General features: G+C 60.0%; 61 protein-coding genes and 1 tRNA gene (2 of these 62 cut by a window edge). 33 read left to right on the forward strand and 29 right to left on the reverse strand.

What is annotated here, in order from left to right; translation table 11 throughout:
* From IFT59_RS17335 to IFT59_RS17350, 4 genes are all read left to right on the forward strand, one after another.
* Window positions 1–157, forward strand: the final stretch of a protein-coding gene (locus tag IFT59_RS17335; RefSeq protein ID WP_192087632.1) for a PaaI family thioesterase. It extends 293 nt beyond the left edge of the window; 157 of the gene's 450 nt are visible here — the last part of the coding sequence; the start codon falls outside the window, past its left edge; its stop codon occupies window positions 155–157.
* A complete protein-coding gene (locus IFT59_RS17340) occupies window positions 154–792 on the forward strand; it encodes a 5'-methylthioadenosine/S-adenosylhomocysteine nucleosidase (RefSeq protein WP_192087633.1) in 639 nt (212 codons plus the stop codon). Before IFT59_RS17335 ends, IFT59_RS17340 begins: the two co-directional genes overlap by 4 nt.
* 40 nt (window positions 793–832) lie before the next feature.
* Window positions 833–2,422 (forward strand): glutamine-hydrolyzing GMP synthase, encoded by a 1,590-nt coding sequence (guaA, locus tag IFT59_RS17345; RefSeq protein ID WP_192087634.1) that lies wholly within the window; start codon window positions 833–835, stop codon window positions 2,420–2,422.
* Window positions 2,423–2,487: 65 nt separating this feature from the next.
* Window positions 2,488–3,078, forward strand: a complete 591-nt coding sequence (locus IFT59_RS17350) for a YqaA family protein (protein ID WP_192087635.1) — start codon at window positions 2,488–2,490, stop codon at window positions 3,076–3,078.
* Window positions 3,079–3,334: 256 nt separating this feature from the next.
* Here IFT59_RS17350 and IFT59_RS17355 read toward each other — a convergent pair whose 3' ends face one another.
* Window positions 3,335–3,499 (reverse strand): hypothetical protein, encoded by a 165-nt coding sequence (locus IFT59_RS17355; protein ID WP_092663836.1) that lies wholly within the window; start codon window positions 3,497–3,499, stop codon window positions 3,335–3,337.
* Between the two features lie 170 nt (window positions 3,500–3,669).
* On the opposite strand from IFT59_RS17355, the gene IFT59_RS17360 reads away from it, so the two are divergent.
* The 3 genes from IFT59_RS17360 (at window position 3,670) to IFT59_RS17370 (ending at window position 5,847) form a co-directional block, all read left to right on the forward strand.
* Window positions 3,670–4,023: an ArsC family reductase gene (locus tag IFT59_RS17360; protein WP_192087636.1), complete on the forward strand. Its 354-nt coding sequence runs from the start codon at window positions 3,670–3,672 to the stop codon at window positions 4,021–4,023.
* A gap of 4 nt (window positions 4,024–4,027) precedes the next feature.
* Complete coding sequence (gene ybaK, locus IFT59_RS17365; protein WP_192087637.1) at window positions 4,028–4,501, forward strand: Cys-tRNA(Pro) deacylase; 474 nt, start codon at window positions 4,028–4,030, stop codon at window positions 4,499–4,501.
* A gap of 92 nt (window positions 4,502–4,593) precedes the next feature.
* Entirely contained in the window at window positions 4,594–5,847 is a 1,254-nt protein-coding gene (locus tag IFT59_RS17370) for an aminopeptidase (protein WP_192087638.1), read from the forward strand.
* A 309-nt stretch (window positions 5,848–6,156) separates the two neighbouring features.
* On the opposite strand, the gene IFT59_RS17375 is transcribed toward IFT59_RS17370, so the two are convergent.
* The 3 genes from IFT59_RS17375 to IFT59_RS17385 all read right to left on the reverse strand — a co-directional run bounded on the left by IFT59_RS17375 (window position 6,157) and on the right by IFT59_RS17385 (window position 10,105).
* Window positions 6,157–6,492: a hypothetical protein gene (locus tag IFT59_RS17375; RefSeq protein ID WP_192087639.1), complete on the reverse strand. Its 336-nt coding sequence runs from the start codon at window positions 6,490–6,492 to the stop codon at window positions 6,157–6,159.
* Between the two features lie 122 nt (window positions 6,493–6,614).
* Window positions 6,615–8,228, reverse strand: a complete 1,614-nt coding sequence (gene xseA, locus IFT59_RS17380; protein WP_192087640.1) for an exodeoxyribonuclease VII large subunit — start codon at window positions 8,226–8,228, stop codon at window positions 6,615–6,617.
* Between the two features lie 71 nt (window positions 8,229–8,299).
* Window positions 8,300–10,105, reverse strand: a complete 1,806-nt coding sequence (locus IFT59_RS17385; protein ID WP_192087641.1) for a hypothetical protein — start codon at window positions 10,103–10,105, stop codon at window positions 8,300–8,302.
* 152 nt (window positions 10,106–10,257) lie between these two features.
* Here IFT59_RS17385 and IFT59_RS17390 point away from each other — a divergent pair, with 152 nt between their 5' ends.
* Genes IFT59_RS17390 through IFT59_RS17405 form a run of 4 tightly spaced genes read left to right on the forward strand, consistent with a single transcriptional unit; the run spans window position 10,258 to window position 12,709 of the window.
* Window positions 10,258–11,259: a glycosyltransferase gene (locus tag IFT59_RS17390; protein WP_192087642.1), complete on the forward strand. Its 1,002-nt coding sequence runs from the start codon at window positions 10,258–10,260 to the stop codon at window positions 11,257–11,259.
* Entirely contained in the window at window positions 11,256–11,954 is a 699-nt protein-coding gene (locus IFT59_RS17395; protein ID WP_192087643.1) for a class I SAM-dependent methyltransferase, read from the forward strand. The genes IFT59_RS17390 and IFT59_RS17395 overlap by 4 nt, the downstream gene beginning before the upstream one ends.
* A 12-nt stretch (window positions 11,955–11,966) precedes the next feature.
* The gene (locus tag IFT59_RS17400) at window positions 11,967–12,329 is read left to right on the forward strand and encodes an EamA family transporter (RefSeq protein WP_192087644.1); all 363 of its coding nucleotides are present in this window, start codon (window positions 11,967–11,969) and stop codon (window positions 12,327–12,329) included.
* A gap of 8 nt (window positions 12,330–12,337) precedes the next feature.
* On the forward strand, window positions 12,338–12,709 hold the full coding sequence (locus tag IFT59_RS17405) for a hypothetical protein (RefSeq protein ID WP_192087645.1): 372 nt from the start codon (window positions 12,338–12,340) through the stop codon (window positions 12,707–12,709).
* On the opposite strand, the gene IFT59_RS17410 is transcribed toward IFT59_RS17405, so the two are convergent.
* Entirely contained in the window at window positions 12,706–13,692 is a 987-nt protein-coding gene (locus tag IFT59_RS17410) for a Gfo/Idh/MocA family protein (RefSeq protein ID WP_192087646.1), read from the reverse strand. The genes IFT59_RS17405 and IFT59_RS17410 overlap by 4 nt on opposite strands.
* 191 nt (window positions 13,693–13,883) lie before the next feature.
* On the opposite strand from IFT59_RS17410, the gene IFT59_RS17415 reads away from it, so the two are divergent.
* From IFT59_RS17415 to IFT59_RS17430, 4 genes are read left to right on the forward strand one after another with little or no spacing between them, the layout of a single operon-like run.
* Window positions 13,884–14,834 (forward strand): aldo/keto reductase, encoded by a 951-nt coding sequence (locus IFT59_RS17415; RefSeq protein WP_192087647.1) that lies wholly within the window; start codon window positions 13,884–13,886, stop codon window positions 14,832–14,834.
* Between the two features lie 60 nt (window positions 14,835–14,894).
* A complete protein-coding gene (locus tag IFT59_RS17420) occupies window positions 14,895–15,890 on the forward strand; it encodes an aldo/keto reductase (protein ID WP_192087648.1) in 996 nt (331 codons plus the stop codon).
* A 54-nt stretch (window positions 15,891–15,944) separates the two neighbouring features.
* Complete coding sequence (locus IFT59_RS17425) at window positions 15,945–16,169, forward strand: DUF3072 domain-containing protein (RefSeq protein WP_062578736.1); 225 nt, start codon at window positions 15,945–15,947, stop codon at window positions 16,167–16,169.
* A gap of 54 nt (window positions 16,170–16,223) precedes the next feature.
* Window positions 16,224–16,583: a nuclear transport factor 2 family protein gene (locus IFT59_RS17430; protein WP_062454088.1), complete on the forward strand. Its 360-nt coding sequence runs from the start codon at window positions 16,224–16,226 to the stop codon at window positions 16,581–16,583.
* Between the two features lie 9 nt (window positions 16,584–16,592).
* Here the strand turns inward: IFT59_RS17430 and IFT59_RS17435 are convergent, their stop codons facing one another.
* The gene (locus tag IFT59_RS17435; RefSeq protein WP_192087649.1) at window positions 16,593–17,210 is read right to left on the reverse strand and encodes a hypothetical protein; all 618 of its coding nucleotides are present in this window, start codon (window positions 17,208–17,210) and stop codon (window positions 16,593–16,595) included.
* Here IFT59_RS17435 and IFT59_RS17440 point away from each other — a divergent pair.
* Window positions 17,203–17,433 (forward strand): hypothetical protein, encoded by a 231-nt coding sequence (locus tag IFT59_RS17440; protein ID WP_197978149.1) that lies wholly within the window; start codon window positions 17,203–17,205, stop codon window positions 17,431–17,433. The genes IFT59_RS17435 and IFT59_RS17440 overlap by 8 nt on opposite strands.
* Here the strand turns inward: IFT59_RS17440 and pheT are convergent.
* The 6 genes from pheT to infC form a co-directional block, all read right to left on the reverse strand.
* Entirely contained in the window at window positions 17,430–19,865 is a 2,436-nt protein-coding gene (gene pheT, locus IFT59_RS17445) for a phenylalanine--tRNA ligase subunit beta (RefSeq protein ID WP_192087650.1), read from the reverse strand. The two genes, IFT59_RS17440 and pheT, sit on opposite strands and share 4 nt — an antisense overlap.
* Window positions 19,862–20,431 (reverse strand): hypothetical protein, encoded by a 570-nt coding sequence (locus IFT59_RS17450; protein ID WP_184654214.1) that lies wholly within the window; start codon window positions 20,429–20,431, stop codon window positions 19,862–19,864. The genes pheT and IFT59_RS17450 overlap by 4 nt, the downstream gene beginning before the upstream one ends.
* Window positions 20,428–21,510, reverse strand: coding sequence for a phenylalanine--tRNA ligase subunit alpha (gene pheS / locus IFT59_RS17455; RefSeq protein ID WP_192087651.1), 1,083 nt, complete (start codon window positions 21,508–21,510; stop codon window positions 20,428–20,430). Before pheS ends, IFT59_RS17450 begins: the two co-directional genes overlap by 4 nt.
* 152 nt (window positions 21,511–21,662) lie before the next feature.
* Window positions 21,663–22,067 carry a 50S ribosomal protein L20 gene (rplT, locus tag IFT59_RS17460; RefSeq protein ID WP_062454093.1) on the reverse strand — a complete coding sequence of 135 codons (405 nt, stop codon included), beginning with the start codon at window positions 22,065–22,067 and terminating at the stop codon, window positions 21,663–21,665.
* A gap of 42 nt (window positions 22,068–22,109) precedes the next feature.
* A complete protein-coding gene (gene rpmI / locus IFT59_RS17465) occupies window positions 22,110–22,313 on the reverse strand; it encodes a 50S ribosomal protein L35 (protein WP_046793986.1) in 204 nt (67 codons plus the stop codon).
* Window positions 22,314–22,510: 197 nt separating this feature from the next.
* A complete protein-coding gene (infC, locus tag IFT59_RS17470; RefSeq protein ID WP_062454094.1) occupies window positions 22,511–23,047 on the reverse strand; it encodes a translation initiation factor IF-3 in 537 nt (178 codons plus the stop codon).
* 219 nt (window positions 23,048–23,266) lie between these two features.
* Between infC and IFT59_RS17475 the strand changes: the two genes are divergently transcribed.
* Together IFT59_RS17475 and IFT59_RS17480 are read left to right on the forward strand one after the other, a co-directional pair.
* Window positions 23,267–24,067: an alpha/beta hydrolase gene (locus IFT59_RS17475; protein ID WP_192087652.1), complete on the forward strand. Its 801-nt coding sequence runs from the start codon at window positions 23,267–23,269 to the stop codon at window positions 24,065–24,067.
* Window positions 24,068–24,202: 135 nt separating this feature from the next.
* Window positions 24,203–24,817 carry a transglutaminase-like cysteine peptidase gene (locus tag IFT59_RS17480; protein WP_062454096.1) on the forward strand — a complete coding sequence of 205 codons (615 nt, stop codon included), beginning with the start codon at window positions 24,203–24,205 and terminating at the stop codon, window positions 24,815–24,817.
* Window positions 24,818–24,942: 125 nt separating this feature from the next.
* Here the strand turns inward: IFT59_RS17480 and mbfA are convergent, their stop codons facing one another.
* Complete coding sequence (mbfA, locus tag IFT59_RS17485; RefSeq protein ID WP_174195456.1) at window positions 24,943–25,926, reverse strand: iron exporter MbfA; 984 nt, start codon at window positions 25,924–25,926, stop codon at window positions 24,943–24,945.
* 254 nt (window positions 25,927–26,180) lie between these two features.
* Here mbfA and IFT59_RS17490 point away from each other — a divergent pair, with 254 nt between their 5' ends.
* Window positions 26,181–27,287, forward strand: a complete 1,107-nt coding sequence (locus tag IFT59_RS17490) for a TRAP transporter substrate-binding protein (protein WP_113167007.1) — start codon at window positions 26,181–26,183, stop codon at window positions 27,285–27,287.
* A gap of 161 nt (window positions 27,288–27,448) precedes the next feature.
* Window positions 27,449–28,549 carry a TRAP transporter substrate-binding protein gene (locus IFT59_RS17495; protein WP_113109343.1) on the forward strand — a complete coding sequence of 367 codons (1,101 nt, stop codon included), beginning with the start codon at window positions 27,449–27,451 and terminating at the stop codon, window positions 28,547–28,549.
* Between the two features lie 93 nt (window positions 28,550–28,642).
* On the opposite strand, the gene IFT59_RS17500 is transcribed toward IFT59_RS17495, so the two are convergent.
* The gene (locus tag IFT59_RS17500) at window positions 28,643–28,810 is read right to left on the reverse strand and encodes a hypothetical protein (protein WP_165699867.1); all 168 of its coding nucleotides are present in this window, start codon (window positions 28,808–28,810) and stop codon (window positions 28,643–28,645) included.
* Between the two features lie 143 nt (window positions 28,811–28,953).
* Between IFT59_RS17500 and IFT59_RS17505 the strand changes: the two genes are divergently transcribed.
* The 3 genes from IFT59_RS17505 (at window position 28,954) to IFT59_RS17515 (ending at window position 31,381) form a co-directional block, all read left to right on the forward strand.
* Complete coding sequence (locus tag IFT59_RS17505) at window positions 28,954–29,571, forward strand: TetR/AcrR family transcriptional regulator (protein WP_192087653.1); 618 nt, start codon at window positions 28,954–28,956, stop codon at window positions 29,569–29,571.
* 47 nt (window positions 29,572–29,618) lie between these two features.
* Complete coding sequence (locus IFT59_RS17510) at window positions 29,619–30,860, forward strand: MFS transporter (protein ID WP_192087654.1); 1,242 nt, start codon at window positions 29,619–29,621, stop codon at window positions 30,858–30,860.
* Between the two features lie 128 nt (window positions 30,861–30,988).
* Window positions 30,989–31,381: a hypothetical protein gene (locus tag IFT59_RS17515; protein WP_192087655.1), complete on the forward strand. Its 393-nt coding sequence runs from the start codon at window positions 30,989–30,991 to the stop codon at window positions 31,379–31,381.
* Between the two features lie 6 nt (window positions 31,382–31,387).
* On the opposite strand, the gene IFT59_RS17520 is transcribed toward IFT59_RS17515, so the two are convergent.
* Window positions 31,388–31,909 (reverse strand): GNAT family N-acetyltransferase, encoded by a 522-nt coding sequence (locus tag IFT59_RS17520; RefSeq protein WP_192087656.1) that lies wholly within the window; start codon window positions 31,907–31,909, stop codon window positions 31,388–31,390.
* Between the two features lie 16 nt (window positions 31,910–31,925).
* Complete coding sequence (locus IFT59_RS17525) at window positions 31,926–32,504, reverse strand: helix-turn-helix domain-containing protein (RefSeq protein ID WP_062578713.1); 579 nt, start codon at window positions 32,502–32,504, stop codon at window positions 31,926–31,928.
* Between the two features lie 172 nt (window positions 32,505–32,676).
* Here IFT59_RS17525 and IFT59_RS17530 point away from each other — a divergent pair, with 172 nt between their 5' ends.
* The 3 genes from IFT59_RS17530 (at window position 32,677) to IFT59_RS17540 (ending at window position 38,986) form a co-directional block, all read left to right on the forward strand.
* A complete protein-coding gene (locus IFT59_RS17530) occupies window positions 32,677–33,924 on the forward strand; it encodes an MFS transporter (protein ID WP_062578711.1) in 1,248 nt (415 codons plus the stop codon).
* A 72-nt stretch (window positions 33,925–33,996) separates the two neighbouring features.
* Complete coding sequence (gene lepA, locus IFT59_RS17535) at window positions 33,997–35,820, forward strand: translation elongation factor 4 (protein WP_062454104.1); 1,824 nt, start codon at window positions 33,997–33,999, stop codon at window positions 35,818–35,820.
* 220 nt (window positions 35,821–36,040) lie between these two features.
* Window positions 36,041–38,986, forward strand: coding sequence for a PAS domain-containing protein (locus tag IFT59_RS17540; RefSeq protein WP_192087657.1), 2,946 nt, complete (start codon window positions 36,041–36,043; stop codon window positions 38,984–38,986).
* Between the two features lie 52 nt (window positions 38,987–39,038).
* Here IFT59_RS17540 and IFT59_RS17545 read toward each other — a convergent pair whose 3' ends face one another.
* From IFT59_RS17545 to IFT59_RS17555, 3 genes are all read right to left on the reverse strand, one after another.
* A complete protein-coding gene (locus IFT59_RS17545) occupies window positions 39,039–39,290 on the reverse strand; it encodes a hypothetical protein (protein WP_062454106.1) in 252 nt (83 codons plus the stop codon).
* A gap of 155 nt (window positions 39,291–39,445) precedes the next feature.
* Complete coding sequence (locus IFT59_RS17550; RefSeq protein WP_062454107.1) at window positions 39,446–39,739, reverse strand: hypothetical protein; 294 nt, start codon at window positions 39,737–39,739, stop codon at window positions 39,446–39,448.
* Window positions 39,740–39,865: 126 nt separating this feature from the next.
* Window positions 39,866–40,054, reverse strand: a complete 189-nt coding sequence (locus IFT59_RS17555) for a YegP family protein (RefSeq protein WP_062454108.1) — start codon at window positions 40,052–40,054, stop codon at window positions 39,866–39,868.
* Between the two features lie 77 nt (window positions 40,055–40,131).
* Here IFT59_RS17555 and IFT59_RS17560 point away from each other — a divergent pair, with 77 nt between their 5' ends.
* The 5 genes from IFT59_RS17560 (at window position 40,132) to IFT59_RS17580 (ending at window position 43,686) form a co-directional block, all read left to right on the forward strand.
* Entirely contained in the window at window positions 40,132–41,013 is an 882-nt protein-coding gene (locus IFT59_RS17560) for an NAD(P)-dependent oxidoreductase (protein WP_274598293.1), read from the forward strand.
* 16 nt (window positions 41,014–41,029) lie between these two features.
* Window positions 41,030–41,341 carry a SelT/SelW/SelH family protein gene (locus IFT59_RS17565; RefSeq protein WP_062578706.1) on the forward strand — a complete coding sequence of 104 codons (312 nt, stop codon included), beginning with the start codon at window positions 41,030–41,032 and terminating at the stop codon, window positions 41,339–41,341.
* 91 nt (window positions 41,342–41,432) lie between these two features.
* Window positions 41,433–41,519, forward strand: a tRNA-Leu gene (locus IFT59_RS17570).
* 405 nt (window positions 41,520–41,924) lie between these two features.
* Window positions 41,925–42,785, forward strand: a complete 861-nt coding sequence (locus IFT59_RS17575) for a hypothetical protein (RefSeq protein ID WP_162728229.1) — start codon at window positions 41,925–41,927, stop codon at window positions 42,783–42,785.
* 52 nt (window positions 42,786–42,837) lie between these two features.
* Window positions 42,838–43,686 (forward strand): hypothetical protein, encoded by an 849-nt coding sequence (locus IFT59_RS17580; protein WP_139283897.1) that lies wholly within the window; start codon window positions 42,838–42,840, stop codon window positions 43,684–43,686.
* Window positions 43,687–43,751: 65 nt separating this feature from the next.
* Here IFT59_RS17580 and IFT59_RS17585 read toward each other — a convergent pair whose 3' ends face one another.
* The 4 genes from IFT59_RS17585 to IFT59_RS17600 all read right to left on the reverse strand — a co-directional run bounded on the left by IFT59_RS17585 (window position 43,752) and on the right by IFT59_RS17600 (window position 46,955).
* Window positions 43,752–44,120 carry a hypothetical protein gene (locus tag IFT59_RS17585; protein ID WP_062454111.1) on the reverse strand — a complete coding sequence of 123 codons (369 nt, stop codon included), beginning with the start codon at window positions 44,118–44,120 and terminating at the stop codon, window positions 43,752–43,754.
* Window positions 44,121–44,223: 103 nt separating this feature from the next.
* Window positions 44,224–45,072: a C40 family peptidase gene (locus IFT59_RS17590; protein WP_192087659.1), complete on the reverse strand. Its 849-nt coding sequence runs from the start codon at window positions 45,070–45,072 to the stop codon at window positions 44,224–44,226.
* 48 nt (window positions 45,073–45,120) lie between these two features.
* Window positions 45,121–45,474 (reverse strand): MarR family transcriptional regulator, encoded by a 354-nt coding sequence (locus tag IFT59_RS17595; RefSeq protein WP_062454113.1) that lies wholly within the window; start codon window positions 45,472–45,474, stop codon window positions 45,121–45,123.
* Window positions 45,475–45,560: 86 nt separating this feature from the next.
* Window positions 45,561–46,955 (reverse strand): leucyl aminopeptidase family protein, encoded by a 1,395-nt coding sequence (locus IFT59_RS17600; RefSeq protein WP_192087660.1) that lies wholly within the window; start codon window positions 46,953–46,955, stop codon window positions 45,561–45,563.
* A 155-nt stretch (window positions 46,956–47,110) separates the two neighbouring features.
* Between IFT59_RS17600 and IFT59_RS17605 the strand changes: the two genes are divergently transcribed.
* On the forward strand, window positions 47,111–47,962 hold the full coding sequence (locus tag IFT59_RS17605; protein WP_162734904.1) for a tetratricopeptide repeat protein: 852 nt from the start codon (window positions 47,111–47,113) through the stop codon (window positions 47,960–47,962).
* 175 nt (window positions 47,963–48,137) lie between these two features.
* The gene (locus IFT59_RS17610) at window positions 48,138–48,677 is read left to right on the forward strand and encodes a hypothetical protein (protein ID WP_156461795.1); all 540 of its coding nucleotides are present in this window, start codon (window positions 48,138–48,140) and stop codon (window positions 48,675–48,677) included.
* A 5-nt stretch (window positions 48,678–48,682) separates the two neighbouring features.
* Here IFT59_RS17610 and IFT59_RS17615 read toward each other — a convergent pair whose 3' ends face one another.
* The 6 genes in view from IFT59_RS17615 to IFT59_RS17640 are tightly spaced (at most 48 nt apart) and all read right to left on the reverse strand, a layout consistent with a single transcriptional unit that may run on beyond the window.
* Window positions 48,683–49,621, reverse strand: a complete 939-nt coding sequence (locus IFT59_RS17615; protein WP_062580105.1) for a type II secretion system F family protein — start codon at window positions 49,619–49,621, stop codon at window positions 48,683–48,685.
* A 48-nt stretch (window positions 49,622–49,669) separates the two neighbouring features.
* Entirely contained in the window at window positions 49,670–50,683 is a 1,014-nt protein-coding gene (locus tag IFT59_RS17620; protein WP_192087661.1) for a type II secretion system F family protein, read from the reverse strand.
* 35 nt (window positions 50,684–50,718) lie between these two features.
* Window positions 50,719–52,215: a CpaF family protein gene (locus IFT59_RS17625; RefSeq protein ID WP_062454118.1), complete on the reverse strand. Its 1,497-nt coding sequence runs from the start codon at window positions 52,213–52,215 to the stop codon at window positions 50,719–50,721.
* A gap of 27 nt (window positions 52,216–52,242) precedes the next feature.
* Window positions 52,243–53,532 carry an AAA family ATPase gene (locus IFT59_RS17630; RefSeq protein WP_192087662.1) on the reverse strand — a complete coding sequence of 430 codons (1,290 nt, stop codon included), beginning with the start codon at window positions 53,530–53,532 and terminating at the stop codon, window positions 52,243–52,245.
* Window positions 53,533–53,557: 25 nt separating this feature from the next.
* On the reverse strand, window positions 53,558–54,274 hold the full coding sequence (locus tag IFT59_RS17635) for a CpaD family pilus assembly protein (protein WP_062578688.1): 717 nt from the start codon (window positions 54,272–54,274) through the stop codon (window positions 53,558–53,560).
* Window positions 54,275–54,287: 13 nt separating this feature from the next.
* Window positions 54,288–54,509: the end of a type II and III secretion system protein family protein gene (locus tag IFT59_RS17640; protein ID WP_062454121.1), read on the reverse strand. Its footprint extends 1,341 nt past the window's final position; 222 of the gene's 1,563 nt are visible here — the last part of the coding sequence; its start codon lies beyond the right edge, outside the window; its stop codon occupies window positions 54,288–54,290.

Consider the following 54,509-nt stretch of genomic DNA (forward strand, 5'->3'; position numbering starts at 1 on the left):
GCGGTTTCTGTTTCGCGGCGAAATTACCAAGCCGGGGTCAACGATCATCGTCGCGGACGGGCGGGGCTATGCGATCAGTGACGGGCCGGCAAAACTCATTGCGTCCATGACCGCATCGATGATGGTCATCCGCGGCAGGCAGGATATCGTCGGATGAATTTCGAACTTAAGGCAGTTTCTGGCAGGCAGATCATGTTCGTCATGGCCGTCGATGCCGAATATGGTCCGCATCTCAAAACCCGTATCAAGCCGCTGATGACCGGCGTCGGCCCCGTCGAGGCGGCGGCCGTCCTGTCGCGTGCGCTGACACGGCTGGAGGCGGAAAGCCGGTTGCCGGATCTGGTTATCTCGCTCGGGTCCGCCGGCTCGCGCAGTCTCGAGCAGACTGAAGTATATCAGGTATCCTCGGTTGCCTATCGCGACATGGACGCCTCCCCGCTTGGTTTCGAAAAGGGACGCACGCCGTTTCTCGACCATCCCGCGATCGTTCCGATGACGCTGCGCATCCCCCAAATCCCGGAGGCGTCGCTTTCGACCGGCGGCAATATCGTTTCGGGAGCAGCCTATGATCTCGTTGCCGCCGACATGGTGGACATGGAGACATTCGCCGTGCTGCGATGCTGTCAGCTTTTCGGTCTTCCGCTGATCGGTCTGCGGGGCATTTCCGACGGCAAGGCGGAGCTGAAGCATGTCGACAACTGGACGGAATATCTTCATGTGATCGACGAGAAGCTTGCAGCAGTGATCGACCGGCTTGAAAACGCCCTCGAAAGCGGCGATTTGGCGCTCTGACGCAGTTGCACAAAAGCCAGTTTTTCTCTAAAGGCTCGCCATGACCCAGACAACACCCTTGGTAGCTCATCCCGACAGCATTCTCATCATCGATTTCGGCAGCCAGGTGACGCAGCTGATTGCGCGCCGCGTGCGCGAAGCGGGTGTGTATTGCGAGATCCACCCGTTTCAAAGTGCAGCGGACGCCTTCGACAGGATGGCGCCGAAGGGCGTGATCTTTTCCGGCGGCCCGGCATCGGTCACGACTGAGGGTAGCCCGCGCGCACCGCAGGCCGTGTTCGACAGCGGCGTTCCGATCCTTGGCATCTGCTATGGCCAGCAGACGCTGGCAACCCAGCTCGGCGGCGTCGTCGAAGGTGGCCATGCCGCGGAATTCGGCCGCGCCGACGTCGAGATCAAGAAATCCAGCCCGCTGTTTGATGGGTTCTGGGAACAGGGCGGACGCTATCCGGTCTGGATGAGCCACGGCGACCGCGTTACGCAGTTGCCTGATGGCTTCGAGGTGATCGCCACATCCGAAAACGCGCCGTTCGCGATCGCTGCCGACGAGAGCCGTCGCTACTACACGACGATGTTCCATCCGGAAGTGGTGCACACGCCTGATGGCGCCAAGCTTCTCTCCAATTTCGTGCACAAAATCGTCGGCCTGAAATCCGACTGGACCATGGCTGCCTACAAGGCCGAGATGATCCGCAAGATCCAGGAACAGGTGGGCACCGAGCGCGTCATCTGCGGCCTGTCCGGCGGCGTCGATTCATCCGTTGCCGCTATTCTGATCCATGAGGCAATCGGCGACCAGCTGACCTGCATCTATGTCGACCACGGCCTGATGCGCCAGGGCGAGACCGAACAGGTCGTCGGCATGTTCCGCGATGCCTATAACATCCCGCTCGTGGCCGTCGATGCATCCGACCTGTTCCTGACCCAGCTTGCCGGCGTTTCCGACCCTGAGGTCAAGCGCAAGACGATCGGACGTCTGTTCATCGAGGTTTTCGAATCGGAAGCCGCCAAGATCGCGTCCGACGGCAAGGGCGCACCGCGCTTCCTCGCACAGGGCACGCTTTATCCTGACGTCATCGAGAGCGTTTCGTTCTCCGGCGGCCCGTCGGTCACCATCAAGAGCCACCACAATGTCGGCGGCCTTCCTGAGCGCATGAACATGCAGCTGGTCGAGCCGCTGCGCGAACTGTTCAAGGACGAAGTGCGCGCGCTTGGTCGTGAACTCGGCCTGCCGGAAAGCTTTATCGGCCGCCATCCGTTCCCGGGTCCAGGCCTTGCCATCCGCTGCCCCGGTGCGATTACCCGAGAAAAGCTGGATATCCTGCGCAAGGCGGATGCGATCTATCTCGACGAAATCCGCAAGGCCGGTCTCTACGACACGATCTGGCAGGCGTTCGCCGTGCTGCTGCCTGTGCAGACCGTCGGCGTGATGGGCGACTACCGCACCTATGACTTCGTCTGTGCTCTTCGCGCCGTGACCTCCGTCGATGGCATGACGGCCGACTTCTATCCCTACGACATGAACTTCCTTGGCCGTGCGGCAACCCGCATCATCAACGAAGTGCGCGGCATCAACCGCGTCGTCTATGACGTGACCAGCAAGCCGCCCGGCACTATCGAGTGGGAATAGGCCTTTAGTGACCGGCCGCAGCACTCGGCGGCCTGTCACCTCCCAATCCCTTCCCGGATATCCCTATGCTCCGCAGCCTCTATGACTGGACGATGGCGCTCAGCGCCTGCAAGTCCGCAAGCGTGTGGCTTGCGGTCATCGCTTTCGTCGAAAGCTCTGTCTTCCTGGTACCGGCGGATGTGCTGTTTTTGCCCATGGCGCTCGCAAGGCCTGAGCGCGCCTGGCGCTACGCGCTGATCGCCACGACATTTTCGGTGCTGGGTGGCATTGCCGGCTGGTGGATCGGGTATTTCGCTTTCGATGCGATCGCCGTGCCGATCCTCGAATTCTGGGGCAAGCTCGATACGTTCAACGAGCTGAAATCCGGCATCACCTATGAGACGATCCTGCTGATGCTGGTCACCTCAGGCTTTGCGCATCTGCCGCCGATCAAGGTGGTCACGATCCTGTCCGGTGCCGTGCATGTCAACATCTGGCTGTTTATCGCGGCGGCCGTGGTGACCCGCGGAGCCCGCTTCTTTCTGCTCGCATGGCTCCTTCGTCGCCATGGCGAGAGCATCCGCCACTTCATCGAGAAGCGGCTCGGTAAGCTGGCGCTGATAGGCGCCGTCGTGCTGATCGCCGTCTATTGCGCCTACAAGATGCTGACGAGCTGAGTTGGCGCGACGCCGGCTGCGGGTACGCTATCAGGCAGTGTGTGCAGGCCTGGCCTATTACAATTATTTCTGCGGGGAAGTTTGTGGCGTTATCGCCTACCGGCTTGCGAAACAAGCCATGCGCTAAGCGGGATGGTGACCTGCTCTGGCTGAAGGGCTCAGCCGGGTCATATCATCAGCGCTTGTGGTGTGGCGAAGCATTACGCCACACAAGTCCGGCAGGAGCTTTCCCGCCGGGCGGTCTTTCGAAGAATGATTAGCGAACCTTGCGGAAAGCCTGGGGATCGATGCCGAGGATCTCGAGGTCACGGGCGTGCGGACGACGGTTGTTTTCGACAGCAGCGGATGCGGAGACGGCAGCGCCGAAAAGTGCAAATGCACGACCGAATGCGCCAACGCGGTTCTTGATAGATGCAGACATTTGATCTCTCCTTGTGATGTTCCCAAAATAGGCTGCACATTGTGCCTATACAATCGACAAGCTCACAGAGGAGGCATGCGCCAATCACATGGCACGGACCTCACGGCATCCATGTCTTGCCTAGACCGAGGTGCGGTTGCTATCGATCGTCATCAATGGAAGAGGTTCTCATGGCGATCACCATCTATGGCATCAAGAACTGCGACACGATGAAGAAGGCCCGCGCCTGGCTGGATGAGAAGGGCGTTGCCTACACCTTCCACGACTACAAGGCGCTCGGCATCGACCACGATCATCTTGACGACTGGACTGGTCGCGCCGGGTGGGAACAGGTGCTGAACCGCGCAGGCACCACGTTCAAGAAGCTGCCCGAGACCGACAAGCTGGATCTCGACCGGGAAAAGGCGATCGCGCTGATGGCGGCTCAGCCGTCGATGATCAAGCGGCCCGTACTGGAAGCGGATGGAAAACTGGTCGTCGGCTTCAAACCGGAAAGCTACGCCGCGACATTCACAGAGACCTGAATTCATGTCCAAGGCGACCCGCGGAACCGAAGTGCTCGAGAAGGCCGGCGTGAGCTTCACGACGGTCACCTACGATTACGATCCCAACGCCGAACGCATCGGGCTTCAGGCAGCCGAGGCGATCGGCGAAGAGCCTTGCCGTGTCCTGAAGACGTTGATGGCGGAGGTGGATGGCAAGGCGGTCTGCGTTGTCATCCCGTCAGACAGGGAGGTTTCGATGAAAAAGCTTGCGGCGGCCTTCGGCGGCAAGTCTGCGGCCATGATGAAACCGGCTGATGCCGAACGGATAACCGGCTATCGTGTCGGCGGCATTAGCCCGTTCGGACAGAGGAAGCTCGTCCCGACGGCCATAGAAGCGACTGCTCTCGAAGAGGTCTACGTTTTCATCAATGGTGGCCAGCGAGGACTTCAGGTTCGTCTTGCCCCAAAAGACGCACAATCGGCATTGAAAGCGATAGTGGCAGCCCTTGTTGCGTGAAGCGAGGGGACTATGATCGGGACCGATCGACTTCAAATTCAGCTTGGTCACCCTAAGTCGTGTCAGCAGATATTCCAAGAACAGAGGCCATTATGACAATCGTGCCGAATTTCCAGACCGCCATCGATCCGCAGAAACTCGAAAAGCTTGCCGAAGTGGCGGTCAAGGTTGGCCTTGGGCTCGCGAGGGACCAGGATCTCGTCATCACGGCGCCGATTGCGGCCTTGCCGCTGGTGCGGTTCCTGACCCGCCACGCCTATAAGGCCGGTGCCGGTCTCGTCTCCACGTTCTATTCCGACGAGGAGGCGACGCTTGCGCGCTACGAGTTTGCGCCCGATGCGAGTTTCGACAAGGCCTCGGACTGGCTCTACGAAGGCATGGCGAAGGCCTATGCCAATGGTGCCGCGCGTCTGGCGATCTCCGGCGACAATCCGATGATGCTCTCCGAACAGGATCCGTCCAAGGTGGCGCGGGCGAACAAGGCCAATTCGATGGCCTACAAGCCGGCGCTCGAAAAGATCGCCAATTTCGACATCAACTGGAACATCATTTCCTATCCCAACCCGGCATGGGCGCGGCAGGTGTTTCCGGATGTGCCGGAAGAGGTGGCGGTGCGCAAGCTGGCCGACGCGATCTTTGCCGCCTCCCGCGTCGATCTCGACGACCCTGTCGCTGCCTGGGCATCGCACAATGCAAACCTCAAGAAGCGCTCGACTTGGCTGAACGGCGAGCGTTTTTCGGCGCTTCATTTCACCGGCCCCGGCACGGATCTCACGGTCGGCCTGGCTGATGGCCATGAATGGCATGGCGGGGCATCCGTTGCGAAAAACGGTATCACCTGCAATCCGAATATCCCGACCGAAGAAGTGTTCACCACGCCGCATGCGCTGAAGGTGGAAGGCTATGTTTCGAGCACCAAGCCGCTGTCGCATCAGGGCACGTTGATCGACGATATCAGGGTGAAGTTCGACGGTGGCCGCATCGTCGAGGCAAGTGCCGCCAAGGGCGCGGAAGTGCTGAGCCGGGTTCTCGATACGGATGCGGGTGCTCGCCGGCTGGGCGAAGTGGCCCTGGTGCCGCATTCCTCGCCGATTTCGGCAAGCGGCATCTTGTTCTACAACACGCTGTTCGACGAAAACGCGTCGTGCCATATCGCGCTTGGCCAGTGCTATTCGAAATGCTTCCTCGACGGAGCTTCGCTGACGCCGGAGCAGATCAGGACCCAGGGCGGCAATTCGAGCCTCATCCACATCGACTGGATGATCGGATCCGACAAGGTGGATATCGACGGCATCAGGGCCGATGGTTCCAAAGTGCCTGTGATGCGCGCCGGCGAGTGGGCCTGACCCACGAGAAGAGACGCCCGGCAGGACCGGGCCTCTGGCTGATGACAAAGGTATTATCAAACAACTCTGCAGGATAGTTGGGAAACTGAGCCTGTCACCAAACGCCCCTCATCCTCGCCCTTGTGGCGAGGATCCAGTCAGCTCAAGTCCTTGAGCTGAAGAGGGTCTTTGACCCGACAGACGTCGGGTCGCTGGATCCCCGCCACAAGGGCGAGGATGAGGGAGAATGGGGTATCGCCCTCGTCAAACAAGTTTCTTCAGGGTTTGTCAGCAGCCCAAGAGGCCCGCTGGACCGAGCCCTTGCCATCATTAGCGGTAATAGACGACCTTGCCGCCATTGGCAGCGGTTTCCACCGACAGGACGTTGTGGATGGCAATGCCGCGGGCTTCGAGCGAGCGCATCAGGCTGCCGTCGGCACTGACTTCCGCCTGCGCCCTTCGCATGATCAGCGCGTTGCCGGAACCCGACCACTCGGAAAATCCGTCCTTGCGGCTGGTGAGCGAGCCCGACTGGATGGCGATGACGTTGTCGTCATAGGCTTTGCCGAAGATGATCTCCGATGCCCTCGTCTGTCCGGCCAGCGCCGGCGTGCCGAAAGCTGCCGCCGAGAGGATCAGCAACGAGGTTGCGAATGCTTTTTTCATGGCCGTGGTCTCCGTGTGTGACTGCCGAGGAAACGCAGCTTGCAACGCCGTGTTCCAGTAAGGTCTCATCACAAGAAGATAGGAAGTCCTGGCAGAGATTTGAATGGTGCTGTCGCCTGTGGCTAGAACAGCGTGCCCTGCTTGAAGGGCTGGTCGCCTGCTTCCGGCTTCGGCAGCTTCTTTTTCGGCTGAGGTGGCCGTGCGGAGGACGACGGATCTTCGGTTGGTGCCTCGCCGCCCGTGACGGCTGCGATACGGCCGTCGGCGAATTCCACGGAAATCGCCCGGCCCTCGCCGATGCCGGCAGCCCTTGTCAGCGGGTGATTATCCTCATCGCGGATCACCGCAAAACCGCGTTGCAGCACGTTCTTGTAGGATAGCGACTGCAGGACGCGATCCTGCGCCGAGATGGCCGAGCGGCTGCGCGCAAGCGTGTGCGACATCGCGGTATCGGCATGGCGCCCGAACGAGACGAGATGCTGACGCTCGCGCTGGATCTGGCCGAGCAGCCGAGCGGGCAGCGCCTTCAGCGACGCCTCGAAACGCGACAAACGCCCGCGTTCGCTCAACGCCCGCCGCTCCAGGCACCGGTCGGCCCGTAGCAGCCGGTCGCTCAAAGCCTGGCGCTGTTGCTGGAGCCTGCCCGTCAGGAGATCGAGGCGCAGACCGGACGAGACACGCTCGAACGCGCGGCGCTTGACCACCGTCGTGCGCTCCAGCCCCCGACCAAGGCCAGCCGCGGCTTCATCGAACCGTCGGCGCGGAAGCGCCAGCAGCTGGTCCAGCGACGGAAGCGCGCGGACGAGCGCCCGCAGCGACTGTTTGCGGTGGTCCATCTGGCGCGCTGCGCAGCCCCGCAGCCGGGCGGCCAGGCTGGCGAGCTGGGCATCGAGATCCGCCTTCACCGGAACAGCCATTTCGGCGGCCCCGGTCGGCGTCGGTGCGCGAACGTCGGCGGCGTGATCGAGGAGCGTCCAGTCGGTTTCGTGGCCCACGGCCGAGATCAGCGGTATCAGGCTTTCGGCTGCAGCGCGTACGACGATCTCGTCGTTGAAGCTCCAGAGATCTTCCAGACTACCGCCGCCGCGGCCGACGATCAGCACATCTGGCCTTCGGATGGCGTCACCAGGCCCGAGCGCGTTAAACCCGCGGATGGCAGCGGCGACTTCCTCGCCCGATCCCTCGCCCTGAACCTTGACCGGCCAGAGCACGACATGGACGGGAAAGCGATCGGAAATGCGATGCAGTATATCGCGGATGACGGCGCCGGTTGGCGAGGTCACCACGCCGATGACGCGGGGCAGGTAAGGCAGCGCCTGCTTGCGGTCCTGATCGAACAGGCCTTCGGCACCGAGCTTGCGGCGTCGCTCCTCAAGCAGCGCCATGAGCGCGCCGGCGCCTGCCGGCTCGAGGTTTTCGATGACGATCTGATATTTCGACGAGCCCGGGAATGTGGTGATCTTGCCGGTGGCGATCACTTCCATGCCTTCTTCCGGCCGGAACCGCAGGCGCGAAAAGGTACCCTTCCAGATGACTGCATCGATGCGGGATCGGTCGTCCTTCAGTGAGAAATAGGCATGACCGGAAGAATGCGGGCCGCGATAACCGGAAATCTCTCCCCTCACCCGCACATGATCGAACGCATTCTCCATGGTGCGCTTGATCGAGCCGGAAAGCTCGGACACGGAAAATTCGGTGAGGTTCGTCGGCGATTCTTGGGCGGGAGTGCTCGTCATGCCCTTTGTTCTAACCGAAGGCTGCGCCGATTTCATCCGTCTTTCCGGATCATCCGACGCTTAATCTCGCGCTAGTCCCTCACGACCCGATAGATGATGAACCCATCGAGCGGACCGGTGGCAACCGGCTGCAGGTATGGCGGGACGTCACCCCGGGCGAGTGCGGCATAGAGGCCGTCAGGTTTCATCGCGATCAGACGCTCGGTCTGCGGATCGCTCTTGCAGAAGGTGAGAGCAGTCACTCCGGCACCATCGATGAAGGCCTTTGCTTCAGCCGGCTGCGCGAGGCCGATATGCAGTTCGGTCAGCATGCCGCCCTGATTGCGATGATAGGGCGCAGAGAGCGCGCGATGCCCGGTGAAGCGGATGATCTCCGCGCCGCTGTTGGAGGGAGAGGCGACGACGCCGACCGGCAGCGCATTGAGCGCCGCCCAGGCCTGCGGGCCGCCGCATTCCCCCTCTTCGCCGACGTTATCGGTGGAGAGGATATTGAGGCCGACGGAGCCGACGCCATCTTTGACGAGAATGCCGGCCACGCCCCAGACGACCGGGACGGAAGCGAGGACCGTGACGATATAGGCTGCAGCAAGGCCTGGATTGTTGCGGTCTGCATTGGCACGGACGCGGATATCGGCGATCAGCAGGGACAGCGGCAGGATGCTGAGAAGGTTGGAGAAGATCGTTCCGCGGACCTGAATGGCGGCGACGGCGAAGGAAACCAGGAGCAGAACGAGAAGCACGACGTGGGTTTCGACTTTGCTGCGGCACGCGATGCGGGCAAGGCAGACGAGGATGGCGAAAAGGCCCACGGCATAGAAGCCGCCGACAAGTTCGGGCGTGTCGCGCATCTCCGCCACGATCGAGCGTGCTTCGGTTACGCCGTTCAGCCAGAGCTCGACAAGCAGCGGATCAAGGTTTGCCAGCGGATTGCCGAGACATTCCGGCGCAATTGCGCGGGCTGCAGCAAGCAGGGCGATGCCCGCCGCCCCCAGCAAGCCGAAGCGCAGCAGCCGTTTATCGGGCAAGGGCAGGCTTGCCAGAATGAACAGGCCTGCGCCACCGATCGCCGTCAGCGAGTAGAAGCCAAAAGAAAGATTGTCGCAGGTGACGACCGCATAGCGATAGGGCGGCACGGTGGCGAAAAAGGCCAACGAAACGCCAAGCGTGAGGCACAGGCCGAACGCCTTCGCAGCGCCGGCGAACGACCTGCCGTGCCAGGCCCATTGCAGCACGACGCAGATGCAGGCGGCAGCGACGAAAGGGACAGTTTCGGCACCGACGGCGATCGCCAGCGCCGCTGCAATGCCGGCGACGGCATAGCTGGACCGGCGATGTTGCGGATCGACCAGCATAGCTGTGACCCACATGGCAAGCGCCAGCTGGACGTTATGGTGATCGAGCGCGCCCGGCTGAAACTTGATGTTGGTGAAAACGAAGATCGCGCCGATGCCGAGCGCCAGATGCAGGGTGACCACCCCGCCGATGCGCCGGCCGGCAAGGCCGAGCGGCACGAAAAGCAGCAATGACACGAGGAGCGGCCAGACTGTTGCCGCGACGCCTTCGGCCAGCGGCAATGCCATGAACAGCGAGAAGAACTTGATCAATGCCGCGATCGGCAGATCGACCAGTCGCGACCAGTGCATGAGCGTGCCGTTGGCGAGACCGAGCCGGTACTGCATCATGTCGAACCAGCCCTGCCCGCCGAGGAGATCGCGGACTTCAACCAGCCGCATGATGTCGTCGTTGTCGGCACCGATCAGATCGGTCGCGGTGGGCAGCTTGATGACCAGGGCCATGATCGAGACTGCGAGCCAATAGATCATCACCACGGGCGCAAGCCTCGACGATATCGCACCGCGCCCGCTAACGACCTGCATGTCTTCCCCGCCTCCGACCATGATTTCCGGGACTTTCGCATTTTCGCCCCGAAATATTCCAGCCCGAAACCTAGCCTTAACCTTCCCAAGAAATAGTAAAGCGGTGAAGCGGCGCGTGCCGTCTGCGGTCTTCTTTGTATCGAGTGAAAACCATGACCGATGCCCTGACGGGTGATCTGAAGATCGCCGTTCTTCTGCCCTGCTACAACGAAGCATCGACGATCGAAGCGGTGGTGAACGGCTTTCGCCAGGCCCTGCCCGATGCGCGCATCTACGTCTACGACAACAATTCGACCGACGGCACTGCGCTGAAAGCCATGCTGGCCGGTGCCGAGGTGATGCGGGAACGACGCCAGGGCAAAGGCCATGTGGTGCGCCGCATGTTTGCCGATATCGACGCCGACATCTATCTGATGGCGGATGGTGACGGCACCTATTCCCCGAAAGACGCGGAAGAGCTGATCCGCACCCTGTTGACCGAGCGCGCCGATATGGTTGTCGGCACCCGTCGGGGCGTTCATGCGGATGCGGGGCGCCAGGGCCACGCGACCGGAAACCGGCTGTTCAACATTCTCTACCGGACGATCTTCGGACGCGACTTTACCGATATCTTTTCCGGCTACCGCGCCTTCTCGCGTCGCTTCGTCAAGAGCTTTCCGGCCGTATCCGGCGGGTTCGAGATCGAGACGGAAATGTCGGTGCATGCGTCGCGTCTGAAATTGCCGATCTGCGAGATCGAGCTCGATTACGGACGCCGTCCGGAAGGATCGCATTCCAAGCTTTCGACCTTCAGGGATGGCGCCAAGATCCTCTGGATGTTTGCGATGCTGATGAAGGAAACCCGGCCCTTCGCCTTCTTCGGCACGATCAGCGCTGCCTTCATGGCGGCAAGCCTCGCCTTCATGGCGCCGGTGCTGGTCGAGTATTTCGAGACGGGCCTGGTCGAGCGGATGCCGACCTGGGTCTTCTCGCTGGTGCTGATGCTGATCTCGTTTCTGGTGTTCACGGCCGGGCTCATCCTCGATTCCCTATCGCGGGCACGGTCCGAGCAGTTGCGCATCCACTATATGAGCATGCCGGCTGACTTGATCGCCACGGCGCCTGCCGTGGCCCCGGTCCAACAACCGAAGCGTCGCCGGAGCCGTGCTGCATGAACAGGGAAACTACCAACCGCATCCGCTTCGTCATCGAGGATCTGCTGCCGCCAATCCTGCGCGACTCGACGCTTTTTCTCTGGCTCGCCAAGCGCGTCTGGGGCGAGCATATGTCCCATCTTGCCCGGTTCCGGGAACGCGCGCCGTTCCTGACCGCCGAGGAATATGCCGAGCTTTACCGCAACCATCCGCGCGTGCATGTGGGAACCGACAATTCCGCCGCCTGCATCCGACGGATCAACGCCATGGTCGAGGGCACAAGCGTTTGCGATGTGGGTTGCGGCACGGGATCGCTGCTCACCCATATGCGCGCCGCCCATCCGGATCTGCGCCGCCTGGTCGGCGTCGATTTCGTCGTCGACGATGCGGCCGACATCAAGGGTGTCGAGTATGTTGCCGCGAAGATCGAGAGCCTGCCTTTCGCCGACGGCGAGTTCGACACGGTCGTGTGCACGCACGTGATCGAGCACGTCCTCGACTACAAGCAGGCGATTGCCGAACTGCGACGCATCGCGAAAAAGCGGTTGATCATCGTCGTCCCGCGCGAGCGGGAATACCGCTACACGTTCAACCCGCATTTCAACTTCTTCCCCTATACCTACGCCTTCTTGCGCGCCGTCCATCCGGTGCCGACGGTCTATGTGTGCGAGGATATCGCCCGCGACATCTTCTACAGCGAAGACCGGTTAGGCTGAGGAATTCTTCTCATGTTCGCGTCGCTTACCCCCGTCACCTGGATCGGCCTTCTCGGCACGCCGCTGCTGATCGCCATGGGCCAGGTTCTGTTCAAGATGACCAGCAATACGGCCGGGGATTTTTCGTTGCGCGGACTTACGGCGCTTGCCGCCAACCCGATCCTGATCGCGGCGTTGGCGCTTTACGGCTTCGGAACGATCGTCTGGATCTACGTCCTCAAATCCGTGCCTCTGACGATCGCCTATTCCTTCATGGGGCTGACCTTCTGTTTCGTGCCGCTGCTGGCGCATATCGTCTTCGGCGAACCGCTTACCCTGCGTTACGGGCTGGGAGCCGGACTGATCTTTGCCGGCCTCCTGGCGATCAACGGCTGAGGCCGGGCATGCGCACCGGGATCCGCCTCACCCTCCTGCTGCTTGTGCTGATCCTTGCCGATGGAGCGCTGCTGCTGGCCTTGACAAGGGTAGTCGACATGGGAGCGCTTGCGGCACGCCTTCTCTCGCTCGGGCTCGGGATTGCCGGGACGATCTTTTTGAACCGGCTCCTTCCGGCGCCGGTTGCGCTTGCCAAGCGGCCTGGCCTTCGACCTTTGTTGGCCGTCGTCGTTCTGCTCAGCTACGGGATCTTCGCCGTGTTGACGATCCGAGCGCAACAGGTCCAACCGCTGGCGCATTTTGGCGCGTCCTGGCTGGGAGCGGTGGCGTTCCTCATCGCCGGACTTTGGCGCATTCGCCGGTGGCGGGAAGAAGACTAGACCGTCTCCCAGCCGTCGGTTTCACCGGCGCGGTAGATCGCGTCGATGAAGCGCTGGTTGAGAAGCGAGTTCTCGAGCGTCACGATGTCTGCCGCCTCGCCCATGGCTGCCTTCGCGAAAGCTTCTGCCTGGCGGCGATACTGGCGGCTGTCGGGGAAGCGGAAGATCTGCGAGACGTTGTGCTTCTGGTTGGTGAGTTCGATTTCTTCCGCACCCCAGCGATCGGCATTGAAGGGAGACTTGACCTCGATCGTGCCCTCTGTGCCGTGGAACACCATGAGCTGGCGCCCCGCCATCTGGGTCGAGATGTAGAAGCTCATTTCGAATGTCTCGAAGGCTGCCTTGACGCTTGCATAGATATCGGTGCCGAAGTCGGAATCGCGCGCTACCGTGGCCTGCACACGCAACGGTTCGAGACCGGTCGCAAAGCGGGTCGCGATCGTCGGGTAGACGCCGATATCCGGCAGCGCGCCGCCGCCGAGTTCCGGGATGTTGCGCATGTTGTCAGGATCGCGGTTGAAATAGCTGAAGGCGCCCTGGACATGCTTGAGGTCGCCGATCGCGCCCTCCTTCAGAAGGTCGCGCACCTTGTGCCAGACGGGCGCGTAGGTGACCATGAAGGCTTCTGAAATCAGGACGCCATTGTCATCCCTTGCAGCGATCAGTCGCTCGATCTCGCTCGCCTTCAGCGCGATCGGCTTTTCGCAGAGAACATGCTTGCCGGCTTCGGCCGCCTTGATCGACCATTCCACATGCTGGCTGGTCGGCAGCGGGATATAGACGGCATCGATCATGTCGGAGGCCAGCATCTCGTCATAGGAGCCGAACGCATGTGGCACGCCGAACCGGTCCGCAAATGCGCGCGCCTTGGCAATGTCACGGCTGGCAACGGCGCTGACCACGCAGTTTTCGGCGTCCAAGAGTGCGGGAACGACAGCGTCCCGTCCGATTTTCGCCGTCGACAGGATTCCAAAACGCAACATAGCAGTGCCTCCACACATTCACAGACAGTCATTGGGAGGCTAACCTAGGGCCGCTTGGTCGGGCGGGCAACTGTCGTTGTCGGCAGTGCTGAAACCTTGTGCCCGCTTGTCGGTTTGACAGTCGATCCAATCAGCCTAGTTTCATCCTTCAGCACTCATCGCTTCCCCACGTCATCTATCTGGAGACCATCATGGACATGCGCTTGCTCGGCCGTACCGGACTTTCCATCTCGCCCGTCGTTTTCGGCGGCAACGTGTTCGGCTGGACCGCGGACGAAAAGACTTCTTTCGAGATGCTCGACGCGTTCTTCGAGGCCGGCTTCAACACGATCGACACGGCCGATGTCTATTCCGCATGGGCGCCGGGCCATCAGGGTGGGGAGAGCGAGACCGTGATCGGCAACTGGCTGAAGCGCGGCACGGTGGCCCGCGACAAGGCTGTCATCGTCACGAAGTTCGGTTACCCCACCATGGGCGACGACAAGAAGCTGAAGGCAAAGTGGGTGGTGGAAGCCGTCGACAAATCCCTGCAGCGGTTGCAGACCGACTATATCGACCTCTACCTTTCGCATTTTCCCGATGACGACACGCCGCACGAGGAGACGCTTGGCGCGCTTGCGAAGCTGAAGGATGCCGGCAAGGTGCGTTCCATCGGCTGCTCGAACTTCAGTGCCGAACAGTTGCAGGCCTCGCTCAATGCTGCCGAGAAAAACGGCCTACCCCGCTACGATGTGCTGCAGCCGGAATACAATCTCTACACCCGCAACAAGTTCGAGGGCCCGCTTGCGGACCTTTGCATCGCCGAAGACATCGGCGTCATCAGCTACTACGCGCTGGCAGCTGGCTTCCTGACGGGCAAGTATCGCAAACCCGAAGATGCAGAAGGCAAGACGCGTGGCAACCGCATGCCCGACTACATCAACGACCGCGGCCTGAAGATCCTCGCAGCACTCGACCAGGTGGCCGCGGAAACCGGCGAAAGCCTGGCTGCAATTTCGATTGCCTGGGTTGCCGCACGGCCGGGCATTACTGCGCCGATCGCCAGCGCCACCAGCCTGAAGCAGCTTGAGGCGATCATTGCGGCCGGCAAACTCAATCTCACCGACGCGCAGATGGCGCTGCTCAACGAGGCCGGCGCCTGATCTATCCCTCCGGCGGGCCTCCCGCCGGACCCGCCTCAAAGCCCAACCTGGAGAATTCCCGTGCAGAAACGCAAGCTTGGAACTGAACTGACGGTCTCGGCGATTGGCCTTGGCTGCATGGGCATGAGCCATGCCTATGGCGGGCAGGATGAGGCGACGTCGATCAGGACATTGCACCGCGCCGTCGAGATCGGGGTCAACTTCTTCGACACTGCCGAAGTCTATGGCCCCTACGTGAATGAGGAGCTTGTCGGCAAGGCGTTGAAACCGTTCCGCGACAAAGTGGTGATCGCCACCAAGTTCGGATTCAGGATCGATCCCGCCAAGAAGGACTCGAGCGCAATGTCCGGTCTCGACAGCCGGCCGGAGAAGGTACGCGCGGTTGCCGAAGCGTCGCTGAAACGCCTCGGCATCGACGTCATCGATCTCTTCTACCAGCACCGCGTTGATCCTGATGTGCCGATCGAGGAGACGGTCGGAGCGATGGCGGAGCTGCTGAAGGCAGGCAAAGTGCGCGCGCTCGGGCTTTCGGAGGCAAGCCCTGACATCATCCGGCGCGCCCATGCGGTGCACCCGATTGCGGCGCTGCAGAGCGAATACTCTCTGTGGAGCCGTGATCCCGAGGGCGACGTGCTCGATACCTGCCGCCAACTGGGGATCGGCTTCGTGCCATTCAGCCCGCTCGGCCGCGGGTTTCTGACCGGCAAGATCCAGAACACGTCGGAATTTGGCGAAGGTGATCTGCGCCGCACCATGCCGCGCTTCGAGGCTGAGAATATAGAGGCGAACCTGGCGCTGGTCCGGCTTGTCGAACAGATGGCGTCGGAAAAGGGCATCACGGCGGCGCAGCTTGCTCTTGCCTGGGTACTCGCCAAAGGCGACTTCATCGTGCCCATTCCCGGCGCGCGCAAAATCCCCAATCTGGAGCAGAATGCCGGAGCGGCCGACGTCGTGCTGACCGCCGACGACGTGAAGCGCCTCGACGACATGCTGTCTCCCGACAAGATCGCCGGTGCGCGTTACGGCGGACAGGCGGCATGGACACCGCGCCGCTGATGGAACTTCGTTTCACCGAGAACGTTTAAGGAACATCCAAACGGTGAGGAAACTATGAGCGACATACATAACCCGAAGACTGACCCGGATCCCGCATCGAACACCGAGAAGGACCCGGATGACTGGGTCACCGGTGACGAGCCGATGACCGGCGCGCAGGGCTCCTATCTCAAGACCCTCAGCGAGCAGGCGAAGGATCCCGACGCTTTCGCCGAAGATCTGTCCAAGGCCGAAGCCTCCAAGCGCATCGATGCGCTGCGCGAGAAGATGAAAATGTGAGTGTCCTAGCCTTCCCCGGGTTCTGCTATCGTAGAGCCTGGGGAGGGCCTCGTCATGTCTGAAGAGCAGGCAGTGCAGTCGGTCGTGCATCTTTACGTGGACGGGATGACGTTTGCGCACGAAGGCGCGCTCCGCAAAGCGTTTCATCCAAAAGCTTCGATCATCGGTAACTACGACAATGCGGTCGAATGGCTATCGGTGGCCGAATTTGTCGCAGCGGTCGCCTCAGAAGGGCCAGCGCCGGCGGGTACGCAGCCTCTGATCGAGATCATTGCTCTGGATATCGCCGGCGATGCGGCGAGCGTCAAACTCATCGACGAATTTGCCGGCCTCCGGTTCACCGACTACCTCTCTCTTTTGAAGGTGAATGGTCGCTGGGTCATTGTTAGCAAGCTTTACCACCTGCATTCCTGACACCGCTGGCTATCGCCTCACATTCGGAAAGCCCTGGTACCATTCCGAATGGTCGCCGCCATGGTTGGCCATTCCGGCCTTTGTCAGGAGGCCGCGGGGCCGGGCATAGCTCGTGATCCGCCGAACCGGCCGCTCATGCCACTGGATATTGAAGGCCCAGAGTTTCGGGAAAAAGCAGAGCGAGGCATAGGGAAGGTGATCGTGGATCCACCAGGCCAGCTTTCGCCAGTCGCCCTCCTCGCTGACATTGTCAATTAGCCATGGGACGACGACGCAGGCCGTTGCCCCCATGCAGCCATCGGCATCGCGAAGATCCCAGATATGGTCGGCAGATGACGCTGCATTTGTGGCGCAGTTCAATCCCCGGGCATTGCCGAAGGCGTTGACTTCAGCTGCGCGGTAACCTGAGCGGACATGCAGCCGGCCGAATGTCGCCTGCAGCGGTTCCAGCAGCTCCTGACAGAGACACCGTCCTGCCTCGATCGCGAGATCAGGATGATCAGGGACATTGGCCATGCCATAGACTGCGGCAATCTCGGAAAACAGGAAATCGCGGAAGAAGAAGTTTTCCGACAGCCTGACCCTGCCAAGCTCCTCCAGCCCCTTCATGGAATTTGGCTTGCGCACCGGCCCTTCCTTCACGATTCTTGTGAAGTTACCACGCCCGTTTGAAACCCACAAAACCAATACCAAAAGCGAAAAGGCCGCCTTTATCCAGGCGGCCTTTGCAGGATTTTCGGCTCTCCTCGATCTGCATGAGGAGAGCTACATCTATGTTCAGGACGTCCGCGCCGCATCCTATGGATATGGCGGCAGGACACAGGAATGGCGTTACCAGCGCGCCAGTTAGGCGCGCAGCACGCCGCCGGTCACCTTGACGACGTTGGCGACGATCTTGGCGGTGAGTGCCTCGAAATCCTCGTCCGTCAGTGTCTTGTCGACCGGCTGGATCAGGATCTCGATCGCGACCGACTTCTTGCCCTCGCCGACCGACGCGCCTTCGAAGACGTCGAACACGTTGACGCCCGAGATCAGCTTGCGGTCGGCACTGGTTGCGGCCTTGACGATCGCGCCGGCTTCGACAGTCGATTCGACCACGAAGGCGAAGTCGCGCTTGACGGCCTGGAAGGGCGAGAGTTCCAGCGGAGGCTTGGTGCGGGTCGCCTTCTTCTTCGGCTCGGCCATGGCGTCGAGATAGACCTCGAAGCCGCACAGCGCGCCTGACACATCGAGCGCGGACAGCGTCTTCGGATGGAATTCGCCGAACGTGCCGAGCACGATCTTAGGACCCATCTTGATCGTGCCGCAGCGGCCCGGATGATACCAGGCGGGACCACCCTGTTCGACCTGCACGTTCGACATGGGCAAGCCGCAGGCTTCGATCACGGCCAGCGCATCGGCCTTGGCGTCATAGACATCCACCGGCTTGCCGCCGCCCTTGGCACCGTTCGACCAGAGGCGCCCCGCGCCATTGATCGAGGCCGTGCCGCGGCGGATACCGCCGGCAACGCGACGCTGGCCTTCCGGCGTGTCGTTCTCGTAGGTGCCGGAGACTTCGAAGATCGCCACATCGCCCAAACCCTTGTCAGCATTGCGCTGGGCAGCGGTCAACAGACCCGGCAGCAGCGAGGGACGCATATCCGACATATCCGCGGCGATCGGGTTGGCGAGCTTCAGCGACGGCGCGCCGCCACCGAACAGCTTTGCCTGCGCCTCCGGAATGAACGACCAGGTGACCGCTTCCAGCATGCCGCTGGCAGCGAGTGCACGCTTTGCCGTGCGAGTGCGAATCTGCAACGTGGTCAGGATCTTGCCGTTGACGCTGCCGATGCTTTCGAGCGGCTCCGGCTTGATGTGATCGACGCCGTGGATGCGCATGACCTCTTCGACGAGATCGGCCTTGCCATCGACATCCGGACGCCAGGACGGGACCTTGACCGACACTCGTTCGCCTGAACCTTCGACCATGAAGCCGAGGCGATCGAGGATCTGGCGGCTTTCGTCGGACGAGATCTCAAGGCCGGTCAGGCGCTTGACTTCAGCGAAGGGGAAATCGACGACCTTCGGCTCATATGCCGTGTAGCCGACGACCTTTGCTTCGGCTGCCGTGCCGCCACAGAGTTCCAGCACCAGTTGCGTGGTGCGGTCGAGGCCGGGCAGCATATAGGCTGGATCAACGCCGCGTTCGAACCGGTAGCGGGCATCGGTGATGATGCCGAGCGCGCGGCCGGATTTCGCGATGTTGATCGGGTCCCACAATGCCGATTCGATCAGAACATCGACGGTGTTCTCGTCGCAGCCGGAATGCTCGCCGCCCATGATGCCGCCGATCGATTCCACGCCGTTGTCATCGGCGATGACGACGTTGCTGGGCGTAAGCTTGTACTCGCGGGTATCGAGCGCCACGATCGTTTCGCCTTCGCTGGCGCGGCGAACGACCAGATCGCCCTTCACCTTGGCTGCATCGAAGACGTGCATCGGCCGGCCCTGGTCGAAGGTCATGTAGTTGGTGATGTCGACGAGCGCGTTGATCGGACGCAGGCCGATCGCCTTCAGGCGCGTCTGCATCCAGGCCGGGCTTGCGCCGTTTTTCACGCCGCGCACGAGGCGCAGGCCGAAACCGGGGCACAGGTTTTCGTCATCGAGATCGATCGACAGGCCGACCGGTGTCTTGCCTTCGAGATTGAGCTGAGGCTGAACCCGCGGCTTCAGCGTACCGAGGCCGGATGCGGCAAGATCACGGGCGATGCCGTAGATCGAAGTGCAATCTGGACGGTTCGGCGTCAGGTTGATCTCGATCATCGGATCGTCGAGGCCGGCATAGGCGGCGAACGAGGTGCCGACCGGCGCATCTTCGGGAAGATCGATGATCCCGTTATGGTCTTCCGACATGTTCAGCTCCTTTTCGGAGCACATCATGCCGTGGCTTTCGACGCCGCGGATCTTGCCGATGGCAAGCGTTACATCGATACCCGGAACGTAATCGCCCGGACGCGCAAGCGCACCGACCAGACCGGCGCGGGCATTCGGCGCGCCGCAGACGATCTGCACCGGCTTGCCGCCGTTGACATCCGGACCGGCATCAACGGACAGAACCTTCAGGCGGTCCGCCTCCGGATGTTTTTCCGCCGACAGGACCTTTGCGATGACGAAGGGCTTGTAAGCTGCCTTGTCATCGACATCCTCGACTTCCAACCCGATCGCCGTCAGGCGCTCGCAGATCTGCTCGAGATTGGCATCGGTTTCAAGGTGATCCTTGAGCCAGGAAAGCGTGAATTTCATGGTGTAATCTCCAAGACAAGGCTCAACGCCGTCTGAATAATGAACGCGATACCAAGAATCATTAGTAGGAAGGCCCCTACGTTAACTACAGATCCAAATTGCCGATTAGTAACAAAGTTCACTGGTTTTCCGATTGCATCACTGCAAACGACCGCCTCGACCAATGCCGCCTTCCGCTGAATATAAACCACGTCAATGATAACTAGCTCATGAGGCGCCACAAAAGGTATCTCGGTAACAAACTTCCCCTCTGGATTAGTCGTCTGCTCGTATCCCCGCGACGGAAAAATCGAGAAGTCATCCGGCTTGAATGACATTACGAATTGAACTGCTTCCGCTGGTTTTCTGCCAGTGTTCTGGATGAAGTACTTTTCGCAATATATCTCAGTGCGAGCGTCATTCGCCTGTACAAAATGGATACTGTTATTTGACCTTCCCCAAATAAGCTTAACCTTTGACCTGAAAACCCAGAAAACAACTGCGCCGATTATTGTGAAAAGAAGGGACAAAATCTGGCTGTGCAGTGGAGATAAAAGCGCCCAAATCTGGCCAGATAGATCAATCAAGAACTCAGCCCCCCAAACAATGTCGGCATGTCGAGCGGGCGGAAACCGTAGTGGTTCATCCAGCGGACATCGGCATTGAAGAAATCGCGCAGGTCCGGCATGCCGTATTTCAGCATGGCGATACGATCGAGGCCCATGCCCCAGGCGAAGCCCTGATACTCATCCGGATCGAGCCCGCCGGCGCGAAGCACATTGGGATGCACCATGCCGCAGCCGAGGATTTCCATCCAGTCGGTGCCTTCGCCGAACTTCACGATCGGGCCTGAACGGTCGCACTGGATATCGACTTCGAACGACGGCTCCGTGAAAGGGAAGAAGGACGGGCGGAACCGCATCGTCACCGACGGCACTTCGAAGAAGGTCTTGCAGAACTCTTCCAGCACATACCGTAGGTTGCCGACATGCGCCTTCTTGTCGACGACGAGGCCTTCGACCTGGTGGAACATCGGCGAATGGGTCGCGTCGGAATCCTGGCGATAGGTCTTGCCGGGAATGATGATGCGGATCGGCGGGTCCTGCGCTTCCATCGTGCGAACCTGGACCGGCGAGGTGTGGGTGCGCAGCACCTTGCGCTCACCCTTTTCATCCGGCTGGAAGAAGAACGTGTCGTGCATTTCGCGGGCGGGGTGGCCTTCCGGGAAATTCAGCGCGGTGAAGTTATAGTAATCGGTCTCGACATCAGAGCCCTCGGCGATCGAGAAGCCCATGTCTGCGAAGATAGCGGTGATCTCGTCGGTGATCTGGCTGATCGGGTGGATACGGCCGCGCTCGGCCGGAGAGGAGCGCACCGGCAGCGACACATCGAGCGTTTCGGCCTTCAGACGCGCGTCGATCGCTGCGTCCTTCAGCATCGTCTTGCGGTTCAAAATCGCCTCGGTGACCTCGGTCTTCAGCGCGTTGATCGCCGCGCCGCGGGTCTGGCGTTCTTCCGCAGACATGGCGCCGAGCGTCTTCAGGAGCTCGGAGACGGAGCCTTTCTTGCCAAGCGCGTTGACGCGGACGGCTTCGATCGACGCCTCATCGCTGGCACCTTCGATTTCAGCGAGAAGCGAGGTTTTCAGATTTTCCAGATCGGACATGATGTGTTCCGTTGATGCTCGGACAATGAAGCGGATTCGAATGCGAATGCTGGCAGACAAAACATGAAGGCCGACAAAAGAAAAACCCGCGCCAGCTCACTGCCAGCGCGGGTTCCCCAAAATCTATCAGCTACAAGCTTGGGAAGCGCTGGTTACTTGACCGCGCTTTCAAACTCGTTCTTCGTGCCGGCGTCCTTGAGGTAGGCCAGAGCCGTCTTGGAAGCTTCGACGAGAGCGCCGAATGCTGCAGGTTCATGGATTGCCAGGTCAGACAGGACCTTGCGGTCGACTTCGATGCCAGCCTTGTTGAGGCCGTCGATGAAGCGGCCGTAGGTCAGGCCGGATTCGCGCACAGCGGCGTTGATACGCTGGATCCAGAGAGCGCGGAAGTTGCGCTTCTTGACGCGACGGTCGCGCGTTGCGAACTGACGCGAACGATCGACTGCTGCCTTTGCGGCGCGGATGGTATTTTTGCGGCGGCCGTAGAAGCCCTTGGCTGCCTTGAGTGTCTTGGTGTGCTTGGCGCGGGAAGTTACGCCACGTTTTACGCGTGCCATGTCATGATCTCCTTAAAACTGTTCCAAATCGTCGAATGAGTCTTAGAGACCGTTCGGCAGGTAGTTCTTGATAACCTTCTTGCCGTCAGGCTCAGCGAGGATCATCGTGCCGCGTGCATCGCGGATGAACTTGTTGGAACGCTTGATCATGCCGTGGCGCTTGCCAGCAGCGGCGGCAACGACCTTACCGGTCGCGGTTACCTTGAATCGCTTCTTGGCAGCCGATTTCGTCTTCATCTTGGGCATTTTGCTACTCCATAATTGTATCGGAACCGCAGACGATGCGAATTCCAAGCATTTTGAACTGCCACGGCATGCCCTGCCGGACCGTTCGGACGCGCGCTTATAACCGCAGAGGATTAAAAGCGCAATGGGATAAGAAGAATGGCGTGACAACGCCGATACCCTTACCTTCTAAAGGCACGGGGCGATTGGCGTGGCGCTTACTTCGGCGCCAGCACCATCATCATCTGGCGGCCTTCGAGCTTGGGCTCGGCTTCCACCTTGGCGATTTCGACAGTGTCTTCCTTGACCTGCAGCAGAAGCTTCATGCCGAGTTCCTGGTGGGCCATTTCGCGGCCACGGAACTTCAGCGTCACCTTTACCTTGTCGCCTTCTTCAAAGAACCGGTTCATCGCCTTCATCTTCACCTCATAGTCATGGGTGTCGATGTTCGGGCGCATCTTGATTTCTTTGATTTCGACGATCTTCTGCTTCTTGCGCGCTTCGGACGCCTTCTTCTGGTTCGCGTATTTCAGCTTACCAAGATCGAGGATCTTGCATACCGGCGGATCGTTGTTCGGCGAGATCTCGACGAGATCGAGTCCGGCGTCCTCGGCCATCTTGAGGGCCTGGTCGGTCGGTATCGCACCGAGATTCAAGCCTTCGGCATCGATAAGCTGGACCTTGGGAACGCGGATTTCCCGGTTTGAGCGCGGGCCTTCCTTGACGGGGGCATCGGCTTTGAATGGTCTGCGAATGGTCGTGTTCTCCTAGATAATTTCAGCACGCAGCAACGACAATTCCTCGCTTGGCTGCAGCCGAAAGCGGAATGTCGTCATCACTGGATAGATGTCAATACCATATACGCGGGGAAAAATCACCTGCTGCAATCGTCTGACAATGTGATTTATAGATGCCCACCTTTCAGGATGCCTCTGTTTGACGCAATCGGAGGCTGCGACGTCAAGGAGACCCACATGTCAGCGACCGCCCCATCAGACCTTATCCGCATTCCGGTTGGCACCGCAGAGACAATGCGCGAGATCGCAATTCTCGTCAGGCCGGCATCCGCTTCCAACGACAACGCGGCTTTCGTCTGGCTCGGCGGCTACCGATCGGACATGACGGGCACCAAAGCCGTCGAACTCGACGCGCTGGCCGAGACGCTCGGCACCGAGTGCATCCGCTTCGACTATTCCGGCCACGGCGTCTCCGGCGGCGCGTTTCGCGACGGCACGATTTCCCGCTGGCTGGAGGAGGCTCTTGCCGTGCTCGACCACACGAAACCCAAGAGCGTAGTGCTGGTCGGCTCGTCGATGGGCGGCTGGATCGCGCTTCGTGTGGCTCAAGAGCTTAAGAAGCGTGGCGGGTCGCCCAAAGTCGAGGGTATGGTGCTGATTGCCCCCGCCCCCGATTTTACGGGGGAGCTGATCGAGCCACACCTGACGGATGAGCAGCGGCAGTCGCTTGCAGTCAACGGCTATGTCGAGGAACCCTCCGAATATAGCAGCGAACCTGATATCTACACCCGCGACCTGCTTGAGGATGGAGCACGCAACCGAGTACTGACCGGCATTATCGAAACCGGTTGCCCCGTGCATATCCTTCAGGGAATGAACGACCGCGACGTGCCTTATGAACACGCGCTGAAACTCATGGAATTCCTGCCTGCCGACGACGTGACGCTGACGCTTGTACGTGACGGTGATCACCGTCTTTCCAGACCTCAGGATATCGAAAAAATGAGGGGTGCAATCATGGGCCTAATAAGTAAATGAGTAAATTTTGGGCTGATGCGAGAATGCAGCATTGTTAACCATAAAGCAGTTTTAATGAAGATTAACAAAACCTGAACGATTGACTTGACCCCCATTCGGCCCTTAACTTTTCGTTAGGACTTTAAGGGACGGGTCATGATGAAAGCCTTGCTGGTACGGCGCTTTGCGGTGATCCTTTTGTGCGCGCTGGTGCCTGCCGGCGCCGCAATGCCGGCTCCGCGGTCGATTGCATCGATGGTGACCGGTGACGTGACGTCGCAACCGATCGGCCATTTCGAGTTCTGCCAGCGCCTCCCCGCGGAATGTTCTCTGAAGAGCCGGTCGGCGCCCGCTCCCAAACTCAACGAAGACAGCTGGCAAACGGTTCGCCGGATCAACCTGGAAGTCAACGAGCGCTATATCGCCAAGACCGACATGGATGCTTACGGTCGGGAAGAGTTCTGGACCTATCCGACCATCTTCGCCGACTGCGAGGATTTCGCGTTGCAGAAGCGCAAGGAACTGGCCGAAGCAGGCTTCAGTTATTCCGACCTTCTGATGACGGTCGTGCGCAAGCCGGATGGAGAAGGTCACGCCGTTCTGACGCTTCGCACTGCGGATGGAGATTTCATTCTCGACAATCTTGATAACGATGTCCTGCCTTGGACAGCCACGCATTACACGTTCCTGAAGCGCCAGGCTTCGTTCAACGCAGGGCGTTGGGTCACCATCGAAAATGGCCGCGATCTTCTCGTCGGCGCTCTCCGGTAGAGCCATCCGTTCAGACGACGGTCCGCATCATCTAGCAGAAATGACAAGACCCGCCCTGCTTTGCAGCGGCGGGTCTTCTTTTTTGCTTTCGATGCGCCGGCTGCGGCGAACCGATAACCAGCGCGCTATCCGTTGCCGATCAGGATACCTGCGGCCAGGACCAGCGAGCCGCCGAACACGACCTGGAAGACAGCCTTGAAGAACGGTGTCTCCATGTAACGGTTCTGGATGAAGGCAATCGCCCAGAGTTCGAAGAAGACGATGATCGCCGCAACGATGGTGGCCGTCCAGAAATGCGGAATGAGATAGGGTAGTGTATGGCCGAGGCCGCCGATCGCGGTCATGATGCCTGAGGCAAATCCGCGCTTGATGGGGGAGCCGCGACCGGAAATCTTGCCATCGTCGTGTGCCGCTTCGGTAAAGCCCATCGAAATACCCGCACCGACCGATGCGGACAGACCTATCAGGAAGGTCGACCAGGTATCGCCCGTGGCGAATGCTGCCGCAAAGATCGGCGCCAGTGTCGAAACCGAACCGTCCATAAGGCCGGCAAGCCCTGGCTGGACATAGGTCAGGATAAACTGACGCCGGGCAGACAGGTCTTCTTCCGAACGCGTTTCCTCGGTTACGTGCTTTTCGCTGAGCATCCGGGCGATGTCTTCATGCCCGTCCTCCGCCAAGGCCAGATCGCCCAGGAGCTGCCGCGTCGAGGCATCCGATACCCTTTTGGCGGCCTCGCGATAGAACCGTGCCGCCTGGCGCTCCATCGCTTCCGTCTGTTCGCGGATCTTGTCGAGCGGCAGATTGCGCATGAGCCAGTCTGGCTTGCGGGCGTAAAATCCCTGCACATGCTCTCTGCGGATCAGCGGAATGTTCTCGCCGAAGCGGGAGCGAAACATCTGGATCAGCATGTTCTTGTGCGTCTGCTCGACCTCGGCCATGTCCTCGAACACCTTTGCGGAGCTCGGATATGCCTCTTTCAGGTTCTTCGCGTAGGAGAGATAGATGCGCGCATCCTCCTCTTCCGACGAGATGGCAAGAGCGAGGATTTCCTCTTCGCTCAGCGACAAAAACGCCCGGCGGGACCCGGGCACCAAACGAGTGAACATCGAAGCTCCTTATTAGAATAATTCTAACCTAACTTTTTTGTGTGAAAGTTCAAGTCACTCCAAACCGTGCCCTTCGATCCGTTTGAGAAAAAAATTCGCGCGCAATATTCGCAAACCAATGCTGCAGCGCAGCGCAACTTCCTGCACTTTTTACTTGCCGGTGACGAAATGATCGGATTAAGAGCAGACGCCGGTGAGGACCGGTGAAATGAAGTTACCGGCCGTCAAGGGCCAGTCAGAAAGGCATGACCCGTATGAACCGCAGACATTTCTTTCGGCAGGCAGGGACCGCCGGAATCGGCGCAGTTGCAGCCGGGGCTTTGGCCGCTCCCGCGATCGCGCAGGAAAGCCCCAAGCTCACCTGGAGGATGACATCCTCCTTTACCAAGAACACCGACATCCTCTGGGCCGCATCCACCGATATCGCGCAAAGCGTCAAGGAAGCGACGGACGGCAACTTCACCATCCACACATTCGCGGCCGGCGAAATTGTGCCCGGCCTTCAGGCGGCAGACGCTGTTTCCAACGGAACCGTCGAAATGGCGCATACCTGCTCCTACTATTATATCGGCAAGGATCCGACATTCGCGCTCGGCACGTCGGTGCCCTTCGGTCTCAATGCCCGCCAGACGAACTCCTGGTTCTCGATCGGCGGGGGCAACGACCTGCTCAACGAATTCCTCGGCACCTACAATCTCTATGCGCTGCCGGCCGGCAATACGGGTGCCCAGATGGGTGGCTGGTTCCGCAAGGAGATCAACACGATCGATGACCTGAAGGGTCTGAAGATGCGCATCGCAGGTCTTGCCGGCCAGGTGATGACGAAGCTTGGCGTCACGCCGCAGCAGATCGCCGGCGGCGACGTTTATGCGGCCCTGGAAAAGGGCACGATCGATGCGACCGAATTCGTCGGTCCGTATGACGATCAGAAGCTCGGCTTCGTGAAGGTCGCGAAATACTACTACTATCCCGCATGGTGGGAAGGTGGCCCGGCCGTCCACGCCTTCTTCAACCGCGACAAGTTCAACAATCTGCCGAAGAGCTACCAGCGCATTCTGAAAGATGCCTGCGCCAACGCCAACATGAACATGCTGGCTCGCTACGATGCCAGCAACGCCAAGGCGCTGCGCCAGCTTGTGTCGGAAGGTGCCGTGCTGAAGGCCTTCAACCAGCAGATCCTAGATGCCAGCTTCGCTGCGGCGCAGGAAACCTATGCGGAACTCACGGCCAAGAACGCTGCCTTCAAGAAGATCTACGACAGCCAGCAGGCCTTCAAGAAGGATGCCTATCTCTGGGCGCAGATCGCCGATTACACCTACGACACGTTCATGATGATCCAGCAGCGCAACGGCAAGCTTTGATCATCAAGCGCACCTGCTCAATCGAGAACCCCGGCCCAGCCCGGGGTTTTCCTTTTGCGGCAAGGCAAACACTGTCGATTCCTCTTGTCGGAGCCGGGAAAAGAGCTTTAAGACCAAGACGGCTTGAACGAGATTTTTCAGACATCTCAGGAGGATATTTCATGGATCGCAGACGTTTCCTGCACAATGCTACCACTGCCGGCATCGGCGCCGCGGCTGCCGCGTTGGCCACGCCGGCAATCGCCCAGGAGCGTCCGAAGATCACCTGGCGGCTGACCTCGTCCTTTCCAAAGAGCCTGAACATCATCTTCGATGCGGCGACCCAGATTGCCAACAGCGTCAAGAATTCAACGGACGGCAATTTCACCATCCAGACCTATGGCGCCGGTGAACTGGTGCCGGCTCTGCAGGCCGCCGATGCGGTTGCCAACGGCACGGTCGAGATGGCGCATACATGCTCCTATTATTACATCGGCCAGGATCCAGCCTTTGCGCTCGGTACCGCCATTCCGTTCGGCCTCAATGCCCGCATGACGAATGCCTGGTTCCTGAACGGCGGCAACGACCTGATCAACGAGTTCCTGGCGCCCCGCGGCCTTTATGCGCTGCCGGCCGGCAATAGCGGCACGCAGATGGGCGGCTGGTTCCGCAAGGAGATTAACACGATCGACGACCTGAAGGGTCTGAAGATGCGCATTGCCGGCCTGGCCGGCCAGGTGATGCAGAAGGTCGGCGTGACGCCCCAGCAGATCGCCGGCGGCGATGTCTATGCGGCGCTCGAAAAGGGTACGATCGATGCGACCGAATTCGTCGGTCCGTATGACGATCAGAAGCTCGGCTTCGTCAAGGTCGCCAAATACTACTACTACCCGGCATGGTGGGAAGGCGGCCCGGCCATGCATGCCTTCTTCAACCTCGAAAAATTCAACAGCCTGCCGAAGAGCTACCAGCAGATCCTGACCGATGCCTGCGCGGCAGCCAACATGAGCATGCTTGCCAATTACGACGCCCATAACGCTGTCGCTTTGAAGAAATTGGTTGGCGAAGGCGCGATCCTGAAAGCGTTCAACCGCGACATTCTGGATGTGTGTTTCAAGGCCGCGATGGAAACCTATGCCGAGCTTTCCCAGAAGAGCCCGGCCTTCAAGAAGATCTACGATCACCAGCAGGCGTTCAAGAAGGATTCCTATCTCTGGGCGCAGGTTGCTGAATACAGCTACGACACGTTCATGATGATGCAGCAGCGGGCAGGCACGCTCTAAGCATCCGACCAAACGACGAAAGCCCCGCACGCGACGGGGCTTTCAAAACTTTTTAGAGCTTCGGCCTATCTCTTCAGATGGGCCTGTATGACCTTAGCTACCGGTGTTGGGGCGATTGCTGCCGACATTGGTATTTGTAGACGCGGTCTTCCCGTCGGCGGTCTGGCCGTAATAGGTACCACCGAGGTGGCCGCCGGAACTGGTGTTTTCCACCTGGCGTTCTGCGCGCTTTACGGTCTGTTCTACGTCACTCTTGCTCATAATGTCCTCCAGCTTTTGGGGTTGGTGACGGTGTTTCCAACTCAACTCTCAAAGATCTGTTCCCGAAAAACCGACATCTCGCTTGACGACAACATAATCCGATCCTATTTGGAAACGATCATTTCCTAATTAGGCAATCCGCTATGACGACCGAAACCCTCACTGATACAGCGCGAATGGCAGGCCGCCCGCGCGAGTTCGAAATCGAGGCGGCGCTGGACAAGGCGATCGTCGTGTTTTCCGAGCAGGGTTATCACGCGACGTCGATTGCGGACCTCAAGGACGCGATGGGGCTGACGGCCGGAAGCCTCTACAAGGCGTTCAAGGACAAGAAGGCGATCTTCCTCGCCTCCTTCGATCGCTACAAGCAGGTGCGCAACGCAGCCCTTGCGGAGGCGATTTCGGTGGGAGGCAACGGCCGCGACCGCATGCGCCTTGCGCTGCATCACTATGCCAACTCGGCGCATGGCGAACTTGGACGGCGCGGCTGCCTCGTGGTCGGCGCTGCCGTCGAACTTGCGCTCTTCGATCTCGAAACGGATCTGCGCGTGAAACTATCGCAAGCCCGGATTGAAGGTCTGTTCGAAAACCTGGTTCGGGAGGGCCAGGCGGACGGATCGATTTCGGATCGGAGCGATCCCGAAGTGACGGCGCAGTTCTTCTACGCCGTGATTCAGGGTCTGCGGATCGCGGGAAAGGCCGGACAGGGCCAGGAACGCGCCATCGCCACCGTGGAAACCGCGCTTAAAATTCTCGACTGACAGCACGTCTCTTTTCTCCCTCCCTTTTCTCCTCCCAAGAGCCCACCATGACATCCCCAGTTCCTTCCCCCGCTCGTCGGGTTTCGCCGGACGCCGAAACGGCGGCCACATCGCCAAGTGCAGCGCCCACCCTCTCCCCGATAATGGCCTTCACCATGGCCGCCGCGGCCGGGCTGATCGCCGCCAACCTTTATTACGCGCAGCCGCTTGCAGGCCCGATTGCCGCATCGATCGGCCTTTCCGAAAGCGCCACCGGCCTGATCGTGACGCTGACGCAGATCGGCTATGGGCTCGGCCTGCTGTTCATGGTGCCACTCGGCGATCTCGTCGAGAACCGCCGGCTGATCATCCTGATGATTGCCGCCACGAGCGTTGCCCTGATCGCGGCCAGGCTTTCGACGACACCGCTTCCGTTTCTCGCGGCATCGCTGGCGATCGGCATCACCTCCACTGCGGTGCAGATGATCGTGCCGTTTGCTGCAAACCTTGCACCGGAAGAGAGCCGGGGCCGGGTGGTCGGAAATGTCATGAGCGGGCTGATGATCGGCATCATGATGGCGCGACCCGTCGCGAGCTTCATTGCAGGATTCTCCTCCTGGCATACGGTGTTCTTCCTGTCGGCGGCTGTGATGGTTGCCGTCGGTCTGGTCCTGTCCTTCCGCCTGCCCAAGCGCATGCCGAAGACGACACTCCGCTATCCGGGCCTGATCGCGTCGATGGGACGGATCTACACGACGCAGCCGTTGCTGCGCCGGCGGTCCTTCTACCAGTTCGCCCAGTTCTTCGCGTTCAGCCTGTTCTGGACTGTGACGCCGCTTCTCCTGGCAGGGCCGGCCTTCCAGTTGGGCCAGGGCGCCATCGCAATCTTCGCGCTTGTCGGTGTCGCCGGTGCCGTTGCTTCTCCCATCGCCGGACGGTTGGCCGACCGCGGGCTCGGCAAACCGGCAACCGCCTTCGGCATCCTCGCCGTCGTTGCCGCCTTCCTGATGACGCATGTCGCGCCAGAAGGTTCGACCTTTGCGCTGGTGATGCTGGGCCTGGCCGCCATCGCGCTCGATTTCGGCGTGTCGATGACGCTGGTGATCGGCCAGCGGGCGATCTACGGCCTCGATGCCGAGCTGCGCAGCCGCCTGAATGGCCTGTTCATGGCAACCTTCTTTCTCGGCGGAGCACTCGGTTCGGCAACTGGTGCCTGGGCCTATGCCCAAGGCGGCTGGCTCGCCGCATCGGCGATCGGCCTCGCCCTGCCGGCCGCAGCCTTTGCCTATTTCCTGACGGAAAAACGATGACGGGACATGGCCCGCTTGTTCTGCGGGTCTGCCAATTGCGCCATGGCAAAGCAGCACTTGCGGCATTTACGATTAATTAAATCCCGACCCGCACTCTGAAAGCAGATCCTTCCCTTCCTCGGTGTATCATGATTGTCTGGCATTTGACCGTCGCTTTCCTGACGCTGGCGCTGCTGGGTGCGGCGATCCACATCTTCCGGTCATCGCTGAATGTCATTCCCGATATCTCCGTGACCGGGACAGGTCGGCCTGCGCGCGAACACATGACCAACGACATGTTGAGCGCCAATTATGGCTTCTGGGATATGGTGGCCGGAACTGAATACGACGAGGACGGATTCTACGAGTTCTTCAGCAGAAAGAACCTGCGGATCTCCTGCACGCATACCATCGCCGTCGGTCTTGCCGTGTTGTTGTCGTTCGACCCCTTGTGGGTGGGTTTTAAAAGCGTAGTGGACAACGCTCCGGGATGGCTATGGGATCTCTTTTTATACCGCATCGCGAACCTTGAGCTGATTTGAGGTCGCTTACCCGATCCGCTTGTAAAACAGCGTCGTGCCGCAGAGGCCACCCTGCGGCCACAGGGCGTAGTCGGGAATGACGCCGACGCGTTGCCAGCCGAAGCGGGGATAAATGCGTTCCGCATCGCTGCCGGTTGCGGTGTCCAGGACCAGAAGCGTGCGTCCCTGCCGTGCGGCTTCCGTTTCGACGGCCTCCATCAGCTTGCGCGAAAGGCCAAGGCCGCGGGCATCGTGATGGACGAGGAGTTTCATCAGGTCGCCCCGATGCGGCTGGTTCGGCTTCGACGCAAGACCGATCTGGACGGTGCCGACCGCTCGACCCTCGACCTCTGCGACAGCCAGAATGATGGTGCCCTTTTCCACCTCGTCTGCGATGCCATTCCAGTATGCGGTTGCATCTTGAGGTTCGAATGGCAGCATGAAGCCCAGCGAGGCGCCGCCGTTGATGCAATCGGACAGGATGTCACTGAGATCGGGGATCGCAGCGCGGGTGGCGGCGGCATCGAGGATGCGGATGGTCGGGGTCATTGTTTGCTCCTGTTGTTCAGCGGCCGCGGTTGAGGATTACCGCGTAGCGGGCGGGGCGATCACTCGGATTGTGGAATTCGAAGGCGTCGCCGATATCCATGAACAGGCAGTCGCCGGGCATGAGACGGTGGGTCACGTCCGGAAGCACCATGTTCAGTTCCCCCTCGAACAGCCAGACATGCTGGGTCATGATCCGGCTTTCCTCCCGCGGCGGAAAACTCACACGTGCGCCGGCCGGAAATTCCACCTCGACGATATCGACCGGTGTCGGCATGCCTGGCGGCGAGACGGAGCGACGCAGATATCCGGTCGTCGGGTCGCGCCACAGCCTTTGCTCGGTCTTCTTCGACAGAGGTGATGATGACGGCTCGTCTGGCGCAAAGAAGGTGGAGAGGCTTTGACCCAAGCCTTCGCAGAGCCGTGCCAGAAGCGCCGCCGTCGGGCTCGCCTCCGCCCGTTCTATGCGCGAGATCATCGCTCGGCTGACACCGGACCGCAGCGACAGTTCGTCCAACGTCAGTCCTGCGGAAGCCCGCAGCGCCTTCAGCCTTTCGCCAATTGCCAGTTCGATTTCGCCGTCTAAATTTTCCATCATCAAAGATATAAATTCTCTTTTAATGGAATCAAGCGAATTGCGAAGGCCGGATGAATTTTACAGGTGATGGCGTTTCCGCGATAGCGAATGTCCTATTCGATACGCTATGGATCGTCGACCAAGGCAGCCGCGACGGAAGCGCCGAGGGTCCACTAAAATCAGGGATTTCGCAATGAACGGACAAGCGGCTGTCTCGCCCTTTTCAATCGCCAGCATCGTCGTCTCGATGACGATCGCCGCGATCGGAAGCGGCATCATGTTCGCCTATGTGCCGTTCATGCTGACAAGGTCGGAAACGCCCTGGGCGGCAGGTGCTGCGGTGACGGCCGTCGCATTCGGCGGGCTCGTCGGTTGCGTGCTCGGCGGACCGCTGATCAAGCGCGTTGGACATGCGCGGCTGTTTGCCTGCTCGATGGCAATGGTCATCATTGCAGCCGTGCTGATTGCCGCCGACCTTCCGGCCTATATCTGGATTTTTGCACGCGGCATTTATGGCGCCGCTGCCAACGTCAACTTCATCATCGCCCAGAGCTGGCTCAATCACGCTGCCTCCAACGAGTGGCGCGGTAAGGCGATGTCGTTCTTTTACATGGCCTATGTTCTGGGCCTCGGCTGCGGCAACTGGATCTTCGGCCAGATCCCGACCGACGGCAATCTTGCGCCGTTGGCGGTGGTTTTCTTTACCGCGCTTGCGATCCTGCCAATCGGGCTGACCCGCCTGCCGAACCCGCCGGCCCCGGCGCGCGTCAATGTCGATATCAAGATGGCCTGGAAGATCTCGCCGGTCGGGCTGGTCGGCGTGCTTGCCTCGGGCGGTCTTTCGATGGTGGTGCAGGGCTTCCTGCCGATCTATGCCTCGACCAACAACGTGTCGCAGACCGATGTCGCGATGCTGATGTTCGTGATGCAGACCGGGCTTTTGTTCGTGCAGTATCCGCTCGGCATCCTGTCGGACCGGATGGACCGACGCTATGTGCTTCTAATCACCTGCGTGCTCATCGTGTTTGCCGGTTTCGGAGCGTTTTTCTCCTCCTTCTCGCATCTCTATCTCCTGATGATCATGTTCCTGATCTTCGGGGGTTCTGTCGAGACGGTGTATTCGGTGGCAAACGCCCACGCCAACGACCGCGCCGACCCCGGCGATTTCGTGCCGCTCTCCTCGACCCTTCTCGTTGCATGGTCGACGGCCGCGACGATCGTGCCGCTCGCGGTCACGATGCTGACACCTATTCTCGGCGGAAAAACCTTCATCGTCGCGGCGATGGCGGTGGCTGTCGTCTATGGCCTGTTCGTGCTGCAGCGCCTGAAAGAACGCGGTCCGGCACCCGAGGCGGAGCGGGAGAGCCACGAAGTGCGCAGCGCCCAGCTTCCGAATGCAGCGGCGCTGACCGAACCCGGGGCTGTAAATCCCGGAAATTAACGCCTTTCATCCTCAACGAAAGGTTATCTTCCCTCTTTGCGGCAGACACGGGCGCTGCTATATGCGCGAGCCATGAGCACCAATTCCCGCACGCCGCTTGACCATATCCGCAATTTCTCGATCGTGGCGCATATCGACCACGGCAAATCGACGCTCGCCGATCGTCTAATCCAGACGACCGGCGGCCTTGCCGAACGCGACATGTCCGAGCAGGTTCTCGATTCGATGGATATCGAGCGCGAGCGCGGCATCACCATCAAGGCCCAGACCGTGCGCCTGCATTACAAGGCGAACAACGGCGAGACCTATGTTCTCAACCTGATCGACACGCCCGGCCACGTCGACTTCGCCTACGAAGTGTCGCGTTCGCTGTCGGCCTGCGAAGGTTCGCTGCTGGTCGTCGATGCGTCACAGGGCGTCGAAGCGCAGACGCTTGCCAACGTCTATCAGGCGATCGACAACAATCACGAGATCGTCACGGTCCTCAACAAGATCGACCTGCCGGCCGCCGAGCCCGACCGCATCCGCGACCAGATCGAGGAAGTGATCGGCATCGACGCCAGCCAGGCCGTGCTGATCTCGGCAAAGACCGGCCTCGGCATTCCCGACGTTCTGGAAGCCATCGTCCACCAGCTGCCCCCGCCGAAGAGCGAGATGGGCGACAAGGGTCCGCTGAAGGCGCTGCTGGTCGACAGCTGGTACGACACCTATCTCGGCGTCATGGTTCTCGTTCGCATCCTTGATGGCGTGCTGACCAAGGGCCAGACCATCCGCATGATGGGCACCGATGCCAAGTATCAGGTGGAACGCGTCGGCGTTCTGACCCCGAAGATGCTGGCCGTCGATAGTCTCGGCCCGGGCGAGATCGGTTTCTTCACCGGCTCGATCAAGGAAGTGGCCGATACGCGCGTCGGCGATACCATTACCGAAGACAAGAAGCCGACCGCCAAGGCACTTCCGGGCTTCAAGCCTGCGCAGCCGGTCGTGTTCTGCGGCCTGTTCCCGGTCGATGCGGCCGATTTCGAAGACCTGCGTGCCGCGATGGGCAAGCTGCGCCTCAACGACGCTTCGTTCTCGTTCGAGATGGAATCGTCTGCGGCTCTGGGCTTCGGTTTCCGTTGCGGCTTCCTCGGACTGCTGCATCTCGAAATCATCCAGGAGCGTCTGGAACGCGAGTTCAACCTCGATCTGATCGCAACCGCGCCTTCGGTGGTCTATCAGCTGACCATGACCGACGGTTCCGAGCGCGAGCTGCACAACCCGGCCGACATGCCTGATGTCGTCAAGATCTCGGAAATCCGCGAACCTTGGATCAAGGCGACGATCCTGACCCCGGACGACTATCTCGGCGGCATCCTGAAGCTTTGTCAGGACCGCCGCGGCATCCAGACCGAGCTTACCTATGTGGGCAAGCGCGCGATGCTGACCTATGAACTGCCGCTCAACGAAGTGGTGTTCGATTTCTACGACCGTTTGAAGTCGATCTCCAAGGGCTATGCCTCGTTCGACTACCACCTGCACGGCTATCAGGAGGGCAACCTCGTGAAGATGTCGATCATGGTGAATGGCGAGCCTGTCGACGCGCTGTCGATGCTGGTGCACCGGACTGCTGCCGAAAAGCGAGGCCGCGACATGTGCGAGAAGCTGAAGGATCTGATCCCCAGGCACATGTTCAAGATCCCGATCCAGGCAGCCATCGGCGGCAACGTGATTGCGCGCGAGACGATTTCTGCGATGCGCAAGGACGTGACGGCGAAGTGCTACGGCGGCGACGCCACCCGCAAGCGCAAGCTGCTCGACAAGCAGAAGGAAGGCAAGAAGCGCATGCGGCAGTTCGGCAAAGTCGACATTCCGCAGGAAGCATTCATTGCAGCGCTGAAGATGAAAGACGATTGATTTGCACAGGGGCTGGTTCGAAAGAACCGGCCCTTTTTACTCGCCGAATGCTCGGTCAGCCGGATCATTTCGGGACAGGAATCAAAAGATCTGGGCCGGACCGCAATAAACGAACAGATCGCGCCGTCCAAAGTTTGATAATCTGCAAAAATTGCTTTGAAAACCGCCGATTGACGGCATATTACCGGCGCCTATTCCATCACACGCATTTGGTGACGTCATGAACTATCAGGTCGTATCCGCGCATTGGCCTATTGGCGGAGGCGAGACCGGCGAGCTCATACGCCAGTTCGACTGGACGAAGACGTCTCTCGGGCTGATCAAAGACTGGCCTTCGCATCTGCGGATCAAGGTCAACTCGATGGTCAATTCGCCGATCCCGCAGGTTTTGATGTGGGGCGACGACCATGTGATGATCTACAATGACGGCTACAAGGAGATTGCCGGGGATTATCATCCACGCGCGCTCGGCGACAAGGTTTCCGCCGTCTGGCCGGAAATCTGGGATTGGAACAAGACAATCCTTGAAGCCGGCTTTCGTGGAGAGGTCCAGTCCTTCCGCGACCAGGTCATGGTGCTGAACCGTCATGGATCGCCTGAGGATGTCGTCTTCGACCTGTTCTACACGCCGATCTACGACGAAACAGGCAAGGTAGACGGTGTCCTGTGCACGGTGCTTGAAAACACCGAGAAAGTACACGCGCTGAACGCCTTGGCTCAGAGCCAGGAAGAGCTCAGCCGCCTTACCAACGCGCTCCCCATCCTCGTCGGGTTCCTCGACCGCGACCATGTCTATCGCTTCGCCAATGACGGTTATCAGGAGTGGTTCGGACTTGCCGCCAGCGACGTGATTGGCAAGCATGCCGCGGAGGTGATCGGCAACGCCTATTACGCCGCCCGCATACCATTGCTTCAAAAAGCGCTCTCCGGCGAACGGGTGATCACGGACACGGTGATCAAACGTCCTGACGGAGAAGAACGGACAGCCGAAATCCGCTACGTTCCGCGCTTCACCTCCAAGGGTGAGATCGACGGCATCTATGTGCTGATCATCGATATCGAGGACCGCAAACAATCCGAGAACGCACTTCGTCGCAGCAATGAACGGTTCCGGGCCGCGGTCGCGGCCATCCATGGCGTGCTGTGGACCAACACCGCCGACGGCCGGATGCTGGGCGAACAGACGGCCTGGGCCACGCTGACCGGCCAGCGTTTCGAGGAATACCAGGACTACGGCTGGGCAGATGCCGTGCATCCCGACGATCGGGAAGGTTCGGTCGCCAGCTGGCAGGCAGCCGTCGCGTCCAAATCCACCTATGTCTGGGAACATCGCGTCCGCCGCCATGACGGCCTCTATCGTACCTTTGCCATCCGCGGCGTGCCGATCATCGGTTCCTCGGGCGACATCGAGGAATGGGTCGGTGTCCATACCGATATCACCGAGCAGCGGGAAGCCGAATCGAACCTGCAGGACCATGCCAGCAACCTGGAACGGCAGGTCCGCCACCGCCTGCGGGCAGAGGAACAGCTAAGACAGCTGAACGAAAGCCTGGAAGCGCGCGTCGAATCGGAGATCGCGGAGAGGCGCCAGGCCGAACGGGCATTGCAGCAGGCGCAGAAGATGGAATCGATCGGTCAGCTGACCGGGGGCGTTGCGCATGACTTCAACAACCTGTTGCAGGTCGTTGCCGGCAATCTTCAGCTCCTGGCCAAGGACATTGTCGGCAACGCACAGGCGGAACGGCGTGTCGGCAATGCGCTTGCCGGCGTCAGCCGCGGTGCAAAGCTTGCCAGCCAGTTGCTGGCTTTCGGCCGCCGGCAGGCGCTGGAGCCACGCGTCATCAACATCAGCCGCTTTATTGCCGGAATGGACGATCTGCTGCGCCGGTCGCTCGGTGAGGCGGTTGAGGTCGAGGTAATTGCCAGCGGCGGGCTCTGGAACACCTATGCCGACCCGACGCAGGTCGAAAACGCGCTTCTGAACCTCGCAATCAACGCACGTGATGCGATGGAGGGGTCCGGCAAGTTGACGATTGAGGTGGGTAACGCCTTTCTCGACCAGGATTACGCTCGCACCCATGTGGAAGTCACGCCCGGTCAATACGTGATGCTGGCCGTGACGGACACGGGCGCCGGCATGGCGCCAGATATTCTCGATAAAGTGTTCGAGCCGTTCTTTTCCACCAAGCCAGAGGGCAAGGGAACCGGATTGGGCCTGTCCATGGTCTACGGCTTCGTCAAGCAGTCCGGCGGGCATGTGAAGATCTACAGCGAGGTGAACGAGGGCACGACCGTGAAGGTCTACCTGCCGCGGTCCGTCGCCGATGAGGACCGCGAAGTGGTCGTCCAGGCCGGCCCGGTCGTCGGCGGCTCGGAAACCGTGCTGGTCGTGGAAGACGACGAGGCGGTGCGCAACACCGTTTTCGAGACGCTGACCGATCTCGGCTACCGCGTCCTGACGGCAAAGGACGCACAAGCCGGCCTCAACGTGGTCGAGAGCGGCATTCCAATCGACGTCATCTTTACCGACGTCGTAATGCCGGGCCCGCTGAAGAGCCGCGAAATGGCGCGGCGTGCAAAAGAGCGCCTGCCGCATCTCGCGGTGCTATTCACCTCCGGCTACACTGAAAATTCCATCGTCCACGGCGGCATTCTGGATGCCGGTGTCGAGCTCTTGTCCAAACCCTATACCCGCGAGGCTTTGGCGCGCCGTATTCGCCATGTCATCGCCAACCAGAAGCAGGTGGACCAGGCGACCGCCCCCAGGGCGGAAACAGTCAAGCCCGTTGCCGAAGTTGCCGCCGCGACGGCGAAAACGCTGACGATCCTGCTGGTCGAAGACGACTTTCTGATCCGGGGAAACACGGCCGAGATGCTTGCCGAACTCGGCCATCAGGTAATCGAGGCTGGGACAGGAAAAGAAGCGCTGGTTGAGCTCGAAAGCAATTCGATCGATGTCCTGATCACCGATATCGGCCTGCCGGATACAGTCGGCGGTGATCTGGCGGTGCGTGCCGTGGCGGAAAAGCCCGACCTGACCGTCGTGTTCGCAACGGGAGAGAGCCACAAGCCGGACAACGCGCCACCCGGCTCCCGCCTCCTGCAGAAGCCTTATAACGAGATGGACCTTGCGGCGGTTCTGGCAGGCGTCAACGCGGGTTCGTAGTCCGGATCCCCGCATGGCCGGGGCCTGTTGCCTGCATCACGCCCCGGCGGCTTCAATGTTTCGCCGGGAGAAAGGGATGCGGAAGGTCAGCCGGTGTGATCCAGACGCAGCCGTCAAATGCCACTTCCCCATGGTCCAGTTTGCGGCTGGCGATCGTCTCCATCAGGGAGAGCTTTGATCGCACGCTGCCGATTCCGTCATCGTTGAGGACCCGGACCGCCTGGCAGGTGGGGCCATCCCGCATCACGATCAACGTATGATGGCTATTCTCGACGATTTTGTTTTCGATGGTAACGAGCTTCATGCTCTCTCCTTCGACAGACGGATAGGGTTGAGGCGTCATCGAAGGGTCGGCAAATTTGGTTAACAAAAGGTTAACGACACGGCGGCATTCCCCGCAAACGAAAAACCGCCCGTCCTTGCGGACGAGCGGTTCGATCGATGGTCTTTCCCTGCCTGTTACGGCTGGGTCGTACCGCCTGTTGCCGGTGCAGCAGGAGCCGGTGCGGCCGGAGCAGGTGCTGCTGGCGTTGCCGGAGCAGGTGCAGCCGGTTCCGTGACAGCAGGCGGCGTTGCGGTCGAGGATGTCGTGGCAGGATCGGTGGTTGAGCCACCCATCTGCGACCAGACAAACGCGCCGACGACGATAACTGCCAGAATGGCTACCCAGCCCATCCAGGAAGAGCTTTTGCGCGTCTCCGGGGTGGTGCGAAGGTCAGGGCGGGTGTTATTCGAGTTTGGATCGTAAGCCATGTTTGTTTCCTCCGTTTCAGCAGAGACAATGCGACCACAGGGAATTTGTTCCAAAGATCTGCGGATCGGACATTGTGTCTGCGCTAAAACCTTACGTTGGAATGCGGCAGACGAACGTTCAAACCGTCAAACGGTGGCGGTTGTACCGTCTTCGGTTGTGGCACCAGGCGCATTCTTCTTGATCGATTCGATCGCGTTGATTGCCGACGCCTTCTGCTTGTATCCTTCAGAGATAAACATCGTTTCGCCGTTCGACGCTTTGAAGCGAAAACGGAACTCGCCAGTCTTGTCCTTGTAGACCTGAAACTTGTACAATTTAGCCTCCCTCAGCTGACCCTAAACAAGAAGATGCCACTGGATAAGGGATGGAACAAGAGGGATATGCGCCTGCCATGAAGGAAACGGGTTTGAACAAAGAGCGTGTCGGTATCGTCGGTCTTGGACGAATGGGAAGCGCCATGGCAGCCCGCCTTGCACAACAGGGCTTCGCTGTCACCGGCTGGAGCCGAAGCGACGCTTTCGGTGCGCGGCAGAGGGCTCTCGGCATTGATGCCGTTGAAAACCTTTCCTCCCTAGCAGAGCGTTCCGACGTCATCATTCTTGCCCTGATCGACGATCAGGCGGTGCATGATGTGCTTAACACACTCGCGGCTACGGACCTTACGGGCAAGCTGATCGTCGATACCAGCACGGTCAGCCCTATGACTCTGCGGAGCCACCAGGAGGCCATCGGTCGATCGGGTGCCGGCCTCCTCGACGCGCCGATCGCCGGCGGCCCGGAGATGCTGCTTCAGGGAAAGGTCGGGCTTTATATCGGCGGCTCGCCTGAAGACCACGAGCGCTTCCGGCCCGTTGCGGAAACGCTTTCCGACCGTGCGCTGCATGTGGGAAAACTCGGAGATGGCGCATCGGCCAAGCTCGTCAACAACATGATGCTGATGGGACTGTGGCAGAATCTCAAGGAGGCACTGCTGCTAGGCAAGAGCGCCGGCCTCTCTTCGGCGAAGATCCTCGAAATCCTCGCGGGAAGCCCGGCTGCGAGCCCGGCGATGAAGAGCAGGCTTCCTGTCATTTCAGGTGAGACGGACACGGTCGGGTTTCCTGTGTCGGGTGCGGTGAAGGATGCGCGGCTGGTGCGCGATTTTGCAGAGGAGCTCGGGATCTCCATCCCTGCGATCTCGGCGTCGCTTGCAAGCTTCGAGGCGGCGCTCGCCGCAGGCTATGGCGCCGCAGACCTTGCGACCATGGTCAAACTGGTTGCCGACGCGGATTAAACAGGAGTTCAGTTGCATGACCGACAAACCGCATATCACCATTTTATACTGCACCCAGTGCAACTGGCTGCTACGGGCGGGCTGGATGGCGCAGGAACTGCTGCAGACATTCGGTGATTCGCTGGGCGAGGTCGGGCTTATCCCAGGCACCGGCGGTGCATTCGAAATCCGCATCGACGGCGCGTTGATCTGGGAGCGCAAACGCGATGGCGGTTTTCCTGGTCCCAAGGAATTGAAGCAGCGGGTTCGCGATATCCTCGACCCCGACCGGGACCTTGGCCATATCGACCGACACCAAGCCAAAACCGAAGTCGACACCGCGGGTTAGGACGGTTTTTGAAAGTTTTTCGGGGCCTGACATGAAAACTTCAAAAACCCTGTTGACTTGACTCGGTGTCCCTCGTACATCGCTCTCCGTCGCCCAGATGGCGGAATTGGTAGACGCGCCAGCTTCAGGTGCTGGTACCCGAAAGGGTGTGGAGGTTCGAGTCCTCTTCTGGGCACCATTCCCATTTTACTATTGGCTTTAGTTATAAGCCACTGATTGTGCAGGTCTTGTTCTGTCTGCGTCTCCGCGGCGCATGACACGCGCAATGCGTAACCATTGCCCCCAGGGTATGGATGGTGCGGATGAGGTCTTGGAAAGACTGTTCAAGGTTATTGATCTGCCAGTGAGGTTTGGTCCTTGCCCTCTGCTCTGTCGAGGGCCTCACCAATGCGCCTCCAGTGATCATTGGATCGATGCTCCACGTCGCAACACGGACTGAGATACAATCTCGGATCAGCTCCCATCCTCCGAGATCCAGATAAGCCTCAGGACAGCCTATGCACGTAACGCATGCAGCAGCAACGATGCTCGGTCCTCAGTCGTCGAATGCAACGCAATCGCCATTTAACGACCAGGTGTCCCTATGGAAAAATTGCTTTTCTCGATCACTGCCAATGGTAGCCCGGAAGTTCTCGAGCGTCAGATTTCGGCAATCGATCGTTTCTCGCCTGGGTCGTTTATCTGCGTTCATCATGCGCGGGGCTCGACATTTCGAGGAGGCGATGTCCCTCAAAGCAGCGGCTCCTGCAACGTCTTCATCAATCCAAATTCCTATGAGATCAGGCCGCAGGAGGGCGTTTTACATGCCCATGTCAGCAACTTCCAACATGCCGTTGCGCAGTCTCTAGATTTTGACAAGATCGTCCTTTTCTCAGCGGAGGACCTGCTCATCAAATCCGGATTAGGCGAGTATACGAAGCGGTTCACAACGGGCGCTCAGACCGAGCTTTATGAAAGCATAGAGACCGCGAACAACTGGTCTGTGTTTCGGCCTGAGGTTTTAGACTCGGCCGGTATGAAACACTTCCTGTCCCTGCTTGGGCTTCCGCTCTTCGCTGGCGGGCAAGCGGAAGGTCAGTTCTTCAGCCGACGTGTCTTCGCCCATCTGGAGCGCATGTACATGGAATCGTTTCCGATGGAGCCGTGCGGATTTCCGACGGAGCAGATCTTACCTCCAACGCTTAACATGTGGCTTGGTTTTACCGGCACGAACGTCTCACTGCCCATCACGTTCACGGCTGCCAACGCTCAGATGGACATATCGGAAGCTGTTCTTCACCAACTCAAGACGGGCGACGGAGCTCTCCACGCGCGCGCTAAACCAAGGGCCCTGCGGCCGGTTCATCTCGGAGCGTGCGTGTTGAAAAACGTCTATGCGGTCAGTTTGCCGGCTGATCGATACGAAGCCTGGGAGAACGTGATGTCACAATCGGAAGATGGTTAAGTCGCCGCAGTGTTCTAACGCCATCGTCAATTTTTCTGAGCCAGGCCCGTTGATGACCAAAATCCTCTTTTCCCTGCCGGTCCATGAAATGCCCGCCATCGTGCGGGATCAAATTGCAAACATTAATTACTTCTGCCCCGGCTCAACAATTGCCATCCACATATCAGCGGGAGCCGCCGCGCTGCAGGACGAGTTTCGTCGGGAGTGCGACCTTCCGAATGTCCTGATCAATCCTAGTTCATACGAAACCAGATGGAACGCGGGCCTCCTCCATACGCATGTCAGCAACTATCTCTACGCGCTTGAGCGGGGCGCCGACTTCGATCGCGTCGTTCTGATTTCATCCAACGAACTTCTCGTGAAGCCAGGGCTTAGTGAGTATGTGTCCAGGTATGCAATGGGGTCTCATGTCCAGATCTACGACCTTGCTGCAGATTGGGGAGGTTTCCGCACCGACGTCGCGAGCGATATGTCCGTCCGCAACTTCGTCGCCAGTCTCGGGCTAACGTCGTACTTCGCTGGGCAGGCAGAAGGCCAGTTCTACAGCAATCGCATATTCGCTCGGATTGCGCGCCTATTCGTCGAGAATTTTCCTATGGCTCCGTGCGGGTTCAATAGCGAAGAGGTCATCCCTCCTACCGTCGCAGCGAGCCTTTCAATGGCGGGCGTAAACTACGCTCACCCGATTACCTTCTGCGATTACTGCACGGCCATCAAAATTACGCCGGAGTTGATCGACCAGATTAGATCAGGCAACGGCGCGGTCTATGCGCAGCGCGTACCCCGGTCGATGCGCTCTCCACATATCGGTGTATCAACCTTCGACGGGATATTCAGCGTCAAACGCGTCCCTCGCGAGGAATGCGAATTGCGCCAGTATATCCGCGGGCTGATGACCTAGCGAATGCCTCTCAGCGTCAACCCCAATCCGAGAGAGACGTGTTAAGCCTCGCAAACACCTCCGCTCTACTTCGGAAGATGCCGCGGGTTGATGCCTGGGACCCAGTGCGTATTCGGCATCTGCGTGCCCGTATAGCGAATGCCGTTGTTCGTTTCGCAGTGATACAGCCGCCGCGGCACGTCATCCCAGAAGCGGGCGCCCGGCCCTGACCTCAATTCCGAGACGTAGCCGATATCACTGGTGCACGAATAGGAATCAGGATCCGACTTGACGAGGCTTTCCGTCGGTTTCACGCCGGGCAGGTTCTTGAAGAAGGTCTGGGGCGACTGGGTGAACACGTCGCCTTCCGCAGCCATCGTGTCATCAGGAACAAGGGCCGTTACGACGACCCCCATCAGCATCGCGGCTGGTAAAATCCATGCACCCTTCAGCATTTTTCTGTCCCTGTCGGCACTCTATCACCTTCACGAAATAAGAGGTGCAACGCCACGGTGCCAGCGGATGCGATCCCACATTTGCGTGATCGTTGCGCCCGGATCATGGAAAGCGGCGGTAATCTGTCGGCTGTCCATAGAGCCAGCCTATCCGCTCCACAGCGGCTTTGAAATTTTCGCGCGCCACAGTCATCGTGTGGCCGTTGGCGTGGAGCAGGGTTTCCGGGTCTTCCATGATACCGACATGGCCCTTCCAGAAGACGAGATCGCCGCGGCGGAGATCCTCCGCATCGATTCTCTCACCAAAGGCTGCCTGCATGTCGCTGTCACGCGGTACCGGTTTTCCGATCATCGCCATCGACAGCTGGACGAGGCCGGAGCAGTCGATGCCGAAGCCCGTGCGCCCGCCCCAGAGATAGGGCGTTTCCAGGAACCGGAGAGCGACCGCGACATAGTCGTCGCCGGCAACTTCCGAGATCGGCAGGCAGTGGTCGGCAATTACGGCGCCGCCGCCGGCCAGCGTGAAATAGTGGGTGCCGCGGGTTTCGCTTTTGCCGACGATCGTCACGCGGCTGCCCATCGACAGTGCGCGAAGCGGCGGCTTGCGCAATTCCGGGCCCGGATAGACGAAGGTGCGCTGCGTGGCGATACGGTGCGTCGCCTGTTCGACGACGTCGAGCATCACGTCCGGGAGGTAACCGACATAGCCATCCTGATCGGCCTGGACCCAGACGAAGCCGTCCTTGCGGTCGAAGACGCGCACGGTTTCACCGAACAGAAGTTGCGTATCGATCCCGCTTTCCAGATCCGGTGAAGGTCGAAGCGGGGCAACGGGGACGGCGATTTGGGCTGCGACGCCCTGCACGAAGCGGGGGGCATCGACGCGACCTTCGAGCGCCGCATCGGCAAGGTCGGCACGGAAGGCATGGAGGCGTCTGTCGAGATCGGTCATCTTTTTGTGTTCCAGGGTCAGATCGGAGTTATCAGCAGGTTCGTCGCACTATGCGGCAGCCGTGCGGCGGCTTTCACGGATGATGAGGTCGCCGAGATTTTCGAGGTAGAGGGCGCCGGCCACGGTCCGCTTTATCACGACATTGCGGCGATCGCGCTCGTCCCTCACCCGATCGACCAGACCGAGCGCACCCATCGTATCGAGTGCGCGGGTGATCACCGGCTTGGTGACGTCGAGGGTGGCGGCCAAGCCACGCACCGTGTGGGGCGGCGGCACGAGATAGATATGCAGGAGGATCGACAACTGGCGCAGGGTAAGATCCCGCTCGTCGCGCTTCACCTGTTCCAGCGAAACGCGATGCCAGAGGCCGAGTGCCTGCGTTGCGGTTAGGTCTGCGGACATCCCGCCTCCAAGATTGCTTGTGTCGAGCATCTTAGGTGCGAGATCTTACCGCTTCGTTTGGCACCGCATCTTCCGCGCCCGCGACCTTACCTCGCCGCCATGTCCTTGATGACCTTGTAGAGCGCCCGGATCGCGAATGCTTCGCCGCCGACGGAGGCATGCGGCTTGTCCGCTGCAACCCAGGCATAGATATCGAAATGCACCCAGCTCTTTGCGGCCGTGACGAAGCGTTTGAGAAACAGCGCCGCGGTAATCGCACCGGCCATACCACCGGAAGGCGCGTTCGTGATGTCGGCGGCGCGGGACCGGATGTCCTTGTCGTAGCCCATCCACAAAGGCAGTCGCCACATCGGATCCGCCTGCGATCCTGCTGCTGCCGTAAGTCTGGTGGAAAGATCCTCGTCGTCGGTGAAATAGGGGGCGAGTTCGGTGCCGAGCGCGACGCGTGCGGCACCCGTCAGCGTCGCCATGTCGATCAGCAGGTCCGGCGGGGTCTCATCCGCATAGGCAAGCGCATCGGCCAGCACGAGCCGGCCTTCCGCATCGGTATTGTCGATCTGGACGGTGATGCCCTTGCGGCTCTTGTAGATGTCGCCGGGACGGAAGGCGTTGGATGAGATCGAGTTTTCGACCGCGGGGACAAGAACCTGAAGATCGATCGCCAGGCCTGCATCCATGATCATCAGCGCAAGACCCATGACATTGGCGGCACCGCCCATATCCTTCTTCATCAGCGCCATGTTGGCGGCGCCCTTGATGTCGAGACCGCCGGTATCGAAGCATACGCCTTTGCCGACAAGCGTGACTCGCGGATCGCCCTTTTTGCCCCAGCGCATCTCGAGGAGACGCGGCTGCGAGGCGCTGGCGCGACCGACCGTGTGGATGAGCGGGAAGTTCTGTGTCAGCAGGTCATCACCGACGATCGTGGTGACGGTTGCGCCGTAGTGCGCGCCGAGCGCCCGGAAGGCTGCGTCCAGTTCGTCCGGCCCCATCTCGTTGGTCGGGATGTTGACGAGATCGCGGGCGAGGAACACACCGGCAAGCTGGCGCTCGAGATCTGCCGCATCCGCAGAAGCTCCAATGGCGAGGCGGACATCCTTCGACTTTTCAGTCTTGTAGCGGCTGAAGCAATAGCTGCCGAGACCAAATCCGAGCGCGAACTGCTCGGGCGATACGCCCTCGCCTTCCAGATGCCAATCACCTGGCGGAAGCAGCTTTGACAGCTTTCCCGCGACGAACGGTTGCTCCGACGGGTTCTTGCCCAGTCCGAACAGCGCGCCGGCAACGCCGCCGTTCTTGCCCGGCAGCAAGGTGAATGCGCCGGCTTCGGCCTTGAAGCCTGCAGCCTTCGCCCAGTCGGTGACCGCCGTGTCGAGACGACCGTTCTCCAGATCCGCGGGCGTGACGGCGTGGACGGGCCGGGTCGTAGCGCCCTTCTGGCTGAACAATGCTGGACGGACGGTATGCTGGTATGGGGTCATGGCAACCTTCGCAAGGATCTGGAAACGTTCATTTTAACGGTCTGTTAGGGTTAACAGTTTATTCCTTTCTTTCAAATGTGTTCGCAAAGCGCCGACGACAATCGGCTGCTAGACCGGACGACGATTGAACGACGCCCCCAACGAGATCGCCATCGATGACTGCATCTGTCGCCACCCCGTCTCGCTCGTCCCGGCTGTTCGCGCTCGCGCCGCTTGCGCAGGCAACCGCGATCGTTCTTCTGGCACTGTCTGTGACGGGGTGTACCACGAGCAAGCGCGATACGCTGACGACGGGCTCGATTCCCCAGAGGATCTCCGCTGCGCCGCTGGATGGCATGAACGCAAGCGAACTCGCTGAAGCGGAACGCTCCATCGGCGCTGCTTATGTCAAGAACCCGAGCAACAAGGATATCGGCCTGCGCTATGCCAACGTTCTCGGCATGACCGGCAAGAACACCCAGGCACTCGCCGTAATGCAGCAGGTGGCGATTGCGCATCCTGCAGATCGCGATGTCCTTTCCGCATATGGCAAGGCACAGGCAGGTGCCGGCCAGCTCGAACAGGCACTGACAACGATCAACCGCGCGCAGACGCCTGACCATCCCGACTGGCGCCTCTATTCGGCGGAAGGTGCCGTTCTCGATCAGCTCGGCCGCTCGCAGGAAGCTCGCGCGAAATATCGCCAGGCCCTGAACACACGGCCGAACGAGCCGACGGTCATGTCCAACCTCGGCATGTCCTACGTTCTCTCCGGCGATCTGAAGACTGCCGAAAGCTACATGAAGAACGCCTCGCAGCAGCCGGGTGCCGACAGCCGCGTTCGCCAGAACCTGGCGCTCGTCGTCGGTCTGCAGGGTCGCTTCGCAGAGGCTGAAGGCATTGCCCGCCGCGAACTCTCCCAGCAGCAGGCCGATGCCAACGTGACCTACCTGCGCTCCATGCTCTCCCAGCAGAACTCCTGGCGCAAACTCGCCGACAGCGACAAGGGCACGACGGCGGTCAATTGAGCCGCGAAACCCAAAATAACGCTACAAATCCAATCTGGTATTGCGTGTTCAGAAACGTTTGCAGCCCGAGATGGAAGTCCAATTTAAGATTGTGTCCCGAATTCTTCTCTCGTATTGAAATTCTGTAAGGCGAGCCCGTAAGCTCACAGATTACGACGGAAGATGGGAGGTATTCTTGAACAATGGCGAGCCTGGACCAATCCACGGATCCACGACACTTACACAAACTGATAACCTGAACATGCTGAGGCACACCATCGTTCGCCACAGTGCGATATTTGCTGTCTGTATGTCCTTGCCCGTGCTTGGAATTGGACTGTATTACTACTCAGTCAGCGGCATCGCGCCTATTTCCGAATTCCCGTTGGAAGCAATCCGGCTATCTGTACAGAATGCGTGGAAACCCCTTCTCGTGGGCTTGATCGGTTACCCTGTATTGTTAACGGTTTGCTGCACCGTGAAATGGGCGTTCTTGCCGAAAGCGAACAAGGCCATCGCCTACGCCATTGATGAAAACGGCATGACTGCCAGTGATGCTGCCGGTGCCATGCTCTATATTCCATGGTCGATGGTCAAACGTGCAACAAGGACGCGAGCCCATCTGGTCATGAGGCTCAAGTCTGGCGGGTTGCGGTTTGCATCGTGGAAAGCCTTCAACTCCGAAGATGCCGAAAGACTCTGGCAGCTTGCTCGTGCAAAAACATTGATCAGGTAATTTTCTCAGAACCGGTCTGAGACCTGGATGCCGGCCGGGCCGAGGATCACGGCGATGAGGACGGGCAGGAAGAACAGGATCATCGGGACCGTCAGCTTTGGCGGAAGTGCCGCGGCCTTCTTTTCTGCGTCATTCATGCGCTCGTCACGGCCTTCCTGAGCCAGAACGCGCAAAGCCTGCGCGATGGGCGTACCATAGCGTTCGGCTTGGATCAGCGCCTGCGCCACGGCCTTCACAATATCAAGCTGAGTGCGGATGCCGAGGTTTTCGAGAGCCGTGCGCCGATCCTGAAGGAAGGACAGCTCCGCCGTGGTCAACACCAGTTCTTCCGCCAATTCAGGCGATTGGGTGCCGATCTCCTCGGCCGCCCGGCGCATGGAGGCTTCGATCGAGATCCCTGACTCCACGCAGATCAGCATCAGGTCGAGCGAATCGGGCCAGGCTCTCTTGATCGAATGCTGCCGCTTTTTCATACGGTTGGAAATATAGATGTTGGGAGCGTAGAAGCCCAGATAGCCGAACCCGATGGCCGCCAGCATGCGGATGGCAATCGGTTTGGATTCCAGATTGCCAAGCACGAAGATCCACACCGCGGCTGCTGCGAGGAAGCAGAACGGCAGGATGAAACGCGCCGCCAGGAACAAGTTGAGGGCGTTCTGGGTGCGCAGACCTGCGGCGCGCAGCTTGTTCACCGTATTGGCATCGACAAGCGCTTCGCGCAGATTGAACCGGTCGACGATGTGACTTGCAGAGCGGTTGTTCTGGGTGCGCAGCGATGCCTTCGACAGATCGTTCATTCGCGCGCGCTCACGGGCGCGGATTGCGTCGCGCTCGGTCGAAACCGCTTTCATGCGCTTGTCGAGCGTTCCCTTTTCCATGAAGGGGATCGCCAGCGTGTAGCAGGTCGCAAACACTGCGACGGCGACCAGAAGCGCAAACAACATGGCCGGATCGGTTAAAGTGGCGGCGAGATCCTTCACGTGCGGTTCTCCTCAGATCTCGAAGTTGATCATGTTGCGCATCACGAAAATTCCGATGCCCATCCAGACTGCGGAGAAGAGCATGATGATATGGCCGCGTGGGTCTGTAAAAAGGATCGATATGTAGTCCGGCGAGGTCAGATAGACGAGCGTCGACACGACGAAGGGCAATGAGCCGATGATCCACGCGGAAGCCTTGGCTTCCATCGACAGCGCCTTCACCTTGGCCTTCATCTTCTTGCGCTCGCGCAGGACGCGCGAAAGATTGCCGATCGCTTCGGAAAGATTGCCGCCAGCCTGGCTCTGGATGGCGATGACGATGGCGAAAAAGTTGACTTCCGAAAGCGGCATCGTCTGCAGCATGCGTGCGCAGGCTTCGGGGATGCTGAGGCCGATCTGCTGGGAGTCCACCACGCGCCGGAACTCGGTCTTGACCGGCTCCTGACCATCCGACGCGATCAGCCGGATGGCATCATTGAGAGGCAGTCCCGACTTGATCGAGCGAACCATGACATCCAGCGAATTGGCGAACTCGTCCAGGAACTTGGCCTGACGGCGTCTGATCAGGAAACCGACGACCCAGCGCGGAAACCCAAGGCTCGCCGCAAACGCGGCACCGGTGGCGCCAAGCAGCGGCAAGCCGGCGATCAACGTCACCAGAAAGACGAAAAGTCCGAACAAGGCGCTGTAGACGTAGAAGCGTGGGACGGTGAGAGACAGACCGGTCTGCGGCAGCCGCGCCTTCAGGCTGCGGTCGCCCATTTTCTTGTTTTTTTCCTGCTGCTGCTTTTCGAGGTCCTTGAGGCTGTCCTGGACCGACTTGCGGCGCTTGGAAAGCTCCTGGACCCGATCCCGCGATGCCTTCATGCGGGTCAGGTCGGTTTCCGCACTCTTGACCCGGCTCAACCGCGCATCGGTCTTTTTCTCGACCTCGATGCGGGAAAACAGCAGCGCATAGCAGACCGCACCGGCGGCCACGGCCGCCAGAGCGATGATCAACACAACGGTCATATCCAGTCCGAACATCCGTCGCTCCCGCGAAACCTATCTCTGATCCGCTCTCAAGATTTTACCATTTCCATCGCGTCGAGAGCTGCCGCCAGACGGCGCTCCTCGCCGAAGTAGCGTGCGCGATCCCAGAAATGCGGCTTGGCAATACCGGTCGATGCGTGGCGGCCGATCAGGCGACCATTGGCATCCTCGCCTTCGATTTCGTAGCGCATCAGGTCCTGGGTGACGATCACGTCGCCTTCCATGCCGATCACCTCGGTAATCTGGGTGATGCGGCGGGAACCGTCGCGCAGACGTGCCGCCTGGATGATGATGTCGACCGATCCGGTGATGATCTCGCGAACGGTCTTAGCCGGCAGGGTGAAGCCGCCCATGGCGATCATCGATTCCATACGGCTCAGGCATTCGCGTGGCGTGTTGGAGTGGATCGTTCCCATCGAGCCGTCGTGACCGGTGTTCATTGCCTGCAACAGGTCGAAGACTTCAGGTCCGCGCACTTCGCCGACGATGATGCGTTCCGGGCGCATACGCAGGCAGTTCTTGACGAGGTCGCGCATGGTGATCTCGCCCTCACCTTCGATGTTCGGCGGCCGGGTTTCAAGACGCACGACATGCGGCTGCTGCAATTGCAGTTCGGCCGTATCCTCGCAGGTGATGACGCGCTCGTCCTTGTCGATATAGCTCGTCAGGCAGTTCAAAAGCGTGGTCTTGCCCGAACCGGTACCACCGGAAATGACGACGTTGCAGCGGACGCGGCCGATGATCTGCAGAACAGTTGCACCTTCAGGCGTAATCGCTCCGAACTTGACCAGCTGATCGAGCGTCAGCTTGTCCTTCTTGAACTTGCGGATGGTGAGGGCAGGCCCGTCGAGCGCCAGTGGCGGCGCGATGACGTTGACGCGCGAACCGTCCGGCAGACGGGCGTCGCAGATCGGCGAGCTTTCGTCGACGCGGCGGCCGACCTGGCTGACGATGCGCTGGCAGATCGACAGGAGCTGCGCGTTGTCGCGGAAGCGGATCTCCGACTCGATCGTCTTGCCGCCGACTTCGATAAAGGTCTGGCCGGCGCCGTTGACCATGATATCGGCGATGTCGTCGCGGGCCAGAAGCGGCTCCAGCGGACCATAGCCCAGCACGTCGTTGCAGATGTCCTCGAGCAGTTCCTCCTGCTCGGAAATCGACATCGCGAAATTCTTGATCGTGATGATGTCGTTGACGATGTCGCGGATTTCCTCGCGCGCGCTCTCGGCATCGAGCTTGGCAAGTTGCGACAGATCGATCGTATCGATAAGTGCTGAGAAAACCTGGCTCTTGGTATCGTAATACTGTTCGGTGCGGGCCTGGCGACGGCGACCGGCAGGCGGTGGCGCAAGCGGTGGCGGTGCGACGGCTTGGCGTACTCCGCCTGTATCGCGCACGGGCTCGGCCAGAATCTCCGGTGCTGTGGATTTCATGGCCGATTGCGGCGTCATGGCAGGCGGCGCAGAGACGGGCGGCATCAAGCCGACGCTCTTCCCAGAACCTTCGTTTCCGCGCTTTCCAAACATGATTTGATCCAGTCCCTAAACGTCTGACTATTTGCGGCCGAGAATCTGCATGACCTTGCCGAGACCGCCCTTTTTCGCCTTCTTCATGGCCACCCGACCGGTGACGATGTGAGCGATCTGCGAGAAGGTTTCGGCCATCGGAGATTTTGCGTCGATCTCCGAGATCATCCGACCGCTGTTTGCGGCATTGCCGAACAACTGCGCATCGAAAGGCAGGATGGCGATCGGTTCGATTTCAAGCGGCTCGACGAAATCGGCAGGCGCAATCTCCGGGCGCTTCGGCATGCCGACCTGGTTGAGGATGAGATGCGGAGCGCGGTCGTTGGGACGCAGCTTCTTCAGCGCATCGATCATGTTCTTGGTGTTGCGCAGGTTGGCAAGGTCGGGAGCGGCGCAGATGACCACCTCGTCCACCGACGCGAGAACCGAACGGGTCCATTCCGACCAGCCATGCGGGATATCGAGAACAGCCACGGGCGCCGAGCGCTGCAGGACCTCGATGATCGGCTGGAAAGCCATGCTGTCGAAATCATAGGCCCGGTCGAGCAGCGAGGGGGCGGCCAGAAGCGAGAGGTGTTCGGAGCATTTGGTCAGCAGGCGATCGAGAAAAACTTCGTCGAGGCGCTCGGGTGCAAACACCGCTTCGGCAATACCCTGGGCCGGATCCTGATCGAAATCGATATTGGCGGTCCCGAACGGCAGGTCGAGATCGGCAAGAATGGTTTCGGTGGAGAACAGGCTGGAAATGCCGAATGCGCAGTTATGCGCAATGGTCGATGCACCGACGCCACCCTTGGCGCCGACAAAGGCGATCGAACGGCCCAGAGGTTCAGCTTCCGGATCGACGAAAATGGCCGAAATCGATGCCAGCATGTCCGCCATCTCGACAGGACCGACAAGATATTCCGATATGCCGTTGCGGATCAGTTCGCGGTAAAGCGGGATATCGTTATAGCGCCCGATGACGATCACACGGGTCGTCGGGTCGCAGACTTCCGCAAGCGGTGTCAGCTCGTGCAGCAGGTTTCTTGGCTCCGCATCGGTCTCGAGAATGACCAGATTCGGGGTTGGTGACGACGCAAACATGTTGGCGGCTGCAGCAACGCTGCCGCTTGTGACACGCAGATTGACTTTTGCCATGCGCCGGTCGCGGCCCATGCGGTCCATCATCCGCTGCATGGTGTCGCTTTCGCAAAAGGCGTGGATGGAAATGCGCGGCAGAGGCCGCAGGGCCTCCATGTCGCCGTTCCGCTCCGGCTCGACGCCCGAGATCTCCTCTTGGCCGGAACCGCGAATTTCGTAGTTGATCGCGCTCATGGTTCTCTCCGGTTCAAGGCCGCCGTCAGTTGCCGTTGATGTTGATCGTCGTGCCGCTGCCACTGTCGCTGCTTGTCGTCTCGCCGCGGTAACTGCGGATCACACCGGCGCGCTGCGTGGCATCGATCGGCGTCATTCCGCGTGGAGCAATCAGGTCCGACGGGTTGGCGATCTGGGCGGCCAGATTGTTTTGCGAGGCGCAGCCGAAATTGTACCAGTTGCTGTTGTTGTAGGTATCGTTCGACAGGTCTGCCGGCCATTTGCCGCACTGGCCGGTCATCGCCTTTGTCGTGACGAAGGAAAGCCGGATCGGGGCCGCATCGCCGGTCGGCGAGGCTCCATAGCTCGTCATCAGGATGCGCTGCGGCTTGATGCCGTTGGCGATCAGGGTGCGGCGAACGTCGCCAGCCAGATGCGATGCAGCACCGGCATTGTATGAGCCCTGCGGAACCTGGACCTGGATGACGCCGGCAGGCGAGGATACGAACCGCTGTGCGAAACCCTTCACCGTGTCGCGCAGTCCGATCGTCAGACGAACGTCGCCCGATCCAATCGGAATATCCAACGAGGATTCACCCTCCGCCAGAACGATCGGATGACGGGTGCGGTAGTCGTCTGGAACCGAGCCGGTCGTCATGTTGTTGCCGCAGGAGGACAAAAGCGCGGCAAGTGCCGCAATGCCCAGGGCAGACCGGATTTGGCGACGCTTTGCAGCGGAGGCCGATGTCGATGTGATGGTCATGATCGATCCCCGCTTACTTGTAGATGAAGCCGACGGAGCCATGATACTGGCTGCCACCGCTTTTGGCCGGCTCATTGCGGCCGTAGATCTTGTTGACGCGGTTCAGGAAGAAGGAAGCCGCGTCGTTCTCAGGATTGAAGTTGTCATCCGGGCGGGCGATCTCGTTGCGGGCCACAGGCCTTACGAGATAGGGCGTCGCGATGATGACGAGTTCGGTCTCGTTGCGGATGAAGTC

The organism is Rhizobium sp. CFBP 8752 (assembly GCF_014842035.1).
Classification (GTDB): domain Bacteria; phylum Pseudomonadota; class Alphaproteobacteria; order Rhizobiales; family Rhizobiaceae; genus Neorhizobium; species Neorhizobium soli.

What these genes read in the sequence shown, in the direction of transcription:
- IFT59_RS17400 (WP_192087644.1), top strand. Translation starts at nt 11,967, where the DNA reads ATGTTCGCGTCGCTTACCCCCGTCACCTGGATCGGCCTTCTCGGCACG.
- IFT59_RS17585 (WP_062454111.1), bottom strand. Translation starts at nt 44,120, where the DNA reads ATGCTGAAGGGTGCATGGATTTTACCAGCCGCGATGCTGATGGGGGTC.
- IFT59_RS17560 (WP_274598293.1), top strand. Translation starts at nt 40,132, where the DNA reads ATGAAGGAAACGGGTTTGAACAAAGAGCGTGTCGGTATCGTCGGTCTT.
- IFT59_RS17520 (WP_192087656.1), bottom strand. Translation starts at nt 31,909, where the DNA reads ATGACCCCGACCATCCGCATCCTCGATGCCGCCGCCACCCGCGCTGCG.
- IFT59_RS17495 (WP_113109343.1), top strand. Translation starts at nt 27,449, where the DNA reads ATGGATCGCAGACGTTTCCTGCACAATGCTACCACTGCCGGCATCGGC.
- IFT59_RS17575 (WP_162728229.1), top strand. Translation starts at nt 41,925, where the DNA reads ATGGAAAAATTGCTTTTCTCGATCACTGCCAATGGTAGCCCGGAAGTT.
- IFT59_RS17405 (WP_192087645.1), top strand. Translation starts at nt 12,338, where the DNA reads ATGCGCACCGGGATCCGCCTCACCCTCCTGCTGCTTGTGCTGATCCTT.
- IFT59_RS17525 (WP_062578713.1), bottom strand. Translation starts at nt 32,504, where the DNA reads ATGATGGAAAATTTAGACGGCGAAATCGAACTGGCAATTGGCGAAAGG.
- IFT59_RS17540 (WP_192087657.1), top strand. Translation starts at nt 36,041, where the DNA reads ATGAACTATCAGGTCGTATCCGCGCATTGGCCTATTGGCGGAGGCGAG.
- IFT59_RS17550 (WP_062454107.1), bottom strand. Translation starts at nt 39,739, where the DNA reads ATGGCTTACGATCCAAACTCGAATAACACCCGCCCTGACCTTCGCACC.
- IFT59_RS17615 (WP_062580105.1), bottom strand. Translation starts at nt 49,621, where the DNA reads ATGTTGTTTGCGCTTCTGGTCGCCGTCGCAGTGTTTGCGACCTGCTAC.
- IFT59_RS17580 (WP_139283897.1), top strand. Translation starts at nt 42,838, where the DNA reads ATGACCAAAATCCTCTTTTCCCTGCCGGTCCATGAAATGCCCGCCATC.
- IFT59_RS17590 (WP_192087659.1), bottom strand. Translation starts at nt 45,072, where the DNA reads ATGACCGATCTCGACAGACGCCTCCATGCCTTCCGTGCCGACCTTGCC.
- IFT59_RS17350 (WP_192087635.1), top strand. Translation starts at nt 2,488, where the DNA reads ATGCTCCGCAGCCTCTATGACTGGACGATGGCGCTCAGCGCCTGCAAG.
- mbfA (WP_174195456.1), bottom strand. Translation starts at nt 25,926, where the DNA reads ATGTTCACTCGTTTGGTGCCCGGGTCCCGCCGGGCGTTTTTGTCGCTG.
- IFT59_RS17475 (WP_192087652.1), top strand. Translation starts at nt 23,267, where the DNA reads ATGTCAGCGACCGCCCCATCAGACCTTATCCGCATTCCGGTTGGCACC.
- IFT59_RS17595 (WP_062454113.1), bottom strand. Translation starts at nt 45,474, where the DNA reads ATGTCCGCAGACCTAACCGCAACGCAGGCACTCGGCCTCTGGCATCGC.
- IFT59_RS17370 (WP_192087638.1), top strand. Translation starts at nt 4,594, where the DNA reads ATGACAATCGTGCCGAATTTCCAGACCGCCATCGATCCGCAGAAACTC.
- IFT59_RS17490 (WP_113167007.1), top strand. Translation starts at nt 26,181, where the DNA reads ATGAACCGCAGACATTTCTTTCGGCAGGCAGGGACCGCCGGAATCGGC.
- IFT59_RS17620 (WP_192087661.1), bottom strand. Translation starts at nt 50,683, where the DNA reads ATGTTCGGACTGGATATGACCGTTGTGTTGATCATCGCTCTGGCGGCC.
- IFT59_RS17565 (WP_062578706.1), top strand. Translation starts at nt 41,030, where the DNA reads ATGACCGACAAACCGCATATCACCATTTTATACTGCACCCAGTGCAAC.
- IFT59_RS17390 (WP_192087642.1), top strand. Translation starts at nt 10,258, where the DNA reads ATGACCGATGCCCTGACGGGTGATCTGAAGATCGCCGTTCTTCTGCCC.
- pheT (WP_192087650.1), bottom strand. Translation starts at nt 19,865, where the DNA reads ATGAAATTCACGCTTTCCTGGCTCAAGGATCACCTTGAAACCGATGCC.
- pheS (WP_192087651.1), bottom strand. Translation starts at nt 21,510, where the DNA reads ATGTCCGATCTGGAAAATCTGAAAACCTCGCTTCTCGCTGAAATCGAA.
- IFT59_RS17605 (WP_162734904.1), top strand. Translation starts at nt 47,111, where the DNA reads ATGACTGCATCTGTCGCCACCCCGTCTCGCTCGTCCCGGCTGTTCGCG.
- IFT59_RS17635 (WP_062578688.1), bottom strand. Translation starts at nt 54,274, where the DNA reads ATGACCATCACATCGACATCGGCCTCCGCTGCAAAGCGTCGCCAAATC.
- IFT59_RS17355 (WP_092663836.1), bottom strand. Translation starts at nt 3,499, where the DNA reads ATGTCTGCATCTATCAAGAACCGCGTTGGCGCATTCGGTCGTGCATTT.
- IFT59_RS17630 (WP_192087662.1), bottom strand. Translation starts at nt 53,532, where the DNA reads ATGAGCGCGATCAACTACGAAATTCGCGGTTCCGGCCAAGAGGAGATC.
- guaA (WP_192087634.1), top strand. Translation starts at nt 833, where the DNA reads ATGACCCAGACAACACCCTTGGTAGCTCATCCCGACAGCATTCTCATC.
- IFT59_RS17430 (WP_062454088.1), top strand. Translation starts at nt 16,224, where the DNA reads ATGTCTGAAGAGCAGGCAGTGCAGTCGGTCGTGCATCTTTACGTGGAC.
- lepA (WP_062454104.1), top strand. Translation starts at nt 33,997, where the DNA reads ATGAGCACCAATTCCCGCACGCCGCTTGACCATATCCGCAATTTCTCG.
- rplT (WP_062454093.1), bottom strand. Translation starts at nt 22,067, where the DNA reads ATGGCACGCGTAAAACGTGGCGTAACTTCCCGCGCCAAGCACACCAAG.
- rpmI (WP_046793986.1), bottom strand. Translation starts at nt 22,313, where the DNA reads ATGCCCAAGATGAAGACGAAATCGGCTGCCAAGAAGCGATTCAAGGTA.
- IFT59_RS17395 (WP_192087643.1), top strand. Translation starts at nt 11,256, where the DNA reads ATGAACAGGGAAACTACCAACCGCATCCGCTTCGTCATCGAGGATCTG.
- IFT59_RS17530 (WP_062578711.1), top strand. Translation starts at nt 32,677, where the DNA reads ATGAACGGACAAGCGGCTGTCTCGCCCTTTTCAATCGCCAGCATCGTC.
- IFT59_RS17480 (WP_062454096.1), top strand. Translation starts at nt 24,203, where the DNA reads ATGATGAAAGCCTTGCTGGTACGGCGCTTTGCGGTGATCCTTTTGTGC.
- IFT59_RS17360 (WP_192087636.1), top strand. Translation starts at nt 3,670, where the DNA reads ATGGCGATCACCATCTATGGCATCAAGAACTGCGACACGATGAAGAAG.
- IFT59_RS17415 (WP_192087647.1), top strand. Translation starts at nt 13,884, where the DNA reads ATGGACATGCGCTTGCTCGGCCGTACCGGACTTTCCATCTCGCCCGTC.
- IFT59_RS17500 (WP_165699867.1), bottom strand. Translation starts at nt 28,810, where the DNA reads ATGAGCAAGAGTGACGTAGAACAGACCGTAAAGCGCGCAGAACGCCAG.
- xseA (WP_192087640.1), bottom strand. Translation starts at nt 8,228, where the DNA reads ATGACGAGCACTCCCGCCCAAGAATCGCCGACGAACCTCACCGAATTT.
- IFT59_RS17510 (WP_192087654.1), top strand. Translation starts at nt 29,619, where the DNA reads ATGACATCCCCAGTTCCTTCCCCCGCTCGTCGGGTTTCGCCGGACGCC.
- IFT59_RS17545 (WP_062454106.1), bottom strand. Translation starts at nt 39,290, where the DNA reads ATGAAGCTCGTTACCATCGAAAACAAAATCGTCGAGAATAGCCATCAT.
- IFT59_RS17515 (WP_192087655.1), top strand. Translation starts at nt 30,989, where the DNA reads ATGATTGTCTGGCATTTGACCGTCGCTTTCCTGACGCTGGCGCTGCTG.
- IFT59_RS17410 (WP_192087646.1), bottom strand. Translation starts at nt 13,692, where the DNA reads ATGTTGCGTTTTGGAATCCTGTCGACGGCGAAAATCGGACGGGACGCT.
- IFT59_RS17505 (WP_192087653.1), top strand. Translation starts at nt 28,954, where the DNA reads ATGACGACCGAAACCCTCACTGATACAGCGCGAATGGCAGGCCGCCCG.
- IFT59_RS17385 (WP_192087641.1), bottom strand. Translation starts at nt 10,105, where the DNA reads ATGCAGGTCGTTAGCGGGCGCGGTGCGATATCGTCGAGGCTTGCGCCC.
- IFT59_RS17425 (WP_062578736.1), top strand. Translation starts at nt 15,945, where the DNA reads ATGAGCGACATACATAACCCGAAGACTGACCCGGATCCCGCATCGAAC.
- ybaK (WP_192087637.1), top strand. Translation starts at nt 4,028, where the DNA reads ATGTCCAAGGCGACCCGCGGAACCGAAGTGCTCGAGAAGGCCGGCGTG.
- IFT59_RS17625 (WP_062454118.1), bottom strand. Translation starts at nt 52,215, where the DNA reads ATGTTTGGAAAGCGCGGAAACGAAGGTTCTGGGAAGAGCGTCGGCTTG.
- IFT59_RS17600 (WP_192087660.1), bottom strand. Translation starts at nt 46,955, where the DNA reads ATGACCCCATACCAGCATACCGTCCGTCCAGCATTGTTCAGCCAGAAG.
- IFT59_RS17340 (WP_192087633.1), top strand. Translation starts at nt 154, where the DNA reads ATGAATTTCGAACTTAAGGCAGTTTCTGGCAGGCAGATCATGTTCGTC.
- IFT59_RS17375 (WP_192087639.1), bottom strand. Translation starts at nt 6,492, where the DNA reads ATGAAAAAAGCATTCGCAACCTCGTTGCTGATCCTCTCGGCGGCAGCT.